54 protein-coding genes, 5 tRNA genes and 1 other annotated feature (1 of these 60 running past the window's edge) are annotated in these 57,671 nt (G+C 45.2%); of the genes, 6 read left to right on the forward strand and 53 right to left on the reverse strand.

Annotated features, from left to right (window positions below; translation table 11 throughout):
- Nucleotides 1–171 precede the first annotated feature (171 nt).
- A complete protein-coding gene (locus HNQ47_RS08825) occupies nt 172–813 on the reverse strand; it encodes an AAC(3) family N-acetyltransferase (protein ID WP_183329039.1) in 642 nt (213 codons plus the stop codon).
- 61 nt (nt 814–874) lie between these two features.
- Here HNQ47_RS08825 and HNQ47_RS08830 point away from each other — a divergent pair, with 61 nt between their 5' ends.
- The gene (locus HNQ47_RS08830) at nt 875–1,720 is read left to right on the forward strand and encodes a CPBP family intramembrane glutamic endopeptidase (protein WP_183329040.1); all 846 of its coding nucleotides are present in this window, start codon (nt 875–877) and stop codon (nt 1,718–1,720) included.
- 10 nt (nt 1,721–1,730) lie between these two features.
- On the opposite strand, the gene HNQ47_RS08835 is transcribed toward HNQ47_RS08830, so the two are convergent.
- Nucleotides 1,731–2,561, reverse strand: a complete 831-nt coding sequence (locus tag HNQ47_RS08835; RefSeq protein WP_183329041.1) for an MBL fold metallo-hydrolase — start codon at nt 2,559–2,561, stop codon at nt 1,731–1,733.
- 12 nt (nt 2,562–2,573) lie between these two features.
- Complete coding sequence (locus tag HNQ47_RS08840; protein WP_183329042.1) at nt 2,574–3,152, reverse strand: hypothetical protein; 579 nt, start codon at nt 3,150–3,152, stop codon at nt 2,574–2,576.
- Nucleotides 3,153–3,264: 112 nt separating this feature from the next.
- Here HNQ47_RS08840 and HNQ47_RS08845 point away from each other — a divergent pair, with 112 nt between their 5' ends.
- Nucleotides 3,265–3,495 carry a hypothetical protein gene (locus tag HNQ47_RS08845; protein ID WP_183329043.1) on the forward strand — a complete coding sequence of 77 codons (231 nt, stop codon included), beginning with the start codon at nt 3,265–3,267 and terminating at the stop codon, nt 3,493–3,495.
- A gap of 54 nt (nt 3,496–3,549) precedes the next feature.
- Here the strand turns inward: HNQ47_RS08845 and HNQ47_RS08850 are convergent, their stop codons facing one another.
- From HNQ47_RS08850 to HNQ47_RS08880, 7 genes are all read right to left on the reverse strand, one after another.
- Complete coding sequence (locus HNQ47_RS08850; RefSeq protein ID WP_183329044.1) at nt 3,550–5,364, reverse strand: FAD-dependent oxidoreductase; 1,815 nt, start codon at nt 5,362–5,364, stop codon at nt 3,550–3,552.
- A gap of 164 nt (nt 5,365–5,528) precedes the next feature.
- Nucleotides 5,529–6,821 carry a 23S rRNA (uracil(1939)-C(5))-methyltransferase RlmD gene (rlmD, locus tag HNQ47_RS08855; RefSeq protein ID WP_221248093.1) on the reverse strand — a complete coding sequence of 431 codons (1,293 nt, stop codon included), beginning with the start codon at nt 6,819–6,821 and terminating at the stop codon, nt 5,529–5,531.
- Nucleotides 6,806–7,579 carry a methyltransferase domain-containing protein gene (locus HNQ47_RS08860; RefSeq protein ID WP_183329045.1) on the reverse strand — a complete coding sequence of 258 codons (774 nt, stop codon included), beginning with the start codon at nt 7,577–7,579 and terminating at the stop codon, nt 6,806–6,808. The genes rlmD and HNQ47_RS08860 overlap by 16 nt, the downstream gene beginning before the upstream one ends.
- 46 nt (nt 7,580–7,625) lie before the next feature.
- Entirely contained in the window at nt 7,626–8,816 is a 1,191-nt protein-coding gene (gene thiI, locus HNQ47_RS08865; RefSeq protein ID WP_183329046.1) for a tRNA uracil 4-sulfurtransferase ThiI, read from the reverse strand.
- Nucleotides 8,800–9,930, reverse strand: a complete 1,131-nt coding sequence (locus tag HNQ47_RS08870) for a cysteine desulfurase family protein (protein WP_183329047.1) — start codon at nt 9,928–9,930, stop codon at nt 8,800–8,802. Before HNQ47_RS08870 ends, thiI begins: the two co-directional genes overlap by 17 nt.
- A gap of 2 nt (nt 9,931–9,932) precedes the next feature.
- Nucleotides 9,933–11,660 (reverse strand): septation ring formation regulator EzrA, encoded by a 1,728-nt coding sequence (locus tag HNQ47_RS08875; protein ID WP_183329048.1) that lies wholly within the window; start codon nt 11,658–11,660, stop codon nt 9,933–9,935.
- Nucleotides 11,661–11,717: 57 nt separating this feature from the next.
- Nucleotides 11,718–12,260: a septation ring formation regulator EzrA gene (locus tag HNQ47_RS08880; protein ID WP_183329049.1), complete on the reverse strand. Its 543-nt coding sequence runs from the start codon at nt 12,258–12,260 to the stop codon at nt 11,718–11,720.
- A 288-nt stretch (nt 12,261–12,548) separates the two neighbouring features.
- On the opposite strand from HNQ47_RS08880, the gene rpsD reads away from it, so the two are divergent.
- Nucleotides 12,549–13,157, forward strand: a complete 609-nt coding sequence (gene rpsD / locus HNQ47_RS08885; protein WP_183329050.1) for a 30S ribosomal protein S4 — start codon at nt 12,549–12,551, stop codon at nt 13,155–13,157.
- 33 nt (nt 13,158–13,190) lie between these two features.
- Here rpsD and HNQ47_RS08890 read toward each other — a convergent pair whose 3' ends face one another.
- From HNQ47_RS08890 to HNQ47_RS08950, 13 genes are all read right to left on the reverse strand, one after another.
- Nucleotides 13,191–13,514 (reverse strand): single-stranded DNA-binding protein, encoded by a 324-nt coding sequence (locus HNQ47_RS08890; RefSeq protein ID WP_183329051.1) that lies wholly within the window; start codon nt 13,512–13,514, stop codon nt 13,191–13,193.
- A 174-nt stretch (nt 13,515–13,688) separates the two neighbouring features.
- Entirely contained in the window at nt 13,689–14,945 is a 1,257-nt protein-coding gene (gene yfmH / locus HNQ47_RS08895; RefSeq protein ID WP_183329052.1) for an EF-P 5-aminopentanol modification-associated protein YfmH, read from the reverse strand.
- Nucleotides 14,935–16,134, reverse strand: a complete 1,200-nt coding sequence (locus HNQ47_RS08900) for a M16 family metallopeptidase (protein WP_183329053.1) — start codon at nt 16,132–16,134, stop codon at nt 14,935–14,937. The genes yfmH and HNQ47_RS08900 overlap by 11 nt, the downstream gene beginning before the upstream one ends.
- A gap of 62 nt (nt 16,135–16,196) precedes the next feature.
- On the reverse strand, nt 16,197–17,801 hold the full coding sequence (locus HNQ47_RS08905) for an NlpC/P60 family protein (RefSeq protein WP_183329054.1): 1,605 nt from the start codon (nt 17,799–17,801) through the stop codon (nt 16,197–16,199).
- A gap of 325 nt (nt 17,802–18,126) precedes the next feature.
- A complete protein-coding gene (locus HNQ47_RS08910) occupies nt 18,127–18,648 on the reverse strand; it encodes a tRNA (cytidine(34)-2'-O)-methyltransferase (RefSeq protein ID WP_183329055.1) in 522 nt (173 codons plus the stop codon).
- Nucleotides 18,645–19,229: an RdgB/HAM1 family non-canonical purine NTP pyrophosphatase gene (gene rdgB / locus HNQ47_RS08915; protein ID WP_183329056.1), complete on the reverse strand. Its 585-nt coding sequence runs from the start codon at nt 19,227–19,229 to the stop codon at nt 18,645–18,647. Before rdgB ends, HNQ47_RS08910 begins: the two co-directional genes overlap by 4 nt.
- A gap of 82 nt (nt 19,230–19,311) precedes the next feature.
- Nucleotides 19,312–20,937, reverse strand: coding sequence for a chaperonin GroEL (gene groL / locus HNQ47_RS08920; protein ID WP_183329057.1), 1,626 nt, complete (start codon nt 20,935–20,937; stop codon nt 19,312–19,314).
- 18 nt (nt 20,938–20,955) lie between these two features.
- Entirely contained in the window at nt 20,956–21,219 is a 264-nt protein-coding gene (locus HNQ47_RS08925; RefSeq protein ID WP_183329058.1) for a GroES family chaperonin, read from the reverse strand.
- 133 nt (nt 21,220–21,352) lie between these two features.
- Complete coding sequence (gene thrS / locus HNQ47_RS08930; protein ID WP_183329059.1) at nt 21,353–23,110, reverse strand: threonine--tRNA ligase; 1,758 nt, start codon at nt 23,108–23,110, stop codon at nt 21,353–21,355.
- Nucleotides 23,111–23,146: 36 nt separating this feature from the next.
- Nucleotides 23,147–23,353 (reverse strand) — a binding site (T-box leader).
- Nucleotides 23,354–23,397: 44 nt separating this feature from the next.
- Nucleotides 23,398–25,245 carry a heavy metal translocating P-type ATPase gene (locus tag HNQ47_RS08935; protein WP_484482994.1) on the reverse strand — a complete coding sequence of 616 codons (1,848 nt, stop codon included), beginning with the start codon at nt 25,243–25,245 and terminating at the stop codon, nt 23,398–23,400.
- Nucleotides 25,238–25,453 (reverse strand): cation transporter, encoded by a 216-nt coding sequence (locus HNQ47_RS08940; RefSeq protein ID WP_183329060.1) that lies wholly within the window; start codon nt 25,451–25,453, stop codon nt 25,238–25,240. Before HNQ47_RS08940 ends, HNQ47_RS08935 begins: the two co-directional genes overlap by 8 nt.
- Before the next feature lie 100 nt (nt 25,454–25,553).
- Entirely contained in the window at nt 25,554–27,590 is a 2,037-nt protein-coding gene (gene feoB, locus HNQ47_RS08945; RefSeq protein WP_183329061.1) for a ferrous iron transport protein B, read from the reverse strand.
- Nucleotides 27,587–27,805 (reverse strand): FeoA family protein, encoded by a 219-nt coding sequence (locus HNQ47_RS08950; protein WP_183329062.1) that lies wholly within the window; start codon nt 27,803–27,805, stop codon nt 27,587–27,589. The genes feoB and HNQ47_RS08950 overlap by 4 nt, the downstream gene beginning before the upstream one ends.
- Nucleotides 27,806–27,952: 147 nt before the next feature.
- On the opposite strand from HNQ47_RS08950, the gene HNQ47_RS08955 reads away from it, so the two are divergent.
- A complete protein-coding gene (locus HNQ47_RS08955; RefSeq protein WP_183329063.1) occupies nt 27,953–28,306 on the forward strand; it encodes an ArsR/SmtB family transcription factor in 354 nt (117 codons plus the stop codon).
- Between the two features lies 1 nt (nt 28,307).
- Complete coding sequence (yaaA, locus tag HNQ47_RS08960) at nt 28,308–29,006, forward strand: peroxide stress protein YaaA (RefSeq protein WP_183329064.1); 699 nt, start codon at nt 28,308–28,310, stop codon at nt 29,004–29,006.
- Here yaaA and HNQ47_RS08965 read toward each other — a convergent pair.
- The 29 genes from HNQ47_RS08965 to HNQ47_RS09105 all read right to left on the reverse strand — a co-directional run bounded on the left by HNQ47_RS08965 (nt 29,001) and on the right by HNQ47_RS09105 (nt 56,332).
- Entirely contained in the window at nt 29,001–30,410 is a 1,410-nt protein-coding gene (locus HNQ47_RS08965; RefSeq protein ID WP_183329065.1) for a sensor histidine kinase, read from the reverse strand. The two genes, yaaA and HNQ47_RS08965, sit on opposite strands and share 6 nt — an antisense overlap.
- A gap of 1 nt (nt 30,411) precedes the next feature.
- Nucleotides 30,412–31,071 carry a response regulator transcription factor gene (locus HNQ47_RS08970; protein ID WP_183329066.1) on the reverse strand — a complete coding sequence of 220 codons (660 nt, stop codon included), beginning with the start codon at nt 31,069–31,071 and terminating at the stop codon, nt 30,412–30,414.
- An 18-nt stretch (nt 31,072–31,089) separates the two neighbouring features.
- Nucleotides 31,090–32,424: a phosphoglucosamine mutase gene (gene glmM / locus HNQ47_RS08975; RefSeq protein ID WP_183329067.1), complete on the reverse strand. Its 1,335-nt coding sequence runs from the start codon at nt 32,422–32,424 to the stop codon at nt 31,090–31,092.
- A gap of 12 nt (nt 32,425–32,436) precedes the next feature.
- Nucleotides 32,437–33,207: a CdaR family protein gene (locus HNQ47_RS08980; RefSeq protein WP_183329068.1), complete on the reverse strand. Its 771-nt coding sequence runs from the start codon at nt 33,205–33,207 to the stop codon at nt 32,437–32,439.
- Nucleotides 33,191–34,126, reverse strand: coding sequence for a diadenylate cyclase CdaA (gene cdaA / locus HNQ47_RS08985; RefSeq protein WP_183329069.1), 936 nt, complete (start codon nt 34,124–34,126; stop codon nt 33,191–33,193). Before cdaA ends, HNQ47_RS08980 begins: the two co-directional genes overlap by 17 nt.
- Nucleotides 34,127–34,144: 18 nt before the next feature.
- Complete coding sequence (locus HNQ47_RS08990; protein WP_183329070.1) at nt 34,145–34,912, reverse strand: HAD-IIB family hydrolase; 768 nt, start codon at nt 34,910–34,912, stop codon at nt 34,145–34,147.
- Nucleotides 34,913–35,518: 606 nt separating this feature from the next.
- Nucleotides 35,519–36,196 carry a LytR/AlgR family response regulator transcription factor gene (locus HNQ47_RS08995; protein WP_183329071.1) on the reverse strand — a complete coding sequence of 226 codons (678 nt, stop codon included), beginning with the start codon at nt 36,194–36,196 and terminating at the stop codon, nt 35,519–35,521.
- Between the two features lie 60 nt (nt 36,197–36,256).
- A complete protein-coding gene (locus HNQ47_RS09000; RefSeq protein WP_183329072.1) occupies nt 36,257–37,519 on the reverse strand; it encodes a UDP-N-acetylglucosamine 1-carboxyvinyltransferase in 1,263 nt (420 codons plus the stop codon).
- A gap of 115 nt (nt 37,520–37,634) precedes the next feature.
- Nucleotides 37,635–38,504, reverse strand: coding sequence for a class II fructose-1,6-bisphosphate aldolase (gene fba, locus HNQ47_RS09005; protein ID WP_183329073.1), 870 nt, complete (start codon nt 38,502–38,504; stop codon nt 37,635–37,637).
- Nucleotides 38,505–38,573: 69 nt separating this feature from the next.
- Nucleotides 38,574–39,479 carry an ATP-binding protein gene (locus HNQ47_RS09010; protein ID WP_183329074.1) on the reverse strand — a complete coding sequence of 302 codons (906 nt, stop codon included), beginning with the start codon at nt 39,477–39,479 and terminating at the stop codon, nt 38,574–38,576.
- A complete protein-coding gene (locus tag HNQ47_RS09015; RefSeq protein ID WP_183329075.1) occupies nt 39,460–40,590 on the reverse strand; it encodes a DnaD domain protein in 1,131 nt (376 codons plus the stop codon). The genes HNQ47_RS09010 and HNQ47_RS09015 overlap by 20 nt, the downstream gene beginning before the upstream one ends.
- Nucleotides 40,587–41,177 carry a dephospho-CoA kinase gene (coaE, locus tag HNQ47_RS09020; RefSeq protein ID WP_183329076.1) on the reverse strand — a complete coding sequence of 197 codons (591 nt, stop codon included), beginning with the start codon at nt 41,175–41,177 and terminating at the stop codon, nt 40,587–40,589. Before coaE ends, HNQ47_RS09015 begins: the two co-directional genes overlap by 4 nt.
- Nucleotides 41,150–41,968, reverse strand: coding sequence for a bifunctional DNA-formamidopyrimidine glycosylase/DNA-(apurinic or apyrimidinic site) lyase (mutM, locus tag HNQ47_RS09025; RefSeq protein ID WP_183329077.1), 819 nt, complete (start codon nt 41,966–41,968; stop codon nt 41,150–41,152). The genes coaE and mutM overlap by 28 nt, the downstream gene beginning before the upstream one ends.
- Nucleotides 41,968–44,523, reverse strand: a complete 2,556-nt coding sequence (gene polA / locus HNQ47_RS09030) for a DNA polymerase I (protein WP_183329078.1) — start codon at nt 44,521–44,523, stop codon at nt 41,968–41,970. The genes mutM and polA overlap by 1 nt, the downstream gene beginning before the upstream one ends.
- Before the next feature lie 44 nt (nt 44,524–44,567).
- On the reverse strand, nt 44,568–45,122 hold the full coding sequence (gene mreD / locus HNQ47_RS09035) for a rod shape-determining protein MreD (protein WP_183329079.1): 555 nt from the start codon (nt 45,120–45,122) through the stop codon (nt 44,568–44,570).
- Nucleotides 45,122–45,961 (reverse strand): rod shape-determining protein MreC, encoded by an 840-nt coding sequence (gene mreC, locus HNQ47_RS09040; protein WP_183329080.1) that lies wholly within the window; start codon nt 45,959–45,961, stop codon nt 45,122–45,124. Before mreC ends, mreD begins: the two co-directional genes overlap by 1 nt.
- Nucleotides 45,962–46,008: 47 nt before the next feature.
- Nucleotides 46,009–46,683 (reverse strand): RadC family protein, encoded by a 675-nt coding sequence (radC, locus tag HNQ47_RS09045; protein WP_183329081.1) that lies wholly within the window; start codon nt 46,681–46,683, stop codon nt 46,009–46,011.
- A 39-nt stretch (nt 46,684–46,722) separates the two neighbouring features.
- Nucleotides 46,723–47,289, reverse strand: coding sequence for a thioredoxin domain-containing protein (locus HNQ47_RS09050; RefSeq protein ID WP_183329082.1), 567 nt, complete (start codon nt 47,287–47,289; stop codon nt 46,723–46,725).
- A gap of 93 nt (nt 47,290–47,382) precedes the next feature.
- Complete coding sequence (locus HNQ47_RS09055) at nt 47,383–48,162, reverse strand: DeoR/GlpR family DNA-binding transcription regulator (protein ID WP_183329083.1); 780 nt, start codon at nt 48,160–48,162, stop codon at nt 47,383–47,385.
- 96 nt (nt 48,163–48,258) lie between these two features.
- The gene (locus tag HNQ47_RS09060) at nt 48,259–48,696 is read right to left on the reverse strand and encodes a PTS mannitol transporter subunit IIA (RefSeq protein ID WP_183329084.1); all 438 of its coding nucleotides are present in this window, start codon (nt 48,694–48,696) and stop codon (nt 48,259–48,261) included.
- A gap of 11 nt (nt 48,697–48,707) precedes the next feature.
- Nucleotides 48,708–50,180, reverse strand: coding sequence for a PTS mannitol transporter subunit IIBC (locus HNQ47_RS09065; protein ID WP_183329085.1), 1,473 nt, complete (start codon nt 50,178–50,180; stop codon nt 48,708–48,710).
- Between the two features lie 33 nt (nt 50,181–50,213).
- A complete protein-coding gene (locus HNQ47_RS09070) occupies nt 50,214–51,230 on the reverse strand; it encodes a Gfo/Idh/MocA family oxidoreductase (RefSeq protein WP_183329086.1) in 1,017 nt (338 codons plus the stop codon).
- Entirely contained in the window at nt 51,217–51,909 is a 693-nt protein-coding gene (gene deoC / locus HNQ47_RS09075; RefSeq protein ID WP_183329087.1) for a deoxyribose-phosphate aldolase, read from the reverse strand. The genes HNQ47_RS09070 and deoC overlap by 14 nt, the downstream gene beginning before the upstream one ends.
- Nucleotides 51,910–52,481: 572 nt before the next feature.
- A tRNA-His gene (locus tag HNQ47_RS09080) sits at nt 52,482–52,558 on the reverse strand.
- Nucleotides 52,559–52,571: 13 nt separating this feature from the next.
- Nucleotides 52,572–52,645, reverse strand: a tRNA-Gly gene (locus HNQ47_RS09085).
- 1 nt (nt 52,646) lies between these two features.
- Nucleotides 52,647–52,723: transfer RNA gene (locus HNQ47_RS09090), tRNA-Asp, on the reverse strand.
- Between the two features lie 15 nt (nt 52,724–52,738).
- Nucleotides 52,739–52,830: transfer RNA gene (locus HNQ47_RS09095), tRNA-Ser, on the reverse strand.
- A gap of 170 nt (nt 52,831–53,000) precedes the next feature.
- Complete coding sequence (locus tag HNQ47_RS09100; RefSeq protein ID WP_183329088.1) at nt 53,001–55,913, reverse strand: DEAD/DEAH box helicase; 2,913 nt, start codon at nt 55,911–55,913, stop codon at nt 53,001–53,003.
- Nucleotides 55,914–56,258: 345 nt separating this feature from the next.
- Nucleotides 56,259–56,332 (reverse strand) — tRNA-Trp (locus tag HNQ47_RS09105).
- 151 nt (nt 56,333–56,483) lie between these two features.
- Here HNQ47_RS09105 and cysK point away from each other — a divergent pair.
- Complete coding sequence (gene cysK / locus HNQ47_RS09110) at nt 56,484–57,413, forward strand: cysteine synthase A (RefSeq protein ID WP_183329089.1); 930 nt, start codon at nt 56,484–56,486, stop codon at nt 57,411–57,413.
- Between the two features lie 126 nt (nt 57,414–57,539).
- On the opposite strand, the gene pyk is transcribed toward cysK, so the two are convergent.
- Nucleotides 57,540–57,671, reverse strand: partial view of a pyruvate kinase gene (gene pyk, locus HNQ47_RS09115; RefSeq protein WP_183329090.1) — the end only. Its footprint extends 1,281 nt past the window's final position; only the last 132 of its 1,413 coding nucleotides appear in the window; its start codon lies off the right edge, out of view; the stop codon is at nt 57,540–57,542.

Here is a 57,671-nt window from a genome sequence, read left to right on the forward strand (position 1 = left end):
TGTATATCTATTCGGTTTTCAAAGATCGTTCCGCGCCCTCTTGCGAGCGCTCATTTATATTATCAAACTCTTCCCCTTCAGTCAACTACTTTTTTTGAAAAAATGAAAACTTTTATTCAATGTCCTTCCAAGATAAAAAAGCGAATATTTATTCGCTTTCTGCATTTCTATTTATTTGAAAAAATACAATCCTTTTCGTAGTTTTTGCGCATCACATTCTTTGAAACAAAACATTCGGTCGGAATTGCTTAACTGAAAGTGCACAAAACTACGGAAACGAATTTGTTTGCCCCACTTTATCTTTGCCCGCTGCACAACAATCGTACCTATACTTTTTTGAAAGGCATCCTGATCCACTGCCAACGAACGCTCTGGATGAGTTCCAAGGTAAATAAACTTCGCTCCTGGCGGCAGCACAGTCGGAAAATTTTGTACTGGCATTGCTTCAGGCAATGTGCCTGAGTAACCGAAACTATACACGGGATGACGCGTACGTTTGACTCCGGATAAAAAAAGCATACAGGATTCTGCACAGCCTGTTATTGTTTGTTTTTTATCAAATCCAGTGATTTGACGCCGGCTGGCTTCCCACCGATCGGCATCGATGCCCCGGCAGGCTGGATCCAACGTTTGAAGCGTAAACAACGGTACCATCATGCAGCCATTGTTTTCAACGATTTCTTGTATGCAGCGTAAAACCATTTGAAAATCAAAGCCAGGTTTGTCATTTTCACACTGTACACATACAATATCTTCTGGTGATAAGATCTCATGGAAGATCTTCATCCAGTCCTCTTTGATCAACAATTCCATGGTCTTATTCTATCATAAAATGAATCACTTCTTATATAATAGGTGTGAAAGGAAGATCAATATGAATCGAATTCAAAAAATGGCTCGGCGATATCCAGTTATATCTGTGAGTTTGGCGGCCACGCTTCTGATGATTCTATTTCATTTTCTGCCGGTGCTTTCGATTGACGGCATCTCAGTCGGCACTGAAGGACTGATGGCATTGATTTCATGCGGTGTGATCCTTCTTCTAGGCGGCCGTCAGGAAATGAAGTTTTCTGTATCCGGCAGGAGGCAGGCCATGCATGCAGCACGTTACTATTTAGGGATCACGTTTTTCATCTGTATCTGCAGTCTGATGCCGACCGGTCATGGAACGCTGCGTTCAGACTGGCTGGTGCGTATTCCAGTGCTGATGTTGTTTGTGCTGTTTGTCGGCATCTTTGAAGAAAGTGTTTTCCGCAGTCTTCTTCTGAATGGTTTCTTAGCGAAACATGGAAAAACATGGAAAGGCCTGCTGCTTAGTTTGATCCTTTCTTCTGTTTGTTTCGGGATCATACATGTTCTGTCTTCCTTTTTATCCGGTGCGGTCACTTCTGCCGATCAGGCAATACTAGGTCTCTTGAAAGTCGTTGCAATGACGGAAGTCGGTTTTTTCATCGGCGCTGTTTATATCCGCACACAAAATATATGGAATGCCATTTTGATCCATATGTTAAATGACTTTATGGCCTTGCTTAGTTTCACGATCTATCATACCAATGTCGAATACTCCTATATCGGCACCTCTGATCATCAATATAATATGATGTCGATCATCGTATATTTGATCATGGTTGCCATGTATATACCGCTGCTGCGTTCCGGATACAAGCTGCTGAAAGATACGCCGCTGCCTTGGTACGGATATCTATCCGATCGACCATAAGTCCAATCCTTTACGAGAGAAAAACACAGTCACCAACTGCCAGATGGCAGTGCTGAATATGCGGATCCTGATCCAAATATTGTTCGGCTTTTGTTCCCGTACAGTGACTGAATCCGAAGATCTGTATACCGGCGGCTTTCAGAAATGCGGCAGTCTGCTTGATTTGTGCATCAGCAGCAGCTTTTAAATGAATGCCGCCGAATATCGCATAAACCGGTTCTTGAAAACGGTCTTTGATCGTTCCTATCATGTTGACAATGCCTGGATGCGCACAGCCGACCAGCACGATCATGCCTTTCGGACTGTGCAGCACAGCACAGATCTCATCAGAAAAGTCATCAGGAACAAGCCCTTGTGCGGTTTGCCGAACATAACAGTCCGGGATCTTTTCAAACGGTACCGAACGCGAAAATCCGCTTACCAGTTCAACTCCCTCTGCTATTTTTTCTGTACTTTGTACCTCGTGATATTCAATTCCATGCTTTGAAATGAAAGAAGGTCCAAATCCACCGGATAGATCTGTGTATTTTATCCCTTCCTGCCGATACTTCTTGTAAAAGAAACCAGAGCCGGTATAAAGGACCGGAACGCAATGTTTCTTTTCAATCAGAGAACGATAACCGCCGGCATGATCAAAATGATCATGACTGAGTACGACCGCATCGATATGGTCTAAATTACTTCCCAATTGTGCGGCATTCTGCCAGGTTTTCGAATCTGGACCGCAGTCAAATATGAAACGGAAGTTTGCCAGTTCAACCAAGTATGATAACCCATGCGCTGCCTGCAGTGCGGTTTGGTGCGAGGATACATCATCCATCAGTGTTGTGATCTTGATCATTTCAAATCCTTTCTAGGCAAACCGTATCGATAAAATTGTAACGGCCATTGCCGCAGCTTCTGAAATCAAAGGAACCATCGCCAAATAGTATGCCGGCCATGGCTTCATGCGATAATACAAGATGTATAAGACCAGACTAAGAATACTTGCGGCAGCGATCACAACGATCAGACGTCCGAATGAATATTCCGACAGCACACCATATGCATTTAATGCGTTGATCGTCTGCAGCTGCAGAACGGTCCATCCGGTAATCAGTACAAGTTCGGTCGTCACGGGTCGCTTGAAGCCGGCATACGTGATCAGCAGCAGGATAAAATAACTGGCAAGTCCGGCAATATTGATGACCGTACCGTTCCAATGTTCTGCAGCTGCCGGCGCCAGACGGATCCCATTCATATTTACCAGTGCCCCGATCACACCCGAAGCCGCAGTGATCAAAAGCAAGATCCCGCGTGCTCCGCCGATGCGGCTGACTGTTTCCCCCGGACGATAAGATACGCTCCACCAGATCAAATAAAAAATGCAGCACACGATCAATAATATTTGTCCAAATACAATTTGATGTGCACCTGACCAAGATGAATGCATAGAACTCCCTTCTTTCTATGGCTGCCTACATTGTATCATACAGCCGAATCGAGAACGGCTGCATTTGTTTCTTTAAATATGATAAACTGATAAAAATCGAAAGGAGAATATCATGCTTGAGTTGATTTGTTTTTTGATTGCCCTATGGCTGTTCATTCGACTGATTGGTTTGATCCTGCGCTTAAGCTGGGGCTTGATCAAGATCCTGCTCATCATTCTGGCCGTGGCACTTTGGCCGGTTTCATTGACGATTTTATTGTCAGCCGGCCTTATCGCTGCTTTTTTGCCTTTCATCCTCGTATGCGGCACAGCTTATTTGATTGGTCATTTGTTTGCCGCATAAGAAAAAGCCCTTGCGGGCTTTAATAAATGTGTAAAGCGTTGTTTATTCTTTTTTCTATTTCGGATCATATTCACCAAACGGCTCAATAGCAGCCTTCAATTCAGCGAAGTGCTTCTGTCCCAGTTCACGAGGCGAGATGCCGTACTTCACACAGAGTGATGCAGCGATACCGGTCACCACACCATGATGACCGCCGTTGCCGATCAGTTTCACTGTTGAACTGGCAATATGTGTCGCACTGATATGCTTTCCGGCACAAAGGAGATTCTCTATATCCGCTGCATATAAACAACGGAAAGGCACCATGTAAGGCTTAAAGTCCCGTTCAACCCACTTCCAATTACCAAGACGGAAATCGTACTTTTTATTTCCCGGATAATGCAGGCAGAAGGCGCCGGCATTTTCTACGACTGCATCCGGAAACTCTGTATGTTCGCGAATGTCATTTTCCGTAAGGATATAATCCCCCAGATAATTGCGGAAAGCACCGGTTGCCAGAACATTTCCAAGGTGCACCAGCTTCAGACAACTGTATTTCTCCGGATTTTTCTTCCGAACATTGACATAAGTTCCGATGATCGCACAAAACAGATGATCACGGATTTCTTCTTTGCACATATACGGATCCAGCCACTGTCCATATTCCCAGAAATGCGACTTTGGCAAATTCATCGCATGATCCCAGCCGCCGTCCGGCCTTCTTAACGGACGAAGTTTCACTGGGCCGACATAGGGACCCGGCAAATTCTCATAGGGGCCTCTGCCGCAAAGACAAGTGACACGGCCGATCTGACCGCTCAGATCCGAATAATCTTTCGCAACTTTAACTGCCCAAGGGACATCCGGAAATTCGACTGGTTCCTTCTGCATTTCCGTACGGAAAAGGACGGTATCCCCATGATGCATATCATCAGCCTTCTGCGGCGCCAGGCTCTCATTAAAATCCGAATTACTTTCCTGACCCTCCAGTGTCGCTGCACCGCTCAGTACACCAAGAATGGCCCGGCCGCTGCAGTCGATGAATGTCTTACCGCAAAATCGATGTTTTCGGTTGGTCTTTACGTTTACACTGTCGACAGAAACAATTTTTCCATTATTCAGATGCGTGTTATACACATGCTCCAGCAGGAAAACGTCGCAGTTTTCGGTTTCATTCAGAATACGGGCAGCCGCAATATCCCCGTCTTCCAAACGTTCAGAAAGACGATCGACCAATCCGCCTGTTCGCCCTTCCGGCGTCAGCCCGACCTCCGCACTCGCATTTCCGCCAAGATAGGCCATCTCATGAAGCAAAGCAACACGGCATCCGGAAGCTGCAGCGGTGTATGCGGCGCAACATCCAGGAATTCCGCCGCCGACCACGATCACATCATATTCATCCATTTTCTCCGGCTCTTCCGGAATCTGCAGCAGTCTTTCCCGCCATCTTCTGCCGGCCGGATCCGGCTGATCGATCGGTACGATTGTCGTATTTGTGATATAAATGGCATCGCAGCGTCCTTCAAAACCAGTCAGATCATGCAGTGAAATTTTGACTTTTCCTGCCGGCAATATCACATGTTCCGCAAGCTCCCAGCTCCAGCCTTTGCCGCTGGCGCCAAAGATCTTATCCACCGGTTTGCCGTCCGCCAGGATCTGAAACGTTCCAGGATGTGCGTCCGGAACCCAGTCTTTTGTGCGGGCCCAAAGCCGGTATTCCCCTGTTGCCGGTATGTCCACTACCGTGACTGCATCTTCGACCGGTTCACCAATTCCATGAGCCAATAGATAAGCCGAGCCCATTTCATCGACAAACTGTGATTCCAAAATCCATCCGCCATACTGTTTGAAGCTCTCTGCTTCAATCAATATTTCAGTCCTCTTTTTCATTGCTCCTCCTAACTAAAAATTCCAATTTTATCTTTAAATTGTTTCCGTTTTATTCCGCACACAATATTTATCAAATCGGTATTTACATTTTTCATGAAAAATCCGGCAAACATCAAACTTATGAAGTAATCTTTGATCCTGTAACTAATTAAAATCTTTTATTACTATCGGTCCTCTGCACGCGTCAGCAGACAAATGGTCTCCACATGCGGTGTCTGCGAAAATAAATCAAAAGGCCGCACCCGCTCGATCTGGTACTGCTGACTTAATTTTGAAATATTTTTCGCTAACGTGCTCGGGTTGCAGGAAATATATAAAATCGTGGCTGGTGCTTGTTCACGAATCGCAGTGAGCATCGTATCGGACAAGCCGCTGCGCGGCGGGTCCACGATCAGCGTATCGATGGTTTGATGGATTTCTTTCAGTTTCTCCGCTGCGTCGCCGCAAAGAAAATGAATATGATCACATCCGTTTCGTTTGGCATTCGCATTGGCATTTTCCACCGCATCCGGAATGGATTCGATCCCAATGATTTCCTTCCCTTTGCCGCGGACGAACAAACTGATCGCTCCGATACCGCTGTATGCTTCGACAATGCATCGGCTCTGCGGCGTCCATTCGGCTGCTGTCTGATATAAACGTAAGGCCTGTTCCGTATTGAGCTGAAAGAACGAACGCGGCAGCAGGCTGCACGTGATGTCATTCAGATGTACCGTCATCTCTTTCTGTCCATAGAGATGGATCATCTCGCTTCCAAAAGGATCAATGGAAGAATCGGTTTTTATACTTTGCCAAATGGAAACGACCGGCTCGAGATGCGAGACGGCATCGATCCACGCTTTGGCGATCTTGGTTTTCCCCGTCACGACGATCACCTGAACGTGGTGATCAAACGATTTTAAAACCAAGGTCTTGATTTCAGGAATTGGATATCGATCGAAGATTTCCGTGATCTGCTGGCGGACCAATTCAAGATCTTTATCGTGCACATAACAGCGGTCAACGGCGCAGAAACGATTGGTATCAGGCGCATACATCCCCGACTGCCATCGTCCGTTCACTTTGCGGACCGGCAGTTTGCACGCATTACGATAATTCAGCGGCTCTGAATTTTTTACGATCGGATCGATGCGTCCTTTGTAGCCGGCATATTTATGCAGTGCTTCTTTCAAGATTTGTTCCTTCATCCGACATTGATTTTTATAACGAACATGCATCAATGCACAGCCGCCGCACTCTTTCTGATGCGGGCACAGGGGATACCGTCTGGCCGGCACGGATTCAAGGATGCGGATCAGCTCTGCTTTTTGATAGCGAGGCTTGGTTTCGATGATTTGTATTTCTGCAGTTTCTCCGGGAATGGCACCCGGTACAAAGACTGGTTTTCGTTTCATGAACGCAATTCCCTCACCGTTGATTCCCCATTTTTTGATATGTACAATTATATTTTTTTCCATATACTCACCATAAATTCAAATGTTACATCGCTTTCTTTCTGCTGCCGCACGCGTTCGATCCCGGCTTTCGGGCTCTTATAACGATATGGGGTCATATCCAGCAGATTCATTAAATCTTCCACATGTTCCCGCTGACGAATGCATTCCTGCCGGATCAACAGATAACCGTCCCGCTGATTGGCTGGAGATGGATTTTCAATGACTGTTTCATACAATAGTTGTTTTAGTTCCAGACAATGGCGCGGTCCCGGTTCGGTCATGATCCAATATCCGCCTGGCTTCAATACGCGATGGATTTCCTCCGGTGCCGGCGGCACAAACGTCGACAAGACGCCGTCAAAGGTCCCGTCATAAAAGGGCAGCGCAAAGATGCTTGCCACCGCATAAGATGTATGCGGATCATGGCGGGAAGCATAAGCGACGGCATACTTACTGAGATCCACCGCTGCCATGGTTTTGACGCAGGAACCAATCGCACCAGTATAGTATCCTTGTCCGCAGCCGGCATCCAGAACTGTGTTCAACGATAAATCGGAAACGGCGCTCATTAAGTACTGACGTAAAAAGTCATAGTATCCTTTTTCTAAAAAAGCCGTTCGGGCACGGACCATTTGCTTATTATCACCTTGATCTTTTTTCTGCTTACGCGACAAATTGACATATCCTTCTTTTGCCTGATCAAAGGTATGATGATTAGCACATACAAAAGTACGATTTTGATGAAGCAGCTTCCCGCCGCATATTGGACATCGAAACATATCAACAGTATAGCACAAACAAAAACAGGAGAACGTGTCTCTCCTGTTAAAATAAGTTTGTCTCTTCTTCCTGTACCTGTACACGGATATCTTCGCATTCATCAATGCATGTCTGCACCATCGACTGCCAGTCCCAGCGCGCTTCATATTTTTCACAGCGTTCGATCTTCGGCTTGGTCGCCGGATTTTTGGGATCAAAAATGGTACAGCAGTCTTCATATGGTAAGATCGATGTATCATAGGTACCAATGGCACGGGCCAGATCAATGATCTCTACTTTATCCATGCACACCAGCGGCCGGATGATCGGCATCGTCGTCACCGCATTGATCGTCTGCATGCTTTGTAACGTCTGGCTGGCGACCTGACCGATGGATTCGCCGGTCGCAATGACCTGGCAGTTTCGCTTCTCCGCCAATCCTTGTGCGATCCGCATCATCATACGGCGCATCAATGTGATCGCATAACTTTCATCCGCGTGCTGATAGATGGCCAGCTGCAAATCGGTAAACGGCACGACATGCACCAAAATATCACCTTGATAACCGCTGATCATCCGCGCCAGCGTTAATACTTTTTCTTTGGCATTTTCCGAAGTATACGGCGGTGCAGCAAAATGTACACACTCGATCCGTACGCCGCGTTTCATCATCAGATAGGCAGCCACCGGCGAATCAATGCCGCCGCTCAGGCAGACCATTGCCTTGCCGCCGACCCCGACCGGATAGCCGCCGGCTCCCTGCCGACGTTCCGTCATGATATAGGCAGCCTCTTGATGCACCTCCACGACGATCTTTACATCCGGATGATGCACATCGACTTTCCAGTCCGTATTCTTTAGAATTTTTCCAGCGACCATCCGGTTGATCTGATCGCTGATATACGGAAATTGTTTATCACTGCGCCGTGCTGCCACTTTGAACGTTCCCGGCTTCTGTGTTTTCATCATTTGAAAACATGTCTGTACGATGGTCTCGATTTCCGGTTCAACTTTGACCGCCGGTGAAAATGAAGAAATGCCAAAAACGCCGGCAAGCACATCACTGACCGCATCACAATCTTCATCGTGCAGATAAATATACATACGGTCGTGCTGCTTTTCAAATTCCAGCGTCGGAAAACCGTGCAGCGCATGCCGGACATTGTCATACAATTGTTTAATAAAGTTACTGCGGTTTTTTCCTTTCAGACTCAACTCGCCGTAACGAATCAAAATATGATCATAACGATAATCCATAAGCGTTTAAGATCTCCTTTACCGTTTTTATGAATTGAACTGCTTCATCCATCGTATTGTCCTTGCCAAATGACAAACGGATCATATGTGTGCTTGCTTTTTTTGATTTTCCCATTGCTTTGAGGACTTCACTTTCATTCGCAGAATGAGAAGAGCATGTGCTTTTCGCCGAGACACAGATTCCTTTGGCATCCAGCGCGTTTAATAGCACTTCGCTGGTCATTTGATCGAAACCAATATTCAGAATATACGGCAGTGCGTCAGCCGGCGAATTGATCATCGCACCGGGAATTTTCGCAAGTTCTCTCCGCAGATACTGATTGATCTGTTCAATCTTGCGATAGGTTTCTTTTTGTTCTTCCAATGCCAAACGAATCGTCTTGGCCAACGCGATGTTTGCCGGTGCGTTGGATGTGCCGCCCCGCAGACCGTTTTCCTGCTGACCGCCCTGTATGATCGGCACCATTTTCAGCTTTTGTTTTTTCATCAACAGGCCGCTGCCCTTCAGACCATGGATCTTATGGGCTGAAATGGTTGCCATATCCAGACGATCAAACGGAACGTCGATCTTGGAAAAGCTTTGGACACAGTCGGCATGGAAAACACAGGTCGGATGGGTATGGACCACATCCGCAATTTCTCCGATTGGATTGATTGCCCCCATTTCATTGTTTACATGCATGCAGGAAACCAAGATGGTATCCGTTTTCATGTGCTGCCGGACACACTCCGGGGTCACAATTCCCTGATCATTGATGGGCAGAAATTCGACGTCGAAATCAAGTTCTGCCAAGGCTTCGGCGGCATGCCGTACGGAGGGATGCTCCGCATTGCTTACAAGGATATGACGGCCGCGGTTTATATTCGCCAATGCATAACCGATGATCGCCATCGTGTTTGATTCGCTGGCACAGCCGGTAAAAATGATTTCCGAAGGCTTGACGCCCAGCAGACGGGCAATATTCTTCCGGCTTTCTTCCATCAATGTCCTGGCTTTGCGTCCGGCCTGGTGCAGACTGTCCGGATTGCCGCAGACAGTTTCCAGCACCTGTTCATAAACATGAAGGACCTCTGGGCGTACAGAGGTCGTAGATGAGTTATCAAAATAAATCATGATCAGTCCTGATTCATGACTGCCGGGTCTTTACGGGCAATCAATTTTTCGTAAACTCCCGGATGGACATTTTCAATCGCCTGAATGGCAATCTTCAGCGCACGGGTATACTCCCCATTCTGGAAGCAAAGCTCCGCGCGGGTCAGATCCGAATCCATGGACGGATACGAGCTGCGGAACCGATTGCCGAAGACAATCGCATTTTCCACCATGACCGCCACACCAATCAGGTTCTTCGCGTTGTTATAGAGTTTATACACAAAGTCGATCGCATCCTGCAGATCTGCATTCAGCGACTTCACATCCAGCGGCGAATGGGACAGTACGACCTGTACCCGCTGGATCAGACGTTCACCTTGTTTGATATCTTTTTCAAACTGGCTGGATACATTCGGCAGCTGATGGGTCGCGGCATTCAAACGAACTTCGTTTAAGATCAATTCTAGTTTTACCAACTGTTTCTTTGCGCGTTCCTCGTCGCTGCTGGCACCGACCAGCCGCTGCTTCATTTCCTGGATCTGCTGACGGAAACCTTGGGTATCTTCATGAAATTCATGATAATAATTGATGATATCGACACGCGGCAGGTCTTTCTTTTTCAGCTGATTATTGATCAAATCAGCCGCTTCCTTTAAATCGACAATTTGTTCATCCGATAAAGTAAAGCGCTGTGACCAATCTTCCAGACCAAACCGATCTTTGACCCCTGCATACAATGTCTTGATTTCCTGCAGTTCGGTTTCTGTTTCTTTGATCGTTTCAATATCGCTGCTGAATCCTTCGTTGATTTCTTTTACCGCATTCTGTTCTTTGGCAATTTCATCCTGCAGCTTCAGAACTTCATCCGCAATTTCATTCAGATCATCGTTTGCGGCAGCAATGCTTCCGGCATCCAGTTTCTTGATGGCCAGATCCAGTGCTTCTTTGTTTTCGTTCAGACGATTTTCCACGTTTATATAATCAAAGTTGATTCCATCGGCTTCGGACTCTTCGACATGCTCCATGACCTCAGTCATCGCCTGCGGAATGATGGCTTTCGCTTTTCCATACAATCCCGGACATGCCGCAATCTGCGAACTAAGAATATCGACTTCATGGGCGATCTTTTCGCCTTCTTCACGTGCTTTATCAAATTCGCTGGCATTCATCCATTCTTCAAATCCGCTGAAATCATTCTCGATTTCCTGCAGACGGGAATCAAAATAGATCTTTGATGTATAGAACGACATACGATTATCCGTATAGACTGTTTTTACATTGCGGAAACGTTCTTTCAGCGCATTCGCAAATTCACGGGTCTTGGTTTCCTTCTCAAGGATCCGATCCAGTGTCTTGCCGACCAAACGGATCCGTTCATCCGTTTCCTGCACACTGACTTCCAGATGATCCATCGCTTCCATATTCTTTTTATATTTTCCGTGCTTCAATTGCGCTTCCGTATCCGCCTGTTCTTTTTTGCAGGCTTCGATGCCTTCAAAGCACTTTTTATATTGAGGTGTGATTTCGTTTACTTTATCCATAATGTCCGTATTGGACTTAGAAAAGGCAGACGCTTTATTATACTTGTACTCCAGTGAGTTGCTGCTTAATTCATCAATATCCTTTTTTAATTCTTCCATTCGTTCGGCCGCTTTCTTTTGATGGATGCGACCGGTCAGAATCAAAACCAGGATCAGCACCAATACGGCAATACAAATATATATATAAATTACATCTTGTCCGAAACCCATGAACGTGCCTCCTTAAATCATTGTCATTATATCAAAACTTGTCTCCGCTTGCACTTGTTATTCATAATATTTAGCGCGGCGGGCCCGACGCGAGAGTTTCGGACGCTGCTCGACCATTTCCTGCGTCACTTCCGGCTCAAACATCGGCTTTTGTGCCTTTTTCTTTTCATATTTCTGTTCTGTTGAATCCAGTGAGCTGTTCACAATACGGATGCGCTTTGCGGTTTGATCAATTTTCTCTTCCAGTGCATCCATCTCCGGCATGGCTTTTTTGTATTCCATTTCACCGGCTAGCTTTTCAATATGACTGCGCATTTCCCTGCAGGCATGAATATCTTCGACACAAGTCTTATAACGCGGCGTGACATCTTCTTTCAGCCAGCTGCGTACATCGTCATCATCAATTTCCTTCAATTTCTTGTAATGTTTGCGCATTGGATTCTGGCTTAATTCTTTGACCCGCATTTTCAGATCATGGAACCGTGTGTTCATCCGTTTTACATTAATATATGTGTTGCTTAACCAAACCACGATCAAAATTAAAACGGCAATACAAATCAAAATCACGACAGCTGCATTTTCCTGTACAAACGTATGCATTCCCGGATCCCCCCTAAAACTTTTTATCAGTAGTTCTATTATAATCGATATCGCACGAAACTCAAGCATACGAATATTCGATCGTCGATTCTTTTCTTGATTTTGATAAAGGGATTTGGTATGATTGTAAAGCGTGAATCATAGCAGCAAACAAAGCTTGCTGAAAGGCGTTGCAGGCTTCAGGCGATACGAGTAACTAGAAGCTGGTAGCAGAAAGTATCTTCTGCAACACCGCAGCGGGTGATTTGTTTTGCTATTGTTTTGCAAAAGACAATAGGAGGAAAAGAAATGTCAAGAAACACAGGCAGTGTCTGGAAGAAGTCACGTCGTTTGGGTTTCTCCGTTCTGGAAACAGGACAGGAATTATCCCGTCGTAACTATGCCCCAGGCCAACACGGCAACAACCGCCGTCAGAAATTAACAAACTACGGTTTACAGTTGCAGGAAAAGCAGCGGATCCGCCACACGTATCAGCTGAGCGAGAAACAATTCGTCAACACATATAAGAAAGCCAGCAAGAAAGCCGGCGCTTCCGGTGAGAACTTCCTGATCATGTTGGAGTCCCGTCTGGACAACCTGGTATACCGTATGGGATTTGCCCGTACCCGCCGCGCTGCACGTCAGCTGGTCAACCACGGACACATCATGGTCGACGGCAAGAAAGTCGACATCCCGAGCTTCCAAGTAAAACCGGGACAAGTTTTGGAAGTCCGCGAACGTTCCAAAAACTTAGCAGTCATCAATGAAGCATTGGAAGCCGCTACTTCACAGGTTGCATTTGTCGAAGTCGACAAAGACAACAAAAAAGGAACTTACGTTCGTTATCCGGAGCGCAGTGAATTGTTCACTGTTCAGGAAATCAACGAACTGTTGGTTGTTGAGTACTACAATCGTTAAGAAAAAAGCGAACCTACAAAGGTTCGCTTTTTTTCATGCAGCTTTTGGAATGTGCACGAAATCGATTTTTTCCGCAACCATCACGTAGTTGTAAAACGTACGATCTTCTTTTTGGTAGATGCGTGAAGCCAATCGGCCTTTGACAGCCAATACGGTATCTACGGTGCAGGTATCGCATAACGTCTCGGCGAGTCCGCGCCACACTTCAATATTGAAAAAATCGCTTTCATAGATTCCTTCACTGTTCGGATACGCGCGCTGTACTTTTAATAATACGCTCGTGGTTTTTAATCCTGACGGTGTTTCTTTTAATTCGGGCAAGGCTTGGATCTTGCCGACTACACAAAATACATTCATTGCTACCTCCGGTATAAGCTTTTGCTCATCTTCATCACCTGCCTTCGGTGCTATTGTAAAAAAAGCGCAGGTCTTTCTCAAATGAGCTATTCTATGTAAATGGCTTATTTTTTTATCAATCAGAGAATGTAATTCGGTAGTTTTCTATTCATTCAGATGATTTAGGTTAAATCGTTACTTTTTCGGACGCATCACCGTCACGCATTTTTGATCATAATTCAATCCATGAACGATTTCTTCCGCTTCCGTCTTTGTCATCGTCTTCAAGACATTCAGATTTTCCCAGAACGACACATGGTCGGTTTTCACCCGGATCCAGTCCAGGGCCAAACTTTCATAATGATCAGTACTGCGGATATTGGAAGCAATTCCCATCGAACGCAGCGATCGAAAAGCCGCTTCATCCAATGGTTTTGTCTTCATATCCTCAATGATTCCTTCGACAATTTTTATAAATGCATCGACTTCCTGTGTCTGTGCAAAGAAGAACAAGAAAGCATGATCTTTTGAAAATTCACACTCTGCGCCGGCGGCTGAGGTCAGGATGCGGCGGTCCAGCCATGTTTGGTACTCTGGATTCAGCGGACTCATCCATGTATCCAAATACATCTGCACCGCAGCATCCATGCGGACATTCTTCTTCTCATCCGGTTCAACAGGCAATTTATAGCCCACCGCAACAAACGGAATACGAATATCCATCTGATCTTCATAGTACGGCCGGACGACCTCTGCAGGTTCCGGATCGATCAGACGTTCGATCCGACCCGGTAAGTGCGATGGCACGGCAGACTGATTTTCGCGGACATACGTCAGCAATGGTGCTGTTTCTTTACCGGTGATGCCAATAAAAATCAAGCGGCTCGGATCATAGTTATTTCGATAAAAACGGGAAAGTTGTTCAACGGTCATATTCTGAATATCTTCCCGGCTGCCTAAAATATCGGTACGCAGCGGATGATTTTTATACATTGAGCGCCAAGTCTCTTTCATCAAACGTTGTTCGACATTTTCCTTGTACATGTCGTACTCACTGAGGATAATGCCTTTTTCTTTGGCAACGGTCTGCGGTGTGATTTCGAGGTGTTCGACAAAGTCAAACAATAAATCGATCGGTTTTTTCACGTCGGATGTTGTCTGAAAATAATAAGCTGTCTCGTTGAACGAGGTAAAAGCGTTGGTCTGCGCCTGCAGTGCCGCAAAGCGGTCCGTCACGTCGCCGCCTTTATAATGGAACATCTGATGTTCCAGAAAATGCGCACACCCGCTTGGATATGTGATCGGCTGCCCATTGAGGGTCTGCTTGATATCAAAACCGCCGGCCTGTGTCGCCAGCATGCCGAGTGATTTATGAAAGCCCGGTTTTCTGACTAAAATGACCTGACAGCCATTGGGCAATGTTTCCTGCTTTACATTCAGTTCATTCTTCATCCGTTTCTTCCTCCAAATAAAATGCAGATAATAATTTCATGTGCTTGGCACAGGTACTGACATCCGCCTTGGTCACGTTTCGGATCTTTTCGATGCGGTCAGACAACGTCTGCTGACGATGCAGCAGTTCATCTAAAAACATCTGTTCCGTGATGCTGAATGGATGATCTTGTGCCGTGATGATACCGTCAATATAATCGCTTTTGGAAACTTCCAGCAGGCGGTCTTCATAGTCCTGCTCTGAGATCCTGCGGATTTGCTCCTCAACCAGAGACAAGACATCTTGTATGTATTTTTTTCGTGTACCTAAATGAATCACGACCGCGCCGTCGAAACGGATCATGGTCGAATGCACGCTGTAGCAATAGCTGCGCTTTTCACGGATCTCTTCAAACAACAAACTGTTAGGTCCGGCCCCCAGGACCGCATTGGTGATGATCATCGGAAAATACAACGGTGTATCGGCCGTAATCTGATCCTGATAGACCAAGGTCATATTTGTCTGGGCAATATCGCGCTGCTGCGTTTTCGTAAAAAAACGATCACTGCAGACAGCTTCATAGTCCGCCTGCAGTTCGGCATCTGAATCGATCGATCCTAAATACTGCAGCACCGGCGGTTCCGGCTGCCCGACAACATACACATGATGCGGCAGGCTTTTTACCAAGGCATCCAATTGTTCCATATCCTGCAAAGTGATCCGATCCAGATCCTCCGGATAGCCCTGTACTCGTAAACGGATATTATGCGGCAGATCAATGATCTCCATTGCCTGGGTCACGGAATAGGCTGCCGGATCATCCATTTGTTGGATGATCCGTGTCCGATAAAGATATTTTGCTTCCTGCAGGCTTTCTTCATTAAAGACGGAATGATTCATGATCTGATCCATGATCGTGATCACTTCCTTGAGATAGTCTCTCGATTGGATCCACTGTGAACGAATATACTGAAACCGGCATTCAAAAACGATTTGCCGGCCGTATGCGCTGACCCGAAAAGAACTGCGCAGTCCATACGCATTGTTTAAAGCCAAGGCCAGCGCCTGCTTATCGGGAAATGCCTCGGTCTGCGCTTTCATCATGTAGACCAACAAATTCACACTGGTGATCGTTTTTCGTTCAAATGGGATCACTGTACGAACGGAAATACTATTATCGACAAATTGCGTCGTTTGTTTGATTTTCATTTTCTCACCCACCTTATTATAACGAATCGGCATAAAAAAAGAAGGCCGAAGCCTTCTTGTGATTACGAAATATGAACGTAAGCAATGAGTGTATTTGAACAGTTAACTGAATAAATAACAGTTGTCGTTCCGTTCCAGCCGCCGTGTACAGCTTGCCCATTTCCAATGTATACAGCTACGTGTCCGGAATAAACAATAATATCACCTGGAACTGGATTCGAAGTTACAGTACCCAAAGACAGGTAATCTTCCGGCCAGCCATGGAAGTAAATTCCGGCAGCTTTCAATGAATTGGTTACCAGCATCGTGCAGTCCTGATTGACACCGACTTGTGCCAATGCAGCAGCGGCAATCAATGAAGACTTCGACGTATCCGTTGAAGTGGTTGTGGATGTCGTCGTTGTCGACGTATCTGCAGCCGTTGTCGTATCGGTTGTCGTCGTCGTATTTGCGGCTGTCGTGTCTGCCGTCGTCGTTGTTGTATCGGTTGTTGTGGTATCCGTTGCTGCGGCGGTCGTATCTGTCGTCGTTGCAGCCGTCGTATCTGTTGCAGCAGTTGTATCCGTTGTCGTTGCTGCCGCCGTTGTATCGATTGCAGCCGTTGTATCGGTTGTTGCTGCAGCGGTCGTATCTACAGTGGCTGTCGTATCAACAGCAGTTGTCTCTGTTGCTGCAGTCGCTGTTGTATCGGCAGTCGTCGTGTCCGCAGTTGTTGTTTCAACAACCGGGATCAATGTAGCGACACCATTGGCATCAATGGAATAACCATTGTAGTTTTCCTGATTCGTGATCAGAGCGCCGGTTTCATCAAAGAAGTATGTTGCACCATCGATCGTCTGCTGACCGGTTACCACATTACCGTACTGATCATAATAATAAGTTCCGGTCTCTGCAGCGATCCAGCCGGTACGCAGTACGCCGTCACTGCCTAAATTATAGGTCTGACCGTCGATTTCCTGTACGCCCGTCAGTAATTGACCGTCCGCATTGAAGTAATAGACAGCACCGTCGATCGTCTGCCATCCGCTCATCATTTTGCCGTCGGCATCAAAATAATACGTAACGCCGTCGACATCCTGCCAGCCGGTCGTCTTCTTGCCGTCTGTGCCTAAATAATAAGTAGCGCCTTCGATCGTCTGCTTTCCGGTCATCATTTTACCGTCAGCATCAAAATAATACGTAGCACCGTCAATGGTCTGCCAGCCGATCTGCTTGTTGCCGTCGGCATCAAAATGATAGGTCACACCATCGATGGTCATCCATGTATTGGTTTTCTTAAAGCCCTGCTCATCATAATAGGAAGAACCGTCTTTCGACCATCCTGTTAATAACTTGCCGGCCTTCCGGAAGTTGTATTTCTTTCCGTTTACCTTTGTCGTGCCAGTTGCAGCCGTTCCGTCATCAGTGAAGTAATACTTCGTACCGCCGACTGTCTGCCATCCAAACTGCATATCTCCGTCATTATCAAAATAATATAACTTATCATTGATTTCAGTTAATCCTGTTGCTTCTTGTCGGTTGGATTTAAGGATGTAATAGCGGTTGTCTCCGTCTTCATGCCATCCTGGTTTCAATTCGTAAGCCTGAATAGTAGAAGCGACCGGAGCTGCTGCTGCAGCACATAACGCCATAGCTAATAATTTGTTATGTTTTTCTACAAATTTCATCTTTTCACCTCTCGAACTGCTAAAAAAATACCATGATTCAGAAATGAACGCAAATTTTGGCGGGTTTTAAAGGTGACAGAAGATGTCTAAATGAATTTTTTCTTAAAAATGGTTCCCTTTATTTAAAGGAAATTAAAATAAATTATGGAATAATATGTGATATTTTCGAAAATTATAAAAATTTAAGAATTCTTTAAAAAATCAGCAGTAGTGTTATAGGCAAACTGCAAATTGACAGATTATTCCTTTTTTATAACTATTTCTTCCAGAACGCTTTCCCAATATAGAATGTTTCTATATACTGCTGTACAAAATTTTGATCGTATTATTCGTCTGGATAATTTTCCAAAAAATCCGGACCTTTTAATTGCTCTGTCCTGGATAAATTCGGATAATCCAGCTGACGCAGCACTTCGTAAACAACGATCGCTGCACAGTTGGATAAATTCAGACTGCGGGCATCCGCTTTCATCGGCAGCCGCATGCACGTATCCATATGCTGCTTGAGAATGTGCTTATCGATGCCGGTGCTCTCTTTGCCTAAGATCAAGTAAATATCCCCTTGCTCTTTGGTAAAGTCAAATTCACTGGGAGCTTTCTTACCATAACGCGTCATGCAGTAATAGTGATCAGCTGGATTTTTATTGACAAAATCTTCCCAGTTTGGATGAATCTCAATATCGGTTTCTTTAATATAATCCATGCCGGCCCGACGTAAATGTTTCTCGTCCAGTAAAAATCCCAGCGGCTCGATTAGATGCAGCTTCGAACACGTAGCCATGCAGGTCCGGATGATATTCCCGGTATTGCCCGGGATTTCCGGTTCATACAATACGACATGGATCATAAGAGCTCAGCTCCTTTATCCGCCATGAACATCTGCAGCGCTTTGGCCCGATGACTGATAGTGTTTTTCTTTGCTTCGCTGACATTGGCCAAGGTTGTTTGAAACGGCGGATAATAGAAGATCGGATCATAGCCGAATCCATTGGTACCGACGGCTTGATCGTTGATCTGGCCTTCACAGGTCGCACGATAGGTCGATTCATGGCCGTTTTCATCAATATAAGCGATCACGCATACATACCGTGCACTGCGGGTCTTCCCTTTGACTGCATCCATGATGGCCTGATTCTTGATCGTATAACTGGTATCCTCGCCCATAAAACGCGCTGAGTAGACGCCTGGACCGCCGTCCATGGCATCGACCTCCAGTCCCGAATCATCGCTGATGACGGGTTCATGCAGCACGTTGTACAAGGCTCTGGCTTTGATCAGCGCATTGGCTTCAAATGTCGTCCCATTTTCAATAATTTCGATGGGTTCTTTTAAATCTTTCATGCTTTTTACCTGGACCTGATCACCGAACATGTTCTGGAATTCTTCGGCTTTATTCGGGTTTCCGGTTGCGATCCATATTGTTTTCATTTATATCACCGTGTTTCATTATAGTGAATTGTTTTCTGATACGCAAAAAAAATCACCGCAGTTGCGGTGATTCATTCATCTATTAATACATGCCCTGGCCGGCCATTGCAGCAGGGTTTGCTGCCGGTTCATCTTCCGGGATCTTTGCCACGCCTGCTTCTGTCGTCAGGAACAGTGCAGAAATACTCGAGGCATTCAGCAAAGCGTTACGCGTAACTTTTGCCGGGTCGATAATACCATTCTTGTACATATCTACCCATTCGCCCTTCTTCGCATCGAAACCAATATTTTCTTTCTGCTCCTTCTGCGTTTCAACGATATCTTCACCGTTGAATCCGGCATTCTCAGCGATCTGTTCGATCGGAGTCAGCAAGGAATCAAAGACGATCTTGATACCTTTCTGCACATCGACAACATCCGATTTTACCGTGTCTTTCAATGCCATAAAAGCATTTACCAGGCAGGCGCCGCCGCCCACGACGATACCTTCGCTGACGGCTGCACGCGTCGAGTTCAAGGCATCCTCGATGCGCAGTTTCTTTTCCTTCAATTCTGTTTCCGTTGCTGCACCGACTTTGATGATGGCAACACCATTGGACAATTTGCCCAGACGCTCGTTCATACGTTTCTTATCGTATTCGCTCTTCGTATTTTCCATCTGCGCTTCGATTTCTTTGATACGGTCAGCGATTTCTGCCTTGCTTCCGGCACCGCCGATCATCGTCGTGTTATCCTTCGTTACAACGATTTTCTTAACCTGTCCTAAGTCATCCAGCGTCATATCTTTCAGCTGCATGCCCAGATCCTTTGAATAGAATTTAGCACCTGTCATAACCGCAATATCTTCCAGCTGTGCCTTCTGGTTGTCACCGAAGCCCGGCGCTTTGGTTGCGACCACGTTGAATGTACCGCGCAGTTTGTTCAATGCCAATGTCGAAGTGACTTCGTTTTCCAAATCATCCGCAATGATCAACAATGCACGGTTCGACTGTACGATCTGCTCCAGCAGCGGCAGGATCTCCTGAATGTTGTTGATCTTCTGATCTGTGACCATGACATAAGCGTTTTCCAGAACGGCTTCCATCTTTTCGCGGTCACTTACCATATAAGGAGAAATATAGCCTTTGTCATACTGCATACCTTCACTGATTTCCAAGAAGGTTTCAAAACCGTTGGAATCATCGGTTGAAATGACACCGTCACGGCCGACCTTTTCCATGGCTTCCGCAATGATCTTACCGATTTCCTCATCACCGGAAGAAATCGTTGCAACATCCGCAATATCCTTGCTGCTGTCTACTTTGTGAGAGTGTTCCAAAATATAATCGGAAACTGCTTTAGAGGCCTTTTCGATACCTTCACGCATCAAAACCGGATTCGCACCGCGGTCAACCTGACGCAGACCGTTTTCGATCATGCTTTGGGCCAAGATCGTAGCGGTCGTCGTACCGTCACCAGCGGTATCGTTGGTCTTGTTGGCAACTTCATATACCAATTTAGCGCCCATGTTTTCGAACTTATCTTCCAGTTCGATTTCTTTTGCGATGCTGACACCATCATTGGTGATCAGCGGTGAGCCATATTCTCTTTCCAATACGACGTTGCGTCCTTTCGGACCTAATGTAACACGAACGGCGTCAGCCAATGTGTCGACACCCTTCATCATCGATTCACGTGCATCTTTTGAAAAGCGTACTTCCTTAGCCATATTCAGTTCCTCCTTCGATTACTCAGCTACCGCAATGACATCTTCATCTTTGATCACGATAAATTCGTCATCGCCGATTTTTACATTTGTCCCGGCATATTCTTTAAACAAAACACGATCGCCGGCTTTGTATCCGGCATCTTTCACACCGGATCCGACAGCTTCCACAACAGCCAGTTTGCTAGGCTCCTTACTGGTCGTCAGGATAATGCCGCTGGCGGTCGTCTTTTCTTCTTCTTTTTCTTTTTTCAGTAATACATAGTCATGTAAAGGTTTCAACATAACATCATTCCTCCTTGTTTAGCACTTCTTACTTTCAACTGCTAAATACATTATACACATTTTTAGCACTTATGCAACAGGTTTGCTAAAAAAAGTAAAAAAAATAAAAACTGCCCTTTCAGGCAGTTCAAATTTACTCGTTGATCTCAAACAAAGCCTTGGTGTCGACTTCATTGACAAAACGACGTGCAGCATCATCCAGTTTCAGCGTTTCGCTCTGACGGGAACCGCTGCGGCGGATCGTGACCGTACCGTTCTCCTCTTCGCCGTCACCGACAACGATTTGATACGGCACCTTCTGCATCTGTGCTTCACGGACACGATAACCCAGTTTCTCATTGCGGTCATCCAGATCGACACGCAGACCGGAAGCTTCCAGCGTCTCCTTGACTTTCTGGGCATAAGCCAGATGTTTTCCCTGATGGACCGGGATCACCACGATCTGATGCGGTGCCAGCCACAGCGGGAAGTGACCGCCGAAGTGCTCGATCAGAATACCGATGAAACGTTCAATAGAACCGTACACAACACGGTGCAGCATCAGCGGCATTTTCTTTTGACCGTCTTTATCGACATACGTGCAGCCAAAGCGTGCCGGTAAGTTGATATCCAGCTGGATCGTACCGCACTGCCATACTCGTCCTAAACTATCCTGAATGTGGAAGTCCAGCTTCGGTCCGTAGAATGCGCCGTCGCCCGGGTTGATATCAAAATCTTTTCCGGCTGCCTTGCAGGCATCGGCCAAGGCTTTTTCGCTCTGGTCCCACATTTCGATCTCCCCCATATATCCTTTTTCCGGACGCGTAGAGAGCTCGATCTTGTAGCTTAAACCAAAAACGGAATACATCCGGTCGATCAGCGAAATGATGCGTTTGACTTCATCCGCCAGCTGATCTTCGGTAATAAAGATGTGGGCATCATCCTGCGTGAAGGTACGGACACGGAACAAACCATTCAGTGCCCCGCTGGCTTCATGACGGTGAACCTGTCCCATTTCAGCCAAACGATACGGCAGATCTTTATACGAATGCAGCGAGGAGTTGTACACCAACAGAGCGCCCGGGCAGTTCATCGGCTTGATCGCATAATCCCGGCCGTCTACTTTGGTCGTATACATATTTTCCTTATAATGTTCCCAGTGACCGCTGGTCTCCCATAGTTCACGGGACATGATGATCGGAGTCTTGATCATGTTATAGCCGGCTTTCGTATGCTCCTGCAGCCAGTACTGTTCCAGGATATTGCGCAGGATCATGCCGTTCGGTAAAAAGATCGGCATGCCGGCGGCATATTCCGTGATCGTAAACAAACCCATTTCCCTGCCGAGTTTCTTGTGGTCACGTTTCTTCGCTTCCTCCAGCGCTTCTAAGTATTCTGCCAGATCTTCTTTCGTATCAAAGCAGACACCGTAGATCCGCTGCAGCATTTTATTGTTTTTATCGCCCTTCCAGTAAGCACCAGAATGTTTCATCAATTTAAAGTTGCGGCATTGTTTGACGGTTTCCACATGCGGGCCGCGGCACAGATCAGTATAATCGCCCTGCGTATACATGGAAATCTGCGTACCATCCGGGAAGCGGTTGATCAAGTCCAATTTATATGGATCGTCTTTGAACTGTTCCAAAGCTTCTTCTTTGGAAATTTCATGGCGGACGATGCGTTTGCCGTCTTTGCAGATTTTCTTCATTTCTTTTTCGATCTTCGGCAGGTCATCATCCTTCAGGGAATAATCCCCTAAATCGATATCATAGTAGAATCCTTCCTGCACGACCGGTCCGACCCAGAACTTCGCCTGCGGGTACAGATGCTTGACGGCCTGCGCCATGACATGCGCGCATGAATGATTCAGCGTCTTCAAATGTTCGTCTTCCGTAAAGTCCACTAGTTTCATAATTTTTCCTCCTATATATACAAAAAGCGACAGACATCAAAGGACGTCTGTCGCACGCGGTACCACCTTTGTTTATACAAAACAATTTTGTATACACTCAATTTTCTTTTAACGCAAGAATACGGCACACTCTTTCGAGGGCGATTCAAAGGGAGTAATTTCTCAGCACTTCAAAAAGCTTTCACCAGCCGCTCTTCTCTCTGCATGATGCTTTCGAAATCATATCCTTATCAACATCGATACACCGATTATAGACCGTTCCGCCTGCCTTGTCAAAGAAAATGAATCTATGCTTTCAAACACCACATTGCGTTCAAAACACACAGGCAGGCAACACCGGAATCGGCAAACACTGCGGCCCACATACCGGCAATTCCCAGTGCGCCTAAAATCAGCACGAGCACTTTCACGCCGATCGCAAATACAATGTTCTGCCGGGCGATCTTTAAAGTTTTCTTGCTGATGTGGATCGCCTTGGGAATATCCTTCAGCGAATCATTCATCAAAACAACATCCGCCGCTTCAATGGCCGCATCGCTTCCCAGCGCGCCCATCGCAATTCCAACATCGGCCCGCGTCAGCACCGGCGCATCATTGATGCCGTCGCCGACAAAAGCCAGCGTTCCCTCTGTTTCATTGGTCATCATCGATTCCAGACAATCCACTTTATCCCCCGGCAGAAGCTGCGCATGGACTTCATCAATACCGACATTGGCAGCGACAGCTTCGGCAACGCTTTGTGAATCGCCCGTTAACATCACGGTTTTGGCTATGCCGGCTGCCTTCATTTCCTGGATCGCATCTTTGGAGTCCGGTTTGATCGTATCAGCAATTTCCGCATATCCAATGTACCTGCCGTCTTGGGCAGCATAAACCATCGTTCCCATACCGGTACCAGCCGGAACGTTCAGGCCAAGCTGCTGCATCAGTTTTTGATTGCCGACAGCATACGTATGACCGGCAATCACTGCTTTGACACCATGACCGGCAATTTCTTCCACTGAATCGACATCGGATTCATGGATGGGTTCTTTGTTTGCCTCTAAGATGGACTTGGCAATTGGATGGCTGGAATGGGATTCCGCCAATGCCAGAAGATGTAAGAAGGTCTTACGATCATATTGATCCGACTGTACATCTGTCACGGTGAAGGTTCCTTTGGTCAGGGTCCCTGTTTTATCAAATACGATACGGGTCACATCGCTCAACGTTTCCATATAGTTGGATCCCTTGATCAAAATGCCATGCTTGCTTGCGGCACCGATCCCGCCGAAGAAACTTAACGGGACGGAGATCACCAACGCACACGGACAAGAGATAACCAAAAACGTCAGGGCCCGGTAGACCCACGTATGCCACTGGCCGGTGATCAAAGACGGGATCAAGCCCAGTGCCAAAGCACTGAACACGACAATTGGTGTATAATAACGAGCAAATTTTGTGATGAAGTCTTCGCTCTTGCTTTTACGGTCGCTGGCATTTTCCACGAGTTCCAAGATCTTCGCCACCGTGGAGTCATCAAATCCCTTGGTTACCTGCACTTTCAGCAGACCGCTCTGATTGATGCAGCCGCTGTAGATCTGGTCACCTTCCCGGATCGTCCGCGGCACGGATTCACCCGTCAGCGCCGAAGTATCCAGGGAAGATGTACCATCGGTCACAATGCCGTCCAACGGTACTTTTTCCCCTGGCTGGACCACAATACGGTCTCCGACCGAAATTTCATAAGGATCGACCTGGACAAGCGTGCCGTCTCGTTCAATGTTGGCATGATCCGGACGCAGATCCATCATCGCAGAGATGGAACGACGGGAACGTTCCACGGCGTAGGACTGAAACCATTCGCCGATTTGATAAAACAACATGACGGCAACCGCCTCAGAGAATGCGCTTAAACACATTGCCCCAATGCTGGCAACCGCCATTAAGAAGTTTTCATCAAACACCTGTCCATGTCCGATATTTTTGACTGCCCGAAGGATGACATCATAAGCAATGATGATATAAGTGGCCAGAAACAGAATGGCTTCGCTCCACGTTCCGTTCGGTGCAAAAAAAGCACAGACATAAAGGATGACGGAAAGGATGATCCGCTTCAGCATTTTCTGCTGTTTTTTGGTCATTGTATTACGCATTGAGCTCAAAATCCGAATCAACTTTCTTTCCCGTTTTTTTAACTTCTTCTAAAATATCGTTCCAACGATCCGTGTCAGCATCCAGGATCAATTTCTGGGTCATAAAATTGACACGTGCTGAATGAACGCCGTCGATCTTCGAAACAGCATCTTCGATCTTTGCTGCGCAGTTGGCACAGTCGACTTCTATTTTCATGGCTCGTTTCATGGTGTTCCTCCTCTATTGAATAATTGTTCAACTATTACACTGATAATATACAACAGATCTCTTCGCCCGTCAATAAAAAACAGGAAGATTTCTCCTCCTGTTATAAACGAATACCAACCTGATAGACGATTGCCGTCAATGCCCAGGCCAGAACCAGTTGGAACGCCATATTTTTTACTAAATAGGCTGTCGATCCAGATTCTCGGCGAATGGTTGCCATCGATGCAATACACGGCACATATAATAAGCAGAACAACATCAGGCAATAAGCATTTAAAGGGCCGAAACCCAGGGCGGCCAACGCCGAACGCAAGGTCTCCATGCCGAAAGCCGAATTGATGTTGGAAATATTGAACAAGACCGCCGTTGAACTGACGACCACTTCCTTTGCGGAAATACCGGCTAATAAGGCCACTGCGATCTGCCAGATGCCTAAGCCGCAAGGAGCCAGGATCGGAACCAGGGCGTTGCCGATGATCGCCGCAAAGCTTTCTGTCACTTCGACCGTATATCCGTTCGTGCCAAAATGCATCAGGATCCAAATAATGATCGAAGCCGCAAAAATTGTTGTTCCGGCTTTGCTTAAGAAATCTTTGACCTTATCCCAAACATAAACATATACCGTATAAGCGCTCGGCATTTTATACAGCGGCAGTTCGATCAGCAGCGGATTCTCATCCGGTTCATCACCGAAGCGATGCAGCAGATAGGCCGTAAGCAAAGCGACCGCGATGCCGATCACATACATAGAATAAGCGGCCAGCCAGGCATTCTTCCCAAAGAAGATTCCCGAAAACAAGATGTATACCGGCAGTTTTGCGTTGCACGACATAAACGGTGTGATCAACATGACCCGCCGCCGGTCTTTTTCTGATTCCAGCGTCCGGCTGGACATGATGGCCGGCACGGTACAGCCAAATCCTAATACCATTGGGATAAACGCACGGCCGGACAAGCCTAGATGCGACATGATCTCATTCATCACATATGCCACGCGGGCCATATAACCGCTGTCTTCCAAAAAAGCCAGCGCAATAAACAAGATCGCGATATTTGGTAAAAAAGTTAAAATACTGCCGACACCGCCGATGACGCCCTGCGTGATCAAATTTCGCAGCCAGGCAGCCACATTCATACCGGCCAGCCAGCTGTTGACGCCGTTGATCAGCGCGTCGACCAACATTTCCACATATCCCTGGATCCAGTCGCCGACGATAAAGGTCAGCGCAAAAATACAGACCATGATCAGCAGGAAGATCAATACGCCCCAAAATGGTTTCGTTACGACATTATCGATCCGGTCCGTCAGTTCATCGCTCTTTTGGATCCCCATCAGGATCTCCGGGATCAATTCCTGGATAAAGCCGTATTTTTCATTGATGATTTCTGTTTCATCATCCGGATCCCGGACATCATCAAGATCCAGCGGATATTTTTCACAATACTCACTATCATTCTGCAGCAGCAGGATCGAGGCCAGACGGATATTTTTCTCCTGCGGATAGTGCTGATACATCCGCTTTTCTACGACAGCGATCTTATGCTCCACCGCATCTGAATATTCCATCACATGTTCACGAATCGTATCTTCGTGAATATTCAGACGGACATGGTGGTATGCCGTCATTGGATCTTCCGTATCAATGTGCTGATGGACCGCCGCATGCATCAATGTCTGAATGCCTTCTTTTTTGCGGGCCACCACCGGTACGACCGGAATTCCTAAGATCTCGGACATACGATGCAAGTCAATTTCGATGCCGCGCTTGCGCACGATATCCATCATATTCAACGCGATGACCATTGGTTTATTTAATTCCAGCAGCTGCAGCGTCAAATACAGACTGCGCTCCAGACTGGATGCATCGACCACATCGATGATGACATCGACCTGATCGCTCATGATAAACTGGCGCGAAACCTGTTCCTCCATCGTGTACGAAGACAGACTGTAAGTTCCCGGCAGATCGACCACATGGATCAAATGGTTGTGTTCCTGGACAGCGCCTTCCATGCGCTCGACGGTCACCCCAGGCCAGTTGGCTACTTTCAAATTCGCACCGGTGTACGCATTAAATAAAGTCGTTTTGCCGCAGTTCGGATTACCGATAAAAGCGACCGTCATCTCCTCTTTCATGCTTCCACCTCAATTCGTTCCGTCAGTTTGCTTCCTAACGCAAAACGAGTGCCCCGCAAATCAATGATCATGGTCCCGGTGCGTTTGCGGTGCAGAATGGCAACCGGTGTACCAATCATCATACCCAGCGCTTCCAGCCGGTGCTCGGTTTGTTCGTTCACCGAGATCGACACGACGCGGTATGTTGTTCCTTCTTTTCCTTCACTCAATTTCATTTTGTTCTCCCTTTTTTATTGTATCGGAATTACTTGTGGTTTCAAGGACAAAAGTAGTTGTATGATTGTTCTGTCCTCGGCAGTCCTATGTCCTTTATACCGGTGTACTGATTCGACATTCAAAACGGATTTGTTTATAATAATCGTATGGAAAAGAAAGATTTTTTGTATGAACCGCAAAATGAAGCACAAGTCCTGCAGGCCGTTCAGACGACACCGTCGATCGATCATATCGAACGCCTGGCCGACTTTTATAAAGTCATGGGCGATGCGACCCGTTTAAAATTATTGATTGCGATGGAAAACGGCGAATTCTGTGTCAGTGATCTGGCCAATGTCGTCCACATGACCCGTTCTGCCGTCAGTCATCAGCTGAAAGCTCTGAAAAATGCCAAACTCGTGAAATCCCGCCGCGACGGCAAGATCGTCTATTATTCACTGGATGACGAGCATATTCATTCCGTTCTGAAAGTCAGCATGGAACATATTTTGGAGGAATAAGATGCAGATCATCATTGCGCCCGCCAAACAGATCAAAACCAGCGAAGACGTCCTGCCGATGTCTTCGCCGATTTTTCTTCAAGAAGCAAAATATCTCGCTGAACAGATCCGCCGCCTGGATGACGGCCAGCTGAAAAAACTGCTGAAATGTTCAGATGCGCTGGTACAGAAGACCAAACGCCAGTATCAAAACATAGATGCGGAACATTCACCGGCGATCATGGCCTACAGCGGTATTCAGTATCAGTATATGGCCCCGGATGTGATGACCGATGAACAGCTGCAGTATCTGCAGGATCATCTGCGGATCCTCTCCGGTTTATACGGGATCCTGCGGCCGTTCGATGCGATCGTCCCCTACCGTCTGGAAATGCAGGCAAAATTCGAACACAAAAACTTATATGCATTCTGGGGCCGGAAACTAGCCGATACACTGGAAGGACCCATCCTGAATCTGGCCAGCGAGGAATATGCTAAATGCATCCGACCGTATAAAGAACTCATTGATGTGCGGTTTCTTGAAAGTACGCACAAAGAAAAAGGGGTCTATGTTAAGATGGCGCGCGGACGTATGGTCCGATTCCTGGCTGAGGAACAAATCGAAACCCCAGAAGACATCAAAAAATTCCGTGAATTGGATTATCGTTACGATCCATCCGAAAGTTCACGGAATCAATTCGTGTTTATTCGAAACTCATAGTTTACGCGAGCGGCGACGCTCGTTTTTCTTTTTCGGTTTCGGTTTTGGTTTTCGATAAATCTCGAAGCATACTCCATCGTCGGTGTTAAAGCCCCGAACCAGATATTTATTGGCTTTGCAGACTTTCGCAACGATCGACAGTCCCAAACCAAAACGGCCGCCTTCGCCTTTTTCATACGGGCGGAACAGCACCTCGATGCGGTCTTCCTGCATTTTCGGACCATCATTGCTGATTTTCAAATTGTCCTCATGCAGTTCAATTTTAATGTATGACTTCGCATAGCGGAACGCATTTTCCATAATGTTTTCGATGACCACCCGCCATGCCTCCAGCAGTCCGTCGAAGAACACCTCTTCGATTTCCATCTCGATGCGGATCTCCGGCCGGATGACCTTCGTATTCAGGACCACCTGTTCGATGACTTCCTTCATATTCGTGACGACACCTTCCGCATCACTGGTCAGCAGATATTCGACCCGGTTCAGATAAAGCAGATTGTGTACTTTATCTTCCAGCCGCTGCGCATTTTCAATGATCACATCCACGCTCTTATCCAATGTCCCATAAGGATAGATCCCGTCCTTGATGGATTCCGCATAAGACTTGATGGTTGCGATCGGCGTCTTCAAATCGTGCGAAATGTTATGGATCATTTCCTCTTTGGCGGTTTCCTGCTTCTTCAGTTCATCTTTCATCGTGACCAGGGCGTCGGCCACCTCACCGATCTCATCTTCCCGATTGATATGCAGTTCGACTTCCTTGCCCATTTTGATTTCTTCGATATATGCTTTGATCTGATGCAGCGGATGGATGATCGAATACACCCAAAGCATCAGTGCTACGAACATCACAAAATAAGCCAGGATGACCACATCGATCGTCGAGTCGACCAGCGATTTACGCACCTGCTGCGGATAGTCGCTGTTCATAAAGCTCACAATGATCACATCATCGGAGTTGATCTTGACATACTGCAGGCGATAATAATAGTAAACCGTATCGCTCTTTTGATACATGGCCTCATAGACCGGGTTGTCCTTGTTTAAGCCGCCGGCATCCACAAGCATTTTTTGATACAGACCTTTGGTGCCGCTGTTCTGATCCGATTTGTCAAAGAAATAAAGCGTACCATCCTGAATATAGCCATTGGTCTGCAGCGTATCGCCGACCAGTTCCCGGGCTGCCTGGCTTTCCAGCACATCTTCGTCATCTTTTAAAGCTTCCGCGATCGATTCCTGCCGGCTGGCCATCGTATCGTACATCTGGTTTGCGATCGTACGGTCGATGTTATTGGTGACAAACAGGAAAAAGAATCCGAAGAAGAATGCCACAAAGAGAAAGACCACCAGCAGGACCTGCTGTGTCAGGGAAAGTTTCTTAAATCCTTCTACGATCTTATGCATATCAACCTAAACGATAGCCATAGCCATAAATCGTATGAATGTTCAAATTCGGCAGTTTCTTACGCAGACGGCGCAGCGTATCATCGACGACGCGGTCGGAACCAAAATAGTTCTCATCCCAGACATTTTCCAGGATCTTATCCCGGCTGAACGCAATGCCCTTGTTTTTAATGAACATCATCAACAGATCAAATTCTTTGGTCGTCAGTTCAATTTCCTGATCTTCATAGAAGATCTTGCGCTGTTCTTCATCCAATTCATATCCATCGATGGAAATCCGATTGTTCTCATCACGATAGGCCCGCTTGATGATATTGTTGACGCGCAGGACCAGTTCTTTCGGTGAGAACGGTTTTGTGATGTAGTCATCGCAGCCTTTCTCCAGTCCGATGATCCGGTCAAATTCTTTATCGCGCGCCGACATAAAGATGACCGGGATCTCTGGTCCCTGCAGACGGATCTCTTCCAGCAGATCGAAGCCGGATTTGTCATCAAGCATGATATCCAGGATCCATAAATGAACATCATCATCGGTCACATGTGCACTCGCTTCCTCATATGTATAATACGAGCGGACTTCATATCCTTCCTTACGAAGATATTGTGCAACTAGATTGTTCTGATCTTTTTCATCCTCAACGACACAAATAACTCGTTTCATACACGTTCCTTCTTTCTTCTAAAAATCGTGTTCGTTCATATAATTGACCACACGGCCGACATACTGCCGGCATAATTCATCCGTGCGGGCTTCGACCATCACACGAATCAGCGGTTCCGTACCGCTCGGGCGGACCAAGATCCGACCTTCATTTCCCAATTCATCCGCAACACCTTGGATCACTTCTTTCAGTGCTTCATCATCCAGGGCGTGCTGTTTGTCTTTCACGGTCACATTTTCAAGCAGCTGCGGATAAATAAACAAGCCTTCGCTCAGCTCCTGGATCGTTTTCCCCGTTGCCTTCATGATCTGCAGAAGCATCAACGCGGTAAACAAACCATCGCCGGTTTTCTCGTATTCATAGAAAATAATATGTCCGCTTTGTTCCCCGCCGATATAATAATCGTTTTTCTGCATTTCTTCAAATACATACTTATCACCGACCGGCGTCTGGATATAGTCGATCTTATTTGCATCCAATGCTTTATATAAACCTAAATTGGCCATGGCCGTGGTCACGCACATATTTTTATTCAGTTTATTGACCGACTTTAAATAACGTGATCCAATATACAAGATATAATCACCATTGATCAAGTTGCCGTCGCTGTCGGCCGCGATCAGACGGTCCGCATCGCCGTCAAACGCAAAACCAATATCGTAATCGTTTTCCCGCATCATCCGCTGCAAACTTTCCGGATGTGTGGAGCCGCATTTATTGTTGATGTTCAGACCGTTCGGTGAATTGTTGATGGCTTCCACCGTGGCCCCGAGCGAATCCAATGTTTCCAAAGCGGTGCTGGTCGCACTGCCGTTGGCCAGATCACAGGCGATCTTCATGCCGGTCAGATCAACCGGTACATTTTCCTTCAGCCAGGACATATAGATTTCCAGACCGTCTTCCCAGGAAACAAATTCACCAAGATCCGATCCGGTCGCCAGATCCAGGGAAATCTCTCCGTCCATGTATTTTTCAATTTCCAGCAGCACGTTTTCTTCCATCTTTTCACCGCGATGGTTAAAAACTTTGATGCCATTATCATAATACGGATTGTGACTGGCACTGACCATGATCCCGCAGTCGAAGCGCTCCTTCTGCACCAGGTAACTGATCGAGGGCGTCGGGCAGACACCTAATAAATACACCTGGGCTCCCATGCTCGTGGCACCGGATGCCAAACCCAGTTCAAACATATCACCGGACAGGCGGGTGTCTTTGCCAATTAAAATCTTGGCATGCTTGCCCTTGCTGTAATACCAGCCCAGATATTGTCCGATCTTGATGGACATATCCAGGGTCAGGCCCTCATTGGCACGTCCCCGGACACCGTCGGTTCCAAAATATTTCCCCATTTTATTGCTCCTCTATTCATCTGATTTGGCCGAAACGGTCACATGGATCGTTTTCGGCGAAAAATCCACATTGACTGTGTTGCCGTCTGAATCATAGGCAACCAGTTTTGCATCTGTTTCAAAGCTTCCTGTCTGGCCGGTCGCATCCACCAATGCCTTGACCGTCCGGATAGAATTGATCTGATCCGTGCTGCCGGTCACCTTGACCGTACTGCGTTTTAATTTCGGTGATTCAAAATCCGAAGACTTCTGTCCCGAACTTAACAACAGTTCAGCAGTGACCGTAAATTGCTTGGTGACTTTTTTCTGTATATCTGCCGTCACCGAAGACGGACTGATCGACGCATCAATATCGTTCGGCAGATTTTCAACGCTCAGCTCGACTTCCGTCTGACCGACACCGTAGCTTCGCAGATCGGCCGTCACTTTTACATCATTTTGTTTACGGAATACATCAATATCCGTCGCATTGCCGGTCAGTGTAACAGTTACGACATCCGGCACACCGCTGACCTCGTATTCATCCGAGTCGTACAGCGTTTCCACCGGTACATTGCTGAGTTCTACCGACGTCTGCGAACTTTTTGTCAGGCGCATATTGATGTCCTGATAGTTCACCGCAGCACAAATGCCGATGGCTGCTACCAACGATACAATAATGGAACCGGATTTTGAAAAAATGATCCGGTCAAACAATTTGCTTAATTTATCAAACAAAAAGCGCAGGAATTCCTGAAGTTTCTGCAGGGATCCGGCTGAAGAATGATCATCGGGTCTTGCCATTTTTCTTCCCTCCCTGCTTGTCATTATAGAGATCCACCACACTGATCGGCAGGATACGATCATCCGGTTTGGATTTTTTATCCGTCTTTTTCGATCGGCTGATGGAAAAATTTCTTGCTGTTTTAAAGAACGTATTATCGACGACCGGCACGGTATCATCAATGAGCATATTCTTTAAATAACGGCGCAGACCTTCGGCCGGATATTGAATCAACTGTCCCTTGACAGCGACCGAGATTGCGCCGGTTTCTTCACTGACGACGATCGTGATAGAATCGGTAATTTCACTAATGCCGACGGCTGCCCGATGGCGGGCACCGTATTTGCTCGGCAGATCTTTGGTGGTCGGCGGAAAATAGGCCGCCGCACAGGCAATTTTATTTCCCTGAATAATGACAGCACCATCATGCATCGGTGTGCCGTATTGAAAAATCGTCTGCAGCAGTTCTGCCGAGACCACTGAATCCATACGGATCCCCGTGTTGACATAATCCGTCAGCTGCTGGGTCTGCTGGATCGTAATTAAAGCGCCGGTTTTCGTGCGCGACATTTCATCGCACGCTTCCACCAGCTCATTGATCATATGTTCATATTCTCCGTTGGTCAGCTCTGCCCAATGCAGCGGGGATGAGGTCCGTCCGAGCTTTTCCAAGACGCCGCGGATCTCCGGCTGAAAGACGATGATGATGGCCACCACGCCCCACTGGAGAAATAGATTCATAATGTAACTCAAGGCGTTCAATCCAAGCAGGACCGAGAGTCCTTTCACGATCAATAAGATAATGACCCCTTTAAAAATTTGGATCGTCCGCGTGTTGTTCCGGACCAGGCGCAGTCCGGCATAAATCAAACCCCATAATACAAGAATATCAACGATCCATCGAATAATATAGGGCACGTCGGAAATCGAAAGTTCCATAGCTCAGCCCCCTTTGTATTATTCGATATGACTCAAAAATTCACTGACAGAAATAAATGTCTGCTTTGCATGTGAAATGACTTCTTCCGGCGCTGTAGAAAGCACCGCACTGTTTTCGACCATATCCAGCATCGGAATATCATTGTACGAATCACCCATCGCATACATGTCTTCATCATCAACATCTGTATACAGCTGCAAAAACTGCAGACTGGTCGCCTTTGATACATAAGACGGAACCACATCGACGAATACTTCGTTCGGATATGCGTTGACCAGACCGGCAAAATGGTGATTCATTTCTTTCGCAAAACGCAGCGCGGCATCTTCGCTTTCCAGCGTAATGCTGATCTGCGTATATTCGCCCAGATCCATCACTTCTTCTTCCGTCATATCCGGTGCCAGATGCATATTGTCATAATCATAAATTTCCGGATTCACGACCACTTTATGGCGGTGAATTCCGTCATCGGCCACAAAGGCAGCGATGCCGTCGGTGACTTTGGCAATATACATGATGTCCAGACTGGTCACATAATCCAGGTAGTTGGACTGCAGGATATGTCCGGTCTCATCAAAGATCATACCGCCGTTATTGGTGATCAAATAATCAACAGGGATATTAAATTTTTCTATTTCTTTATCGATGGAATCTTTGGACCGTCCCGTATCGATCACATAAAGATTGCCTTCGCTTCGCCATTTTTCAATAGCTTTTAAATCTTCTTCCATGACGTTGCCTCCGTATTGCAGGATTCCGTCATAGCCGGTAACTAATAATTTCATATGGTGTCTCCTATTCTATTTTATTTTAGCACATCATCTAAGTGATTCCAATAAGACCGGTCTATATGAAAAGCGGGCATTCCGCCCGCTTTCCCTAAAATATTCAATTGTAAGAATAACTTTTCCACCTTATTCTCTTTCCAAAACATCTTTATTGATTCCTATGAGCTGTAGCTTTCCGATTGCTTCACTTCATTATATCCGACGGAGCGTCACTTATAGGATAGATGGTCCTTGATATTCTGCCCGGATGATTTAATCGTGAAATCCATCACCTGTCCTGTCACAGAACATCTTCTCATCCTTCGAACATCAAGTCTCAAGGAATGTTTCTTCCGGATCAATCAGAACGAAATGGTTCTTTTTTGTTCCAGCCTCACATTTGGAGCCTTCTCTCCATAGCTTCAGAATCACCGGAGTCCCCGGCATTATGATATTGTCATGCTCCCACCGCTTTCTTACGTATAGAACGTATGATTTCTTTGAAAAGGAATGACCTTCTTTTTCGCCTTCTTTATGAAGCCTCATCCTTTTCTTCATCTTCATTATAACGGATATACAGAACATTTCAATGAAGCTGGAAAAAACTGTTTGGATTTCGGCATCTTACGCTTCCCGACGCATCCTTGCCGCTAATTTTCGCTTCTGCGCCCGCGACATGGGGATCCTCTCCCCGGTATCCAGCTCGACTTCATCTTTAAACCAGGCGGTGACATGCTTCTCGTTGACCAGATAAGAGACATGCACGCGCAGAAAACCGTAATCCGCCATTTCTTTTTCCGTCTCGCTCATATTCATGCGTTTGTGAAAAACTCCTTTTTTTGTATGGAAATAAACCATCTTTTCCATCTTCTCAACATAAAAAATTTCTTCATACGGCAAGTTCACATGCACACCGTCATAAATCAGTGTGTATACATCCGTCTGTGCGCATTGTTCGGCGATAATATCCTTCAGGTCACGGATATCCTCGACCAGACGGTCTTTGGCCACATAACGCACCCGGCCGCGCTGGTCATCCCCTTTGACCGCTGCCGGGTCCTGGCAGACATAGATAAAAATCGCATTTGGATTATCATGCACAAAGGCGCTTTCCAGACGCGGGGTCTTAAACATTTCATCAAAGACAAACAATTGATAATTTTCTTCCTTCATTGAACGGGCCAGTTCGCTCGCTTTATAAAAATGGCGGAACGTCCAGTCGGTGTTCCGGAAGATCTTAGCCAGTTCAAAAACGACGTCTTTGGTTTCTTTTTCATATTCTAAAAAAGCAACTCGTATCATATATGTCCATTATAAAAGTTTCTGAATTTTCCGTCAAAAAATAAAGACCGGAAATCCGGTCTATACTTCTTCCCGCCATAACTTGGCCCCCAAACGGTTCAGTTTGCGGTCCAAATGGTCATAGCCGCGGTCAATATGATAAATATCGTGGATCTCGGTCACACCATCTGCCATCAAGCCGGCGACAACTAATGCAGCCCCGCAGCGCAGGTCTGTTGCCTTGACACGGGCACCGTATAATTTTGTTTTGCCGTGAATGAATGCGCTCGGGATACGGACATCGATATCGGCCCCCATCCGTTTCAGTTCATCACAATGCTTGAAACGCTCGGCATAAATCGTTTCCGTCACCGTCGACTGACCGACTGCCTGCGTCAGCAGCACCGAGAATGGCTGCTGAACATCGGTCGCAAAGCCGGGATACGGCTTGGTCAGGATCTCGGTCGGTTTCAGATCATTTTCTGTTCGGAATACATGGACAGAATCTGTACCAATTTGTAAATTGATGCCGATTTCTTTTAATTTCATCAAAATGGCATCCAGGTGCTGCGGGATGACATTTTCAATCAGCATATCATCCGCCATGGCTGCGGCCATGATGATATAGGTAGCTGCTTCGATCCGGTCCGGGATAATTTCATGGGAGCATCCGCCTAAATGCTCGACACCATCGATGACCAGCGAACTGGTTCCCATGCCATGAATGCGGGCGCCCATTTTATTTAATAAAGTCGCAATATCGATAATTTCCGGTTCCCGTGCCGCATTTTCGATCACCGTGCGGCCTTTGGCAAAGACAGCTGCCATCATGATATTGATGGTCGCACCGACACTGGAAATATCCAGGAAAATATTGGTGCCTGTCAGCTGGTCAGCATCCAGAATATAACAGCCATTATCATACTGCACATCGGCACCGAGTGCTTCGAAGCCTTTGATATGCAGATCGATCGGCCGCGGGCCTAAATAACAGCCGCCCGGCATACGGATCTCCGCATGACCAAATTTGCCTAACAGCGCCCCCATAAAATAGTAACTGGCACGCAGTTTTGTGGCTGCTTCTGAAACCAGCGGCACATTTTCCATATGAGTCGGATCAATGTATAAAGTATCTTCATCACGTTCTTCAACGTTTACCCCTAATTCGTTCAACAACGTGATCAATGAACGGACATCCGAAATATCCGGTACTCCATAAATCGTAACTGGTTCACTTGCTAAAACACATGCAGGTATCAAAGCCACCGTTGAATTTTTCGATCCGCTGATCCGGACCGAACCGTTCAGCCGATGACCGCCTTCGATTTTAATGACAGTTTCCATTTTTCTCCCCCCAAAGCTTGCGCTATCATCTTACACTAATTTGCTGAATATTTCATTAAAAATAATCATAACATAGAAAAAGGAGCAAGGTACTCCTTGCTCCCGAAAATTCCAATTATTCAGCTTTTCCTGCCGAACCGAAGAAGTTTTCAACCATTTCTTCAACCAGTGCCTGGATTGCATCCGTACCTGGTTTCAGCAATTTACGCGGGTCGTAACCTTTGCCTTCCTGGTCTTTTCCAGCTTCGATATATTTACGTGTTGCGTCTGCGAATACCAACTGGCACTCTGTGTTGACGTTGACTTTGGAAACACCTAACGTGATGGCTTTCTGAACCTGCTCACGCGGAATTCCGGATCCGCCGTGCAGTACTAACGGTTTACCGTTCGTAGCTTCCTGGATCTCTTTCAGCAGATCAAAGTTCAAACCTGCCCAGTCAGCCGGATATTTTCCGTGGATGTTACCAATACCGCAAGCTAAGAAATCTACTCCTAAGCCGGCGATCGTTGCGCATTCCTGCGGATCTGCCTGCTCACCTGCAGAAGTGACACCATCTTCGGTACCGCCGATACCGCCGACTTCGCACTCAACGGACAAACCTTTTGAATGTGCCAATGCGATGATTTCCTGCGATTTTGCTTTATTTTCTTCGAAATCGTAGTGGCTTCCGTCAAACATAACGGATGTAAATCCGGCAGCGATCGCTGCTTTTGCACCTTCGTAAGAACCATGATCCAAGTGGATAGCTACTGGAACGGTGATTCCTAAATTATCGTGAATGTGCTTTACCATTCCGACTACGTTGTCAAAGCCGCACATGTATTTGCCGGCACCTTCGCTGACACCTAACATGACCGGAGACTTCTTTGCTTCACATCCCAGCAGGATGGCTTTGATCCATTCCATGTTGTTGATGTTGAAAGCACCGATCGCATAATGTCCGTCATGGGCTTTGTTGATCATTTCTGTAGCAGATACTAACATAACATTATTCCTCCTATTTTTGTTAACCTACGATCATATTTTACAACGTTTCTATCATTTTGGAAAGAACTATCGAAGCGACTTTCCTTTCAGCTCAGCCACATCGCATAAAGTACGGATCCTTTCCATCAGCCGGTCCGTCGCAATTTTGGGATTCTGACCGGCGCCTGCCATGTATTCATTCTGCAGGCTGTTCAGATCATAGTTGCTGGTCATGTACGTTTTCCGGCGGTTGTTCATCCGTTCTTCCAAAAGCGGAAACAGCACTTCATCACGTGTCCAGGAGGTAATGTGTTCCCCGCCGATGTCATCCAGAAAAAGGATATCGGCCCGGTTCATCTGCCGGATGGTTTCATGGATCCGTCCAAATTCATAGGCCCGGCTGGCCGGGATCAGTTTTGGCAAGTTGACGAATGCCACTGTCTTTCCGCTTTTGGTATAGTAATTGGCCGCGCCTTTCATCAAATAACTTTTACCGACACCCGGCTGACCATAAAGGTAGATCCCTTTCGGGTCTTCAAAAGAATCAATGATCCGGGAATATGCCCGGACATAGGCTTCATTACGGCCGACAAAATTAAAATCAATCTTCTGCAGATCAATCGCGTAATCTTCCTCAGAAAAATCCGCATAAAGGAACTGACGGCGCGGTTTCATCAGACGGTCATGTTCTGTCTGGTAGCGGCATGGTTCATACTGCTCATCCAAAAAGCCATCCGCATCCACACGGATATTCAAGATACGGCCTTTAAACGGCTGCGTACAGAAGTCCAGCCCGGCACAGCGGTCACAGTTAAACAGTTGTGTGAGCCATTTATGCAGATCGGCATAATTTCTGCGGACAAATTGTTCATCCAGATGGTTCTTGGCAAGAAAGCGCTGCACGCGTGCATCTTCGCAAAGAAGTCTGACATTTCGTTCAGCCGTTAAATGGTCTTCTGTCGTTTTTGATACTTTAATCTTCATTCGTTCCATTGCCGTCTCCTTTCAGTTTCTGCTGCTGGCGGCGGACTTTCGCCATCAAGTCCTCTCCGGCTTGTTCCGTTTCAACATCATTGTACCAATCCGGGACCGAGGCTGTATTCTGCTTCTGCGGCCGCGGATCGCTGCGCACCGCAGCCAGCGCATCCTCCCGGTTCTGCACATGCAGTCGTTTCCATGTGCCGGCCACTTTCTCGACATATGCGGTCGGAAACTTCTGATTGGTCATTTTCAGCACATATTCGATCAGCGTGTTGATCACATCATTACCGAAACCATATTCATCAGCAAGACGCTGGATCAGTAATTTGTCCGCATAAGAGACCGGTGCATCTCCTTGCTTTTCCTGCAGGAAAGCAACCGGTGCCATCGCATAGCGATCTGTTACAGGCTGAACCTTCGGCCGGCTGGCATAAATTTGATGTTTCAGTTTTTCCGCATCAAATGTCTGCTTGTTAGGGTTGATGGCGCGATTGACAAATTTGCGCATGTCGGTTTCAGAAATGCCGTTCAGCGATGCGAGTTCTGCGATCAACGTCAGATTCTCCGGGGTCCGCAGTTTCTGCGGAAAGATGCCGTCCATATTTTGAAAGAACACATCAAACCGGAACGATTCGATCCGCTGCCGGCGGGCCGGTCGCATGGTTTCATAGGCATCTTCTTTTTTCTGATTCCAACGATTGAGCATCGTCGTATCAATGTGTTCGCTGATTTCCTTCATTCCTTTAGCTGGATCAGGCTGCTGCAGGCGGGCTTTCATGGTTTCGAATCGTTTGGATCCGACTGCTTCCATATACATGCGTCCGAACGTATCGTGACGCAGAAAATCTGCCGGGGACAACGGTGCCTGGATCATCAGAACCATATCATCCTGCTTGACAAAGGTCCGCAGCAGGCGGTATTGTTCCAATTTTTTGCGTGCCTGTACAAAACGGGAACCTCGTAAATCGCAAAGTGTTTCCAGATCAGATGAACGGATTTCTTCCGGGCAGCACTGCAGGATCTCATATAAAATACACGCATCTTTGCCGATGAGCGGATAATAATATAGATACAGAGATTCCCGCTGAATCGCTGCCTGCGCCCGTACGATGCGGCACTTCATGCCTGCTCCTTTCGCAGTGCTTCTTCCACTGCTTTGCGCAGTTCCGCCTTGGTCCCGTTGTTCCAGAGGATCACATCGCTCTGCCGGCGTTTGCTTGCGGGATCGCTCTGCGTCCGGATCCGTGCTCTGGCATCCTCTTCGGATATATGCCGGTACGTTTTCAGACGGTACAGAGCCAAATCATCATCCACACAAACACACCAGATTTCATCAAAAAGATCCTGGGAGCCGGTTTCAAATAAAAGCGGCATTTCGATGAAGACCAAGCGGCCGTTCTGCTGATCGATCCATGCCAGGATCCGTTGTCGGATCAGCGGGTGAAGGATCGCTTCGATTTCCGCTTTGCACTGCGGATCATTAAACATGGCAGCAGCCATTCTGCGCTTATCTATGCGGCCGTCGGCACCTGTAAAACCATATGGTGCCAGCGCTTTGTATCCTGCTTCGCCCGGTTCCAACAGGCGGGCATTGACCCGGTCGCAGTCCAGCACTGGATAGTGTTCCCGTACGATGCGGGCTGCCTCGCTTTTCCCGGCGCCCATGGTACCGGTGATCCCGATTATTTTCTTTTCTGACAATTCCGACATAAATAGGTCCCCCTGTTTTGAACCATGATCTTTTCGATCGTATGTCCGCAGCGCGGGCAAGGTTTGCCGTCCTGCATATGGACTTGAAGATGCTGCTGAAAACGGCCCGTCACACCGAAACCGGATGCAAAGGAATGTACGGTCGTCCCGCCTAACGCATCTGCTTCATTCAAAATTCGGCGCGTGACATCTACGATCAAGGCACAGTCTTTTTTGGACAGCCGCGTGCAGCGGGAACGCGGATCAAGTCCGCAGGCAAAACAAATTTCATTGGCATAAATGTTGCCGATGCCGGCGATGATCCGTTGATCCAACAATGCCATTTTCAAGCACCGCCGGCTGTGATGAATTTCTTGATACAAGTAATCACCCGTGACATGCGGGTCGGTGTAATCGTAGCCGACATTCTTTAACATCGGCAGGCTGTGCAGATCTTCGGTCTTCGGATAAACGCTCATCCGCCCGAATTTCCGGGTATCGTGATAACACAAGTAACGGCCGTCGTCCAAATGAAAGATCGCATGGATGTGACGCCTGTCCTCCGGTGCAGAGAAAAACACGTAGAATTTTCCTTCCATCCGCATATGCGCGATCCAGTCATAATCATCCGTCTCAAAGATCATGTACTTACCCAGACGGCTGAACTTTCGAATTCTTTGTCCGATCAGATCCGTCAGATGGCCGTCTTCTTCCAGTTTCGGATAAAAAACTTCAACATCTGTGATCAATGCATCCTGCAGTTTTTCCTGCAGCGTGCGGATGACCACTTGTACTTCCGGTCCTTCCGGCATTATTTTGCCTCATACCAGCTCTGTCCGTAGGCAATTTCTGCCTTCAGCGGCACTTTCAGCTTCATCGCATGCTCCATCGTGTCCTTGACCAGCTTTTTCATCGTTTCCAGTTCTTCCTGCGGAATCAGAAAGATCAGTTCATCATGGATCTGCAGCAGCATCTTTGACTGCAGATCGGCTTCTTTCATGGCTCGGTCGACCTGGATCATCGCGATCTTGATCAGATCGGCTGCCGATCCCTGGATCGGTGCATTCATGGCTGCCCGTTTGCCGAATTCACGGGTCATATAATTTTTATCGTTGATTTCCGGGATGTAACGGCGGCGTTTAAACAACGTCTGCACATAACCATGTTCTTTGCAGAAATCAACCAAACTGTTCATATATTGATGAATCTGAGTATATTTCGAAAAATACGAATTCATAAATTCCCGTGCTTCCAGCCGGCTGATGCCCAGCTGTTCGGCCAGTCCAAATTCTGTCTGTCCGTAAACGATGCCGAAGTTCACAGTCTTGGCGGTCCGCCGCATATTCGGCGTCACATCTTCCTTATCACAGTCAAAGATCAACGTAGCGGTTCGATTGTGAATATCTTCATCGTTGTTGAATGCTTCGATCATATGGGTCTCATCGGCCATATGCGCCAGCATCCGCAGTTCGATCTGCGAGTAATCAGCTGAAAGTAAAACATAACCTTCCGGCGCAGTGAACGCCTTGCGGATTTCTTTGCCCTGTTCATCGCGGATGCTGATGTTCTGCAGGTTCGGTTCGCTGCTGGAAAGACGTCCGGTCTGGGTCATGGTCTGATGAAAAGTGGTGTGGATCTTGGCATCCGGCTGGATGTGTTTTTTCAGACCGTCGATGTAGGTGGACTGGATCTTGGCGTATTTCCGATACTCCAGCAGTGCTGGGATGATCGGATCCTGATCCTGCATTTTCTTCAGTACATCCGCGCTGGTCGACCGTTTGCGGCCCGGATGTTTCAGTTTCATGTCATCATACAAAACACCAGCCAGCTGTTTCGGGGAATTGATATTGAATTCTTTGCCGGCACGTTCATAAATCATAGCGGCAGATTCTTCCATGTGTTTATGGATCTCATCCCCAATTTCATCCAGGATCTGTTCGTCAATATGAATGCCCTGGGTTTCCATCTCATACAGCACAGAGGAAAGCGGCTTTTCGATCTTCGTATACAGGTCCCATAATTCTTCCTTGCGGCATTCTTCAAAGATCTTGTCCGCCTTGCGGGCAATCTGTTCGATCAAGGCCCGGTAAAAATTGATCAGGCGCTGTTCCGGATCGGTTTTTGATTTTTTCGCCAGATCATGAAACGTTTCAGGCGTCTGAATATGCATCGCTTCCAACAGTGCATCGACAGATGTTGCCTGGGAATGCAGAAGGAAGGCCGCTAAATGCAGATCATGATGATACGTGCCTTCCGGCAGACCGTACCGATTCAGCAGATGCATGCACTCTTTCTGGTTCCAGGTTGAAAATCCTTCGGTCAGCGCATGCCGGAATGCCGGATCGTTCTGTGCATCTTCGGTTTTAATATAATAAACGGTATGATCTTCCAGCCCTATAAAGCCGAAGCATTGCTGCTTCAGATATGGTTCCGGCGTGCAGACCGGCAATATCCACTCCGAGTGCACATCCCAAACATGGACGGTTTTGAATTTATACGTTACGGCTGGTTCCTGTTTCTGTGCTTTCATCAGCGAACGCATTTCGTATTTTGAAAAGAAGGCATTCAGTTCATCGTCGTTTGCTTCATACCCGCAGTCTTCGACCGTAAACGGCAGATCGACATCCCGGTAGATCGTAGCCAGATGTTTCGATAAAAATGCATTGTCTTTGTCTTTTTCCAGTTTTTCTTTCAGTTTTCCTTTGATGCCGTCAAGATGGGCATAGACTTCTTCAACGCTCGGATATTGTTTAAGCAGACGGATCGCTGTCTTTTCCCCGACACCGGCTACACCAGGAATATTATCGCTGGCATCGCCCATCAATCCTTTCATATCAATAATTTGAACAGGCTCCAATCCATAGGTTTCCCGAAAAGCCGCTTCATCCATCAGCTGCATTTCCGATAAGCCTTTTTTCATCAACAGTACGTTGGTACTGGCATCGATCAGCTGAAGCAAGTCGCGGTCACTGGTCAGAATAGTGGTTTGGATATCAGCCGTCTGTTTGGCCATCGTGCCGATGATGTCATCTGCTTCATAGCCATGGATCTCATAGCGCTTCATGCCTGCAGCATCCAGATATTCCCGGACGATCGGAAACTGTACTTTCAGTTCATCATCCAGCGGTTTCCGCGTTCCTTTATAGGGTTCGTACTCCTGTTTGCGGAATGTCTGGCTGTCCGCATCCCAGGCGACAAGAATGGCATCGGGATGAAGCAAGTCGATGGCTTTATTGAGCATCATCACAAATCCGTATACCGCATTGGTCGGGATGCCGTTGGATGTCGACATTCGATGGCTGTATAAAGTAGCATAGTAGGCCCGGAACAGCATGCTGTTGCCGTCCAACAATAATAAATGGTTCATGGTTTCACCTCTCATATATAAGAAAAAAGAAGGAAGGCTCCTTCTTATTCTGCGTCTCGATAGCTATTGCGGCGCTGCTGATCGCGCTTTTCCTCACGGCGGGCAGCCCAGGCATCGACAGCGTCCAGCACATACATCAGACCATAGATCACAGCGATATGGATGGCCACCGTCAGCAGTTCCATATGAAGCAGCCACGTGCCGACATTCACATGCATCGTGCCGATGATCTTACAGAACAGAAACGGCAATGTATCCAGAAGGAAAACTTCTGCACTTAAAACGACAAACAGGAGCCGCATATCCTTGTCGTAATTTTCTTTAAATAAACCGGTCGTATAGCCGAACGCCGCAAACAGCAGAAACGATACGGGAAATGTTGATCCGAAAAAGAAGTCATAAAGGATCCCGCATAAAGCACCGATCAATACACGATCGATGGGTTTACGGTCATAAATTGCCATCATGCAGACCAGAAAACAAATATGCGGAATGAATGACAGTTTCTGATAGGTATAGTCCGGCGGGAAAACAAAAGTCAGCCAGACATCCAGACACGCCGCCACAAACATACAGACGGCATAAGCACGCCAGCGCATTATTCACTGACCTTTCCGTTGCCTAACACGATCACATAGTTGAAACTGGAAATATTCGAAACCGGTGTCACATAGATCGTCGAAACGATGGAATTATCATTTTGTTCCACACTGCGGACCGTACCAATATAAATGCCGCTCGGATAATTTCCGCCCTTGCCGCTGGTGGCAACTTCCATGCCGGCGGACACGTCGACACTGCTGTCAAACAGCGACATGCGGTAAGCCTTCTTGTCCGGATCATAAGAATCGATCAAACCTTCAGCGGTACTGCCGTCTTCCATGGAAATCTTCACGGAAATATCGTTTTCGAGATCTTCATCCGTCAGCAGCTGGACCTTGCTGGTGTTGGTCTGCGTATCCTGAACCAAACCGACGGCTCCTTCACTGGTGACAACGATCATATTTTCTTTGACGCCTTGAGCGCTGCCGGCAGAAATCGTCACATATTGATCCCATGAGCTGCTGCTGCGTTTGATGACGCGGGCGCTGATCTGTGTGGAATTGCCGAGTTCATTTTTCATATTCAGCAGGTCCTGCAGTTCTTTATTTTCGTTGCGCTCATTGTCATAAAGCGTTTTGTAGCTTTTTTGTTCTGCCAGTTCCTGTGTTAAATACTGATTGTCATCGTATTGATGCCATAGGTTGGCAACATCATTGACAAAATTACCGATCGAAGTCAGCGGATACTCAAAGAGGCCGTACTGGATATAGGTCCAGGCGCTGTATCCCATATCTGATAAGGCATTCTGCCGCAGACCGATCATGACGCAGCCGAAAATTGCGATTCCGATGATCCATCCGATCAATACTTTTTGAAGGTGGTTGAATTTTCGCATAAAATCCCTCATATCTGTCAGTATTATAACGAGATTTTCGAAGGGTTTCAATCCAGATATCCAGCTTGTCGAAAAGAAAACCACGCATTATGCCCGACAATAATATGATCCAGCAGCTGCACACCCATCATCTTTGCGACTTCTTTTAACTGCGCCGTGCACTGAAGATCAGCCTTTGACGGACTCGGATCGCCGCTGGGATGATTATGCGTCACCAATACAGCATTAGCATTTTTTTCAAACGCTTCTTTAAAAATGTTGCGCGGATGCATGCAGCTTTCATTCAACGTACCGACAAACAAGACGCGGTGACTGATGATCTTGCCTTTGGTATCAAGATAGACCGCCACAAAATGTTCCTGTTCCAGATGTCCGTATTCCGCTTCAAACCATTCTGCCAGATCATCCGGATGCTCAATTTTCTTTTGATAGACATCCACGCGCAGTGCCCGTTTGCACAATTCGATCGCAGCGACCATCTGCAGTGCTTTCACTTCACGGATTCCTTGAATCTGCATCAAATCGTACACATTCATTTCAAATAATTTGGCTAAATGATCCGATGTGTCCACGATATCCGAGGCGATCTTCATCACATCACGGTTCTTACTGCCGCTGGAGATCAATAAAGCAACCAATTCTTGGTCGGTCAGGCTGCCCAGCCCGAAGCGCAGCGCTTTTTCCCGAGGGCGCTGATCCTCTTTCATTTCTTTTACTTTCATATACTCTAATACGAGCCAATCAAAAAAACTGACGGAATCTTATTCCGTCAGCACTCTCTTATAGATTTTCTTGAGCTTCTTTTTTTGTTTGGCTGTCAGTTTTTCTTTTTCTGCATTGTGCCCTTTCAGCGTGCCTTCGTGGCCGTCAACTGCTTTCCCATCTTTGACATTGATCACCAGCGGCACATAAAGCCAGAGTTTATTGTCCTGATCTTTATTGACCGACATGTAATCGCCGATATACTGCGACAGCTCTTCCCGTTGTTCATCGGAGTATGTTAAGTTTCCGTCTTCGTCACGTACCTTGATATAGTAAACAGGTACACCGGTTTCGGCAGATACTTTTTTCAATATTGGACGGGCTTGTTTACACCACGGACAGCTGGTAAAGCCGAAAAATAAGACACCGGATTTCCCCTGCCGGAAATAATCCAGCGCGTCTTCCATCGAGATCTCGGTAAACTCTGCTGTTTCGGTTTCATTGTCATCTGTACATTCACTGGAAGCATCACAGGCAGCCGGAGCATCGGTTTCCTGGTTGGCCGTTTCTGTCGCTGAGCAGGCACAAAGAGAAAACAACAGACATAAGATCATAAATTTTTTCATAAACGTATTATAACACAAAAAATCACTTTCACCGGGGACGGAGAATATGCGTGTTTCAAAGATCTGTCCGGATTAATTCTTTTCAGAAATTTGTTAATCTGCGATCAATATCTGCACTCCCATATCTTTCAGCGGTTTTAAATCGAAGTCTCGTATTTGTTTATCAATAATAAAATATTCACAATCTTTCGCTTTTGCAAATGAACTAAATGTTTTTTCGTTCACTTTCGTATGGTCACACATGAATATCCGGCATTTTGATATATTAATCAGACTCTTTTTAATTTCTGCCGTTTCAAAATTCGGTGTTGAAAAGCCAAAATCAATATCAAATGCGGTCGTTGCAAGAAAAGCTTTATCGACACTAAAATTCCGAATTTCTCCCACAATTGAGCCGCTGGAAACATAAGGATATCCATTCCGGATCAATCCGCCAAGTACTTGTACACGGTAATCCGTCTGTGAACTAATCCTCATGGCAATCTTCAAATCATAGGTCAGTATCGTTAATCCTTTTTTTTCTGAACGAATCAGCTCATGCGCAAACGCATCACAGGTTGTCCCGGTATCAATTGCGATCGCATCAAAATCATCCACAAGGGTCACGGCTTTCTGTGCAATTGCCAATTTTTCTTCAGAATTCATACGATTTTTAGGGATATCTTCTGACATGACTTTCGAGTCCAAACGAATGGCTCCCCCATACGTTCTCATTAACAGACCTTCTTCTTCCAAGTACTTTAAATCAGAACGAATCGTAGAGCCAGTGACGTGAAAGTATTCTGATAATTCAAGGACGCTTACTTTATCCTGTTTTTTGATCAACTCAGCAATTTTATTCCGACGTTCCTGCACAAATAAATGATCTTTCATATTATCCATCCTTTATACATGTTTATTATATCAACAATTCCAAAAATCTAGCATCAAACTTAAAAAAGAGGGAGCATATCGTCCCTCTAAAATTGTTTAGATTTTTAAGATATCATAAATTTCATCTACGCTGCCATGGACTATTTTCTCCACGATTTCCATATCATACAGCGTTTCTGCAATATGACTCAGGATCGGCATATGTTCATCACCTTTTGCAGCGATACCTATTACGACGCGGGCTTTATTTCCGTGCCAATCAAGACCTTCCGGATAGATCATAACGCCAATTCCTGTATATAGAATACTATCAAAATACTCAATTTCTCCATGCGGAATCGCGATATCATTTCCAATATAAACACTTAAGTTATGATCTCTCTCCAGCATGCCTTGAATATATCCATCCGTGATATAGCCGGAATTCTTCAAGAGGTTTCCCATCTGCAGGATCGCGTCGTCACTTGTCGTAACCGGACAATCCGTAATGATATTATCTTTCGTTAAAATTCTTTTTTTCTTATGAAATAGCATATCCTCCCCTATTATGATGACTTTTTGGCCTGTTTGAACTTGTTTACAATTTCATCGTATGTTGGACTGCTCATGAAATTATCAACTGTTTCATGCACACAGTCCGGCGTTTTGGACATGGCTCTGTCCAACAAGGATTCTTGTGTAACGATCAATTTTTTCGGATCATTGGTAAGATTATTTATAGCAGAGTGCGTGACCGGCACATCGATTCCAGCTTCTTTTAGTTTTTTCTTTAAAATTGAAGATCCCATTGCACTGGAACCCATACCGGCATCGCAAGCAAAGATAATTCCGTCAAAATTTGCATAACTTGCTGCATCAGCTGCAGCTGTCGTATTAACACTGTTGATACCATTTCCAACGCCTTCCAGCTGTAATACACTGCCGGCTTCTTTCATAGTATTTTTCTGGTTCATTGCTTCTTCAAACGATTCATCTTCATCTGTATCTTTGGATAATTTTAAAATAATTGAAGCAACAACAAACGATACACCAGCCGAAGCAAAAATGCCAATTAAAATTGGAATCCAGTCAGACCGCGGCGCAACCGCAAGGATCGAGAAGAAGGATCCAGGAGAAGCCGTAGAGACCAGACCGCAGTTGAATAAGGAGAACAGAGATGTACCAGTTACACCACCTGCAATCAGTGCAAGCAGCATCGACGGTTTCATCAATACAAATGGGAAGTACGGTTCATGAATACCGCCAATGCTTGTAATGATGGCAACGCTCGGGGCAGATGCTTTGGCAGTACCTTTTCCGAAAATCGCAAAAGCAATCAGCATTCCTAAACTTGGACCTGGATTTGGTTCCAGTAAGAATAGGATCGATTTACCTGTCTTCGATGCCTCAACCATTCCAATTGGCGACAGAATGCCATGGTTAATTGCATTGTTAAGAAATAACACTTTGCCAGGTTCTATAAATACATTCGCCAGCGGAATTAAATTGTGATCGATGATCCATTCAACACCAACTGTTAATATATTCGTTATCGCTTCAAAAAATGGGCCGGCAATCACATATGCAATAAGTGCTAAGATCAATCCCAATATACCGGCTGAAAAATTATTTACGAGCATTTCCAAACCAGCAGGCGTTTTATCCTCCAATACTTTATCTAATTTTTTCAAAAGGATGGCTGATGTAGGGCCAATAACCATTGCACCCATAAACATCGCAATATCCGTACCAATGATCGCTCCCATCGTACCTACTGCACCTATCACGCCTCCGCGAATTCCATATTGATTATATCCGCCCATGAAGGCAATCAGCATTGGAAGCATGTAAATCTTCATCGGATCAATTAATTTAGCAAATTCCTCATTTGGGATCCATCCGGTGCTGAGGAACAGTGCAGTAATTAACCCCCACGCAATAAAAGCACCAATAATGGGCATGACCATATTGCTTAAGACTCCGCCCATTTTTTGGATACGTACTCTTAACGTTTCAGCATTTCCTGATTGATTATTCATATTATCCACCTATTATTATCTATTTCTCTTTTACTACTCGACTTTAACTACTCTGTTTTCTAACAATGACTTTAATCCACATCGAACCGCTTTTATAGCCATTAACCCATCATGACCGGTCACTAAAGGTGTTTCATCATTCGTAATAGAATCTATAAAAGCTTGGTCCTCACGAATGTATGCATCATGAAACAAATAGCGCCACGAAGGCATGGCAGGCTTTGAGATTTGTTGGTCAGAATTTGCGACTGTGACAGAACATTTTCCTTGATCTCCAACAAGAATACTGCCTTTTGTTCCTAAAATTTCCATTCTTGCATCATAACCATATTGCACATATTGAGCACCGTCGATCATTCCTAGTTTTCCATCCTCAAATTCTATGACCATCGCAACCGTATCATAGTAGTCCGGATACTCTTCTTTTACTTCTGGTGATCGGAAATTATTACCGATCGCATAAATTGATTTTATTTCGCTTCCTGCCATCCAGCGCAACGAATCAAAATCATGACTGTTCACCTCACCGATCGGGCCACTGCTGTTTCGAATATCAAACATCCATTTTTTTGGTTCGCTCGGTCCATGGGTCAATGATTTTATTAAAGTTACTTCCCCAATGGCTCCAGAATCAACAATTGATTTTGCTTCTTGAAAACTTGCATCAAATCGGCGCATAAATCCAACTTGTAATTTAACATTATTCTTAGCGCATGCATCAATAATTTCCTGAGCCTCTTCTTCATTTTTGGCTAATGGTTTTTCACAAAATACATGTTTATGCGCATTTGCTGCTGCAATCGCTATTTCTTTATGAAACTTTGTCGGCGCAACAATGATCACAGCATCAATTTGTTCATTTTTTATTGCATCTTTATAATCTGAATATAGATATTCAGCATTCACTTCTTCGCTGGCTGCCGTCAATGCTTCAGGGTTTGCATCGCACATCGCCAGCAATTTTGCCCCTCTTATCCTTCCATTATAGTTTCGGGCATGGATCATACCCGCTCGGCCTGTTCCGATTAAGCAACAATTAATTGTTTTCATAGTTTCTTTCCTGTAATTCTTTAATGATTTTAATGCCTGAACTTGTGCCGATCCGAGTCGCGCCCGCTTCGATCATGGCTTTCATCTTATCCAAACTGCGAATACCGCCTGCGGCTTTTACCTCCACAGAATCACCAACGACTTGTTTCATTAATTTTACATTTTCTGCCGTTGCACCTTCGGCGCCGAAGCCAGTCGAAGTTTTAACGAAATTTGGTTTAATTTCTTTTGCTATTTCACAAACTGAAATAATTTCCTCTTTTGTTAAATAACATGTTTCTAAAATGACTTTTAAGATGATTCCTTTCGGTTCACATAAATTTTTTATTGAACGCATTTCTTTACGAATATAGTCCAGATCACCATCCTTTAACTTGCTGATGTTAATGACATAATCGATTTCATCCGCCCCATGATTAATTGCTTCATTCGTTTCAAAGCATTTACATTCAATTGTGGTTTGTCCCAGCGGAAATCCGATAGCGGCCCCGACATGTACATCAGAACCTTTCAAAAATTCTTTACACATCTTCACTGGATATGAGTTGATCGCTACCATTTTAAAATGGTATTCACGCGCTTCGCTGCATAATTGCTTCAAATCCGAAGAGCTTGCATAAGGCTTCAGCAGCGTGTGATCGATCATTTGGCAAATCTTTTCTTTTTCATTTTCAATCATTTGCTTGTACTCCCTTCTTTTTCATAAACTAATTATACAAATATATTTTTATTTTGCAAATATAATTTTGTTTTATTTTTGTTTTTCTTTTAGCTTAAAAATATAATTGCCCTTTTGTTTTTTCTATTTAAAAAATATGGTTCTTTTTAATAAGTTAAATTTCCAAATAAAAAATCTCTTTGTACAAATATGTAACAAAGAGATTCATCGGGAATTCACACAATATATTTTAGAACACTTACTAAATGGCCTTATCCATCTCGTTTTATACAGAAAACACTAGCTGCAGCATCTACAATATAGATTCGTTCATCACATTTTCATTGCCCAAAATCCGGCTCTGATATCAAAACGATGACGGCATCAGTGCCTTCCAGCACATGATGTTGGCTGTTCTTCACCGATCGAGCCGCGTAAATGCTTTTAAGCATTAATTGTATTTATTATTCATTTTCCCTATAATAAAATGAACTCGGATTTACCGAGCTTTTTTCTGTATTTGTATGGAAATAAAAAACACCGACTAAATCAATTAATCGGTATCTGAACTGGAAATTCCAGCAAAATATTCATGGGGCGGCTGACCCGATTCGAACGGGCGCATGACGGAGCCACAATCCGTTGTGTTAACCAGCTTCACCACAACCGCCGGATAAAAAAAATGGAGCAGATGAGGGGAATTGAACCCCCGTATCAGCCTTGGCAAGGCTGTGTTCTACCATTGAACTACATCTGCATGGCGGTCCAGAAGGGACTTGAACCCTCGATCTCCTCCGTGACAGGGAGGCATGTTAAACCACTACACCACTGGACCATGTGCTTAAAAAAATGGCGGAGAAGGAGAGATTTGAACTCTCGCGCCAGTTTACCCGACCTATGCCCTTAGCAGGGGCACCTCTTCAACCACTTGAGTACTTCTCCAAGATCTATAGGTCAGAACGCAACTCATCAGTGCCTACTCATAATAGCATGACTGAATTTGAATTGCAAGCAAATTTTTATTAATTTTCATAGAATCAAAGTCCGATCCTCATAGCAGAGAATCGGACTGATTAGGACAAGAAAATTTTAATAATAATGCAAAATTAAAGCTACTGAATTCCTCTTTCCTGATGAACTTGTATCATTTCTTTATTTACAATTCCTTTAAAATTCTTATCGTCGATTTCTAAATTTTCTTTTTCTGGCGCAGATTCATCCGACGATGCATTAAAGCTTTTCTGTTTTTCAAGCAATTTCTCCTTTTTGATCCGTTTAATCTCTTCCTCAATAATATCTTTGAAATTCTTATCGTCGATTTCAAGGTTCGCTTTTGCCGCCACCGACTCATCCGCAAACGCATTAAATTCTTTTTGCTTTGTAAGTAATTTTTCTCTGATTTTTTCGTCAACCGTATGTTCACATAGCAATCTGTATACTAATACATTTCTTGTCTGTCCCATTCTGTATGCCCTGGAAATTGCTTGATTCTCTACAGAAGGCTTAAACTGTGGTTCTGTGATCACAACAACACTTGCAGCTTGTATATTTAATCCTGTTCCTGCAGCCGTTATTTGTCCCAATAGAACAGTTCCATCCGGAGCTTGGTTAAATTCATCAACAATATCCTGCCTTATCTGAGGGTTTACTGCTCCAGTAATTGGCTGTAAACATATTGAACCTAAATAATTTTGTATTTTTTTAATTGTATCTAAGAAAAAGGAAAATACAATTACTTTTCGATTCTGCTCTTTTGCCTGTTTAATAATTTCTAGAAGTCGATCTGCTTTTGATGATTGTTTTAAATCATCTACCTGCCAGGATACTCTGCGAATATATTGATAGTTATTCCTGGTTTTCTTTTCTTCTTTTTCAGTTTCATCAGAGGATAAAATCGATTCCTCATATAATTCTTTTTCATAAGGCTTTAAACTGCACCATGCATCTTTTTCAATCAAGTCGGGTAATTCTGTTAAAACATCTTCTCGTTTTCTACGATAATAGACGGGCGCCACTTTTTGCCGAAAAACTTCCGCTTGCGACAGATAAGTGTAATTGCTTATTTCTAATGCAACTTGATGATTTAGCTGATCAACTAATTGAACCATCTCGTCAACTTTATTTTCTAGCGGAGTACCAGTTAAATACAATTTTCTTTCCGTTCTCTTTCCTAGTGCAATGACATTTTTTGTTCTTTTCGCATTGGGATTTTTTACATAATGCGCCTCATCGACAACTAACAAATCAATCTTGAAATTCTCGTTTGAATTAATGAATTTTGTTGTTTCATAAGTGGTCACACCTACTCCTCCGGTTTTGATCCAGTGTTCCAGTTCAGCTTTTTTCCCAGGACCATGAATCTTGATCGCTTTCAGTTTGCTGTGTTGTTCAATTTCCCGGCACCAATTGACAATGACCGCAGCTGGACATATCACAAGAAACCAATTACATCCAACATTCTTCAAAGACACCATTGTAGCTATGGACTGTATGGTTTTTCCAAGCCCCATTTCATCGCCCAATAATACAGATTTTTGGTGAAGGATATATTTCACTCCCCATTCTTGATATCGACGTAAAGTAACAAGTAATCCGTCTGGGAAAATGCATTCATTTTGGATTTCCTGAGCTAATTCTTCCGGTAATCCATAGAATAAATCATCATTACCGAACAGTCCAGGACACAGTTCATCTAAAATTGCATAAAGATGAGCGGAGTTTTGATTAAAGTATTTCCATAAATCATCATTGCTCAGCGGATCTCCTTCTACCTGTTTTACCAATTCTGGATCCGAAATTTCATTTAGATAAGCTTGTGTCTCGTCATTTAAAAGAGTATTGCCGGCATCTACTATGCGCCGTTTGGTCTGAACATCGCTCTGTATCCAATCTAAGGATGTTTGCCGCGTTTTTAAATATTCATAACTTTTCTTTATTTTATGTTTATAGGTTTGATTCCAACGGTTTACATTTTGAATGAATTTCAGGTTCGTATCATAACTATATAATGCGCTTAAAAGATTCATCATTTCCGGCGATTGTTTATCTTGGTTTATTTTGATCTTCGTTACTTGTTGCGTTTCTTCTTCAATTTTTTTAGCCGCTTTTTTGATTGCTCGTGCTCCGTTTTCACTTATTCCCCGAATACTGCTTAATTCCCAAATTGAATCCTTTAATACATCAAACACTGAATTGATCCCTTCTGTTTTCAAAGCGCTGAAACTGATTCGTTTGACGTACTTTTTTATCTCCTCTACATCAATATCTTTTAAGCATTCATTCACTTCGTTGATAAAAAGAATATCCGCTTTCTTTTTAACATTCTTTTTATACTGATCAGCCAGCGACACTTCCTTTTCAACAAACTCATTCGCTTTCGATATTTTATCAAAGATCTTTTGTATGGAAGAGAAATCTGGCTTTTCAGGGTCATTATCAATATATAATTCTGCCCTTTTTAACTTGTTTAATGTTTCTAGATAACTATTTTTATTTAAAGAAAAATCATGAACTACATTTTCTTTGTCAATTTTTTTTAGCTTTTCTTCTATCTCAGAAATAACCGTATCGTGAGATTTTGATAAATAATCTTCTATCGCGTTTGCACTGTTGATTGCTTCATTTTTCTTTTTCTTTCTTGTTAGAAACCAAAACGCCGAAAAAATTGGTTGAACAGACTTTAAATTTTCTTCAAGATTCTTCTGCTCATCGTATAAGGAGTTGATCGTTGGATATAAGGAATCATACAATTTCAACCGATACACCGCTTTTAAAGTATTCATGTCATAATTTGATTCATTAAAAGACAGTTTTGGTTTTATTGAAACATCTCTTTCAATGTTTTGATGAGGAAGATAATTGTGAATTTGTTTTTTTATGTAGGTATTGAAACAACTCTTTACGCCAAAAACATAATCTTCTCTTTTGTTTTTCAAATTTTCCGTTCTTTTTATCTCAGATTTACAATTTCTGAACTGTTCATTTATTTTCGATTTATTCTCTTTCACATTATCAAATGTATACATAAAAACCTCACATCAACTTTTCTTTGTTGGAATCAAAAACTGCAAAATGATCAAAAAAGTATTGTGGTGTTTAAAAACATTTGTATATTAACAAAATACGTTCAACACTACTCTTCATTGATTGATTTAAAAGCAATGATTCTTCTTTAAATAATGCAGCATCCTAAACCATTCTATACCAAATAAATGAAAATAATAATAGAAATGCATAATATAAATAGAATCTATTTTTTACTTAATAGATCTATTTGATCATTGCAATACAACTTTCTTTTTGTGTTTAACCATAATTTGCATATAAAAAAACCGAAACAAGCTTTCTCGCTTATTTCGGACTTTTTTTCCTGGCAGGGGTAGCAGGAGTTGAACCCACATCAACGGTTTTGGAGACCGTTGTTCTACCATTGAACTATACCCCTAAGCGCTTGTTTATTTTATCATAAGTAGAATCGGCATGCAAATAAAATATCCGATCATGCAAAAAAAGAAAAAAATTCTATTTTCCTATTGACTTACTAGGATTAATGGGTATTATATAGTTAACCCGCAGGGGAACAGGAGGAAGTAAATATGGCATATTATACAAGTGCAAGTCAATTGATCGGTCATACTCCATTATTGGAGCTGACTCATATTGAAAAGAAACATGAATTAAACGCGAAACTGTTCGCTAAAGTCGAATATTTCAACCCATCCGGCAGTGTCAAAGACCGCATTGCCCTGTCCATGATCGAAGATGCGGAAAAATCCGGCAAGATCAATCAGGATACAGTCCTGATCGAACCGACCAGCGGCAACACAGGCATTGGTTTGGCATCGATTGCCGCCGCTAAGGGCTATCATTTAATTATCGTAATGCCGGAAACGATGAGTGTTGAGCGCCGTGCCATCATCAAGGCCTATGGTGCTGAGATCGTGCTCAGCGACGGCTCTAAGGGCATGAAAGGAGCCATTGCCAAAGCCGAAGAACTCGCAAAAGAAAAAGGTAATGCCTTCATCCCAAGCCAGTTTACCAACCCGGCCAACCCAAAGATCCATTATGAAACAACAGGTCCGGAAATCTATGAAGATCTGGACGGCAATGTCGATGTGTTCATCGCTGGTGTCGGAACCGGCGGTACGGTTACCGGAGTCGGTAAATATCTGAAAGAAAAGAATGGCACCAAAGTGGTTGCGGTTGAGCCGGCGACTTCTCCAGTATTATCCGAAGGACACGGCGGATCGCATAAGATCCAAGGAATCGGTGCCGGATTTGTGCCGGATACACTGGATACGAATGTATACGATGAAGTGGCAGCCATCAGTAATGAGGATGCCTTCAAGTATGCCAAAGAAATTGCTAAGAATGAAGGCATTTCAGTAGGTATTTCTTCTGGTGCTGCCTTAGCGGCAGGTCTGCAGGAAGCGGCAAAACCGGAAAATGCCGGTAAGAACATTGTCATTCTGCTGCCGGACAGCGGCGACCGCTATTATTCGACCGCATTGTTCCAGGACGAATAAGAAAAAACCGGGAAATATTTTCCCGGTTTTCTTGTGCCTCAGGCACAACGCAAACTGAATCAGCATTCCTGCCAACCATCTATAGAATAAAAAGAAAACCGACAGTAAATCTGTCGGTTTTTTCATCTATTCTACTTCGATGACTCGAATCATATTTGTATTTCCGCTGACGCCTAACGGAACACCAGCTGCCAACACAACTTTGTCGCCAGATTCCACAAAGCCTGCTTTCTTCGCCGCAGATACGGCAGCTGTAAA

It is taken from the genome of Catenisphaera adipataccumulans (genome assembly GCF_014202755.1).
In the GTDB taxonomy this organism is placed as follows: Bacteria; Bacillota_I; Bacilli_A; order Erysipelotrichales; family Erysipelotrichaceae; genus Catenisphaera; species Catenisphaera adipataccumulans.

Coding starts and splice junctions, on each gene's coding strand:
- HNQ47_RS08825 (WP_183329039.1), bottom strand. CDS start 813: ATGGAATTGTTGATCAAAGAGGACTGGATGAAGATCTTCCATGAGATC.
- HNQ47_RS08830 (WP_183329040.1), top strand. CDS start 875: ATGAATCGAATTCAAAAAATGGCTCGGCGATATCCAGTTATATCTGTG.
- HNQ47_RS08835 (WP_183329041.1), bottom strand. CDS start 2,561: ATGATCAAGATCACAACACTGATGGATGATGTATCCTCGCACCAAACC.
- HNQ47_RS08840 (WP_183329042.1), bottom strand. CDS start 3,152: ATGCATTCATCTTGGTCAGGTGCACATCAAATTGTATTTGGACAAATA.
- HNQ47_RS08845 (WP_183329043.1), top strand. CDS start 3,265: ATGCTTGAGTTGATTTGTTTTTTGATTGCCCTATGGCTGTTCATTCGA.
- HNQ47_RS08850 (WP_183329044.1), bottom strand. CDS start 5,364: ATGAAAAAGAGGACTGAAATATTGATTGAAGCAGAGAGCTTCAAACAG.
- rlmD (WP_221248093.1), bottom strand. CDS start 6,821: ATGGAAAAAAATATAATTGTACATATCAAAAAATGGGGAATCAACGGT.
- HNQ47_RS08860 (WP_183329045.1), bottom strand. CDS start 7,579: ATGTTTCGATGTCCAATATGCGGCGGGAAGCTGCTTCATCAAAATCGT.
- thiI (WP_183329046.1), bottom strand. CDS start 8,816: ATGGATTATCGTTATGATCATATTTTGATTCGTTACGGCGAGTTGAGT.
- HNQ47_RS08870 (WP_183329047.1), bottom strand. CDS start 9,930: ATGATTTATTTTGATAACTCATCTACGACCTCTGTACGCCCAGAGGTC.
- HNQ47_RS08875 (WP_183329048.1), bottom strand. CDS start 11,660: ATGGGTTTCGGACAAGATGTAATTTATATATATATTTGTATTGCCGTA.
- HNQ47_RS08880 (WP_183329049.1), bottom strand. CDS start 12,260: ATGCATACGTTTGTACAGGAAAATGCAGCTGTCGTGATTTTGATTTGT.
- rpsD (WP_183329050.1), top strand. CDS start 12,549: ATGTCAAGAAACACAGGCAGTGTCTGGAAGAAGTCACGTCGTTTGGGT.
- HNQ47_RS08890 (WP_183329051.1), bottom strand. CDS start 13,514: ATGAATGTATTTTGTGTAGTCGGCAAGATCCAAGCCTTGCCCGAATTA.
- yfmH (WP_183329052.1), bottom strand. CDS start 14,945: ATGAAGAATGAACTGAATGTAAAGCAGGAAACATTGCCCAATGGCTGT.
- HNQ47_RS08900 (WP_183329053.1), bottom strand. CDS start 16,134: ATGAAAATCAAACAAACGACGCAATTTGTCGATAATAGTATTTCCGTT.
- HNQ47_RS08905 (WP_183329054.1), bottom strand. CDS start 17,801: ATGAAATTTGTAGAAAAACATAACAAATTATTAGCTATGGCGTTATGT.
- HNQ47_RS08910 (WP_183329055.1), bottom strand. CDS start 18,648: ATGATCCATGTCGTATTGTATGAACCGGAAATCCCGGGCAATACCGGG.
- rdgB (WP_183329056.1), bottom strand. CDS start 19,229: ATGAAAACAATATGGATCGCAACCGGAAACCCGAATAAAGCCGAAGAA.
- groL (WP_183329057.1), bottom strand. CDS start 20,937: ATGGCTAAGGAAGTACGCTTTTCAAAAGATGCACGTGAATCGATGATG.
- HNQ47_RS08925 (WP_183329058.1), bottom strand. CDS start 21,219: ATGTTGAAACCTTTACATGACTATGTATTACTGAAAAAAGAAAAAGAA.
- thrS (WP_183329059.1), bottom strand. CDS start 23,110: ATGAAACTAGTGGACTTTACGGAAGACGAACATTTGAAGACGCTGAAT.
- HNQ47_RS08935 (WP_484482994.1), bottom strand. CDS start 25,245: ATGCGTAATACAATGACCAAAAAACAGCAGAAAATGCTGAAGCGGATC.
- HNQ47_RS08940 (WP_183329060.1), bottom strand. CDS start 25,453: ATGAAACGAGCCATGAAAATAGAAGTCGACTGTGCCAACTGCGCAGCA.
- feoB (WP_183329061.1), bottom strand. CDS start 27,590: ATGAAAGAGGAGATGACGGTCGCTTTTATCGGTAATCCGAACTGCGGC.
- HNQ47_RS08950 (WP_183329062.1), bottom strand. CDS start 27,805: ATGAAATTGAGTGAAGGAAAAGAAGGAACAACATACCGCGTCGTGTCG.
- HNQ47_RS08955 (WP_183329063.1), top strand. CDS start 27,953: ATGGAAAAGAAAGATTTTTTGTATGAACCGCAAAATGAAGCACAAGTC.
- yaaA (WP_183329064.1), top strand. CDS start 28,308: ATGCAGATCATCATTGCGCCCGCCAAACAGATCAAAACCAGCGAAGAC.
- HNQ47_RS08965 (WP_183329065.1), bottom strand. CDS start 30,410: ATGCATAAGATCGTAGAAGGATTTAAGAAACTTTCCCTGACACAGCAG.
- HNQ47_RS08970 (WP_183329066.1), bottom strand. CDS start 31,071: ATGAAACGAGTTATTTGTGTCGTTGAGGATGAAAAAGATCAGAACAAT.
- glmM (WP_183329067.1), bottom strand. CDS start 32,424: ATGGGGAAATATTTTGGAACCGACGGTGTCCGGGGACGTGCCAATGAG.
- HNQ47_RS08980 (WP_183329068.1), bottom strand. CDS start 33,207: ATGGCAAGACCCGATGATCATTCTTCAGCCGGATCCCTGCAGAAACTT.
- cdaA (WP_183329069.1), bottom strand. CDS start 34,126: ATGGAACTTTCGATTTCCGACGTGCCCTATATTATTCGATGGATCGTT.
- HNQ47_RS08990 (WP_183329070.1), bottom strand. CDS start 34,912: ATGAAATTATTAGTTACCGGCTATGACGGAATCCTGCAATACGGAGGC.
- HNQ47_RS08995 (WP_183329071.1), bottom strand. CDS start 36,196: ATGATACGAGTTGCTTTTTTAGAATATGAAAAAGAAACCAAAGACGTC.
- HNQ47_RS09000 (WP_183329072.1), bottom strand. CDS start 37,519: ATGGAAACTGTCATTAAAATCGAAGGCGGTCATCGGCTGAACGGTTCG.
- fba (WP_183329073.1), bottom strand. CDS start 38,504: ATGTTAGTATCTGCTACAGAAATGATCAACAAAGCCCATGACGGACAT.
- HNQ47_RS09010 (WP_183329074.1), bottom strand. CDS start 39,479: ATGGAACGAATGAAGATTAAAGTATCAAAAACGACAGAAGACCATTTA.
- HNQ47_RS09015 (WP_183329075.1), bottom strand. CDS start 40,590: ATGAAGTGCCGCATCGTACGGGCGCAGGCAGCGATTCAGCGGGAATCT.
- coaE (WP_183329076.1), bottom strand. CDS start 41,177: ATGTCGGAATTGTCAGAAAAGAAAATAATCGGGATCACCGGTACCATG.
- mutM (WP_183329077.1), bottom strand. CDS start 41,968: ATGCCGGAAGGACCGGAAGTACAAGTGGTCATCCGCACGCTGCAGGAA.
- polA (WP_183329078.1), bottom strand. CDS start 44,523: ATGAACCATTTATTATTGTTGGACGGCAACAGCATGCTGTTCCGGGCC.
- mreD (WP_183329079.1), bottom strand. CDS start 45,122: ATGCGCTGGCGTGCTTATGCCGTCTGTATGTTTGTGGCGGCGTGTCTG.
- mreC (WP_183329080.1), bottom strand. CDS start 45,961: ATGCGAAAATTCAACCACCTTCAAAAAGTATTGATCGGATGGATCATC.
- radC (WP_183329081.1), bottom strand. CDS start 46,683: ATGAAAGTAAAAGAAATGAAAGAGGATCAGCGCCCTCGGGAAAAAGCG.
- HNQ47_RS09050 (WP_183329082.1), bottom strand. CDS start 47,289: ATGAAAAAATTTATGATCTTATGTCTGTTGTTTTCTCTTTGTGCCTGC.
- HNQ47_RS09055 (WP_183329083.1), bottom strand. CDS start 48,162: ATGAAAGATCATTTATTTGTGCAGGAACGTCGGAATAAAATTGCTGAG.
- HNQ47_RS09060 (WP_183329084.1), bottom strand. CDS start 48,696: ATGCTATTTCATAAGAAAAAAAGAATTTTAACGAAAGATAATATCATT.
- HNQ47_RS09065 (WP_183329085.1), bottom strand. CDS start 50,180: ATGAATAATCAATCAGGAAATGCTGAAACGTTAAGAGTACGTATCCAA.
- HNQ47_RS09070 (WP_183329086.1), bottom strand. CDS start 51,230: ATGAAAACAATTAATTGTTGCTTAATCGGAACAGGCCGAGCGGGTATG.
- deoC (WP_183329087.1), bottom strand. CDS start 51,909: ATGATTGAAAATGAAAAAGAAAAGATTTGCCAAATGATCGATCACACG.
- HNQ47_RS09100 (WP_183329088.1), bottom strand. CDS start 55,913: ATGTATACATTTGATAATGTGAAAGAGAATAAATCGAAAATAAATGAA.
- cysK (WP_183329089.1), top strand. CDS start 56,484: ATGGCATATTATACAAGTGCAAGTCAATTGATCGGTCATACTCCATTA.